General features: G+C 70.7%; 58 protein-coding genes and 1 riboswitch (2 of these 59 running past the window's edge). Of the genes, 21 read left to right on the top strand and 37 right to left on the bottom strand.

The genetic code is table 11. The features are described from left to right. From ACFYMU_RS14995 to ACFYMU_RS14980, 4 genes are all read right to left on the bottom strand, one after another. Window positions 1-780, bottom strand: partial view of an ABC transporter permease gene (locus ACFYMU_RS14995; RefSeq protein WP_388372764.1) — the start only. The gene continues 900 nt to the left of window position 1, outside the view; the window shows 780 of its 1680 coding nt (coding positions 1-780); the start codon lies at window positions 778-780; its stop codon lies off the left edge, out of view. Further along, the gene (locus tag ACFYMU_RS14990) at window positions 756-1847 is read right to left on the bottom strand and encodes a thiamine ABC transporter substrate binding subunit (protein ID WP_388372762.1); all 1092 of its coding nucleotides are present in this window, start codon (window positions 1845-1847) and stop codon (window positions 756-758) included. Before ACFYMU_RS14990 ends, ACFYMU_RS14995 begins: the two co-directional genes overlap by 25 nt. Window positions 1848-1921: 74 nt before the next feature. Beyond that, a riboswitch (TPP riboswitch) is annotated at window positions 1922-2027 on the bottom strand. Window positions 2028-2059: 32 nt separating this feature from the next. Next, window positions 2060-3166: a 23S rRNA (adenine(2503)-C(2))-methyltransferase RlmN gene (rlmN, locus tag ACFYMU_RS14985; protein WP_388372760.1), complete on the bottom strand. Its 1107-nt coding sequence runs from the start codon at window positions 3164-3166 to the stop codon at window positions 2060-2062. A 173-nt stretch (window positions 3167-3339) separates the two neighbouring features. Next, window positions 3340-3966: a hypothetical protein gene (locus ACFYMU_RS14980; protein WP_388372759.1), complete on the bottom strand. Its 627-nt coding sequence runs from the start codon at window positions 3964-3966 to the stop codon at window positions 3340-3342. Between the two features lie 216 nt (window positions 3967-4182). Here ACFYMU_RS14980 and ACFYMU_RS14975 point away from each other — a divergent pair, with 216 nt between their 5' ends. From ACFYMU_RS14975 to ACFYMU_RS14960, 4 genes are all read left to right on the top strand, one after another. Further along, the gene (locus ACFYMU_RS14975) at window positions 4183-5286 is read left to right on the top strand and encodes a DUF262 domain-containing protein (RefSeq protein WP_388372757.1); all 1104 of its coding nucleotides are present in this window, start codon (window positions 4183-4185) and stop codon (window positions 5284-5286) included. 2 nt (window positions 5287-5288) lie between these two features. Further along, window positions 5289-5648 (top strand): MAE_28990/MAE_18760 family HEPN-like nuclease, encoded by a 360-nt coding sequence (locus ACFYMU_RS14970; RefSeq protein ID WP_388372756.1) that lies wholly within the window; start codon window positions 5289-5291, stop codon window positions 5646-5648. A gap of 13 nt (window positions 5649-5661) precedes the next feature. Further along, a complete protein-coding gene (locus ACFYMU_RS14965) occupies window positions 5662-5949 on the top strand; it encodes an MAE_28990/MAE_18760 family HEPN-like nuclease (protein ID WP_388372920.1) in 288 nt (95 codons plus the stop codon). A 455-nt stretch (window positions 5950-6404) separates the two neighbouring features. After that, on the top strand, window positions 6405-7199 hold the full coding sequence (locus ACFYMU_RS14960; protein ID WP_388372754.1) for an NUDIX domain-containing protein: 795 nt from the start codon (window positions 6405-6407) through the stop codon (window positions 7197-7199). Here ACFYMU_RS14960 and ACFYMU_RS14955 read toward each other — a convergent pair. After that, window positions 7183-8226, bottom strand: a complete 1044-nt coding sequence (locus tag ACFYMU_RS14955) for an XRE family transcriptional regulator (protein ID WP_388372918.1) — start codon at window positions 8224-8226, stop codon at window positions 7183-7185. The genes ACFYMU_RS14960 and ACFYMU_RS14955 overlap by 17 nt on opposite strands. Before the next feature lie 423 nt (window positions 8227-8649). On the opposite strand from ACFYMU_RS14955, the gene ACFYMU_RS14950 reads away from it, so the two are divergent. The 12 genes from ACFYMU_RS14950 to ACFYMU_RS14895 all read left to right on the top strand — a co-directional run bounded on the left by ACFYMU_RS14950 (window position 8650) and on the right by ACFYMU_RS14895 (window position 16044). Next, the gene (locus tag ACFYMU_RS14950) at window positions 8650-9006 is read left to right on the top strand and encodes a hypothetical protein (RefSeq protein ID WP_388372752.1); all 357 of its coding nucleotides are present in this window, start codon (window positions 8650-8652) and stop codon (window positions 9004-9006) included. A gap of 2 nt (window positions 9007-9008) precedes the next feature. Continuing rightward, complete coding sequence (locus ACFYMU_RS14945; protein ID WP_388372750.1) at window positions 9009-10364, top strand: FtsK/SpoIIIE domain-containing protein; 1356 nt, start codon at window positions 9009-9011, stop codon at window positions 10362-10364. Window positions 10365-10445: 81 nt separating this feature from the next. Next, complete coding sequence (locus ACFYMU_RS14940; RefSeq protein WP_388372749.1) at window positions 10446-10928, top strand: hypothetical protein; 483 nt, start codon at window positions 10446-10448, stop codon at window positions 10926-10928. A 5-nt stretch (window positions 10929-10933) separates the two neighbouring features. Next, window positions 10934-11602 carry a DUF2637 domain-containing protein gene (locus ACFYMU_RS14935; protein ID WP_388372747.1) on the top strand — a complete coding sequence of 223 codons (669 nt, stop codon included), beginning with the start codon at window positions 10934-10936 and terminating at the stop codon, window positions 11600-11602. A gap of 21 nt (window positions 11603-11623) precedes the next feature. Continuing rightward, window positions 11624-11815 (top strand): mobile element transfer protein, encoded by a 192-nt coding sequence (locus ACFYMU_RS14930; RefSeq protein ID WP_388372746.1) that lies wholly within the window; start codon window positions 11624-11626, stop codon window positions 11813-11815. Between the two features lie 12 nt (window positions 11816-11827). Continuing rightward, on the top strand, window positions 11828-11983 hold the full coding sequence (locus tag ACFYMU_RS14925; RefSeq protein WP_388372744.1) for a hypothetical protein: 156 nt from the start codon (window positions 11828-11830) through the stop codon (window positions 11981-11983). 23 nt (window positions 11984-12006) lie between these two features. Next, window positions 12007-12330: a SpdD-like protein gene (locus ACFYMU_RS14920; RefSeq protein ID WP_388372742.1), complete on the top strand. Its 324-nt coding sequence runs from the start codon at window positions 12007-12009 to the stop codon at window positions 12328-12330. Window positions 12331-12423: 93 nt separating this feature from the next. Continuing rightward, window positions 12424-12975, top strand: a complete 552-nt coding sequence (locus ACFYMU_RS14915) for a GGDEF domain-containing protein (RefSeq protein ID WP_388372740.1) — start codon at window positions 12424-12426, stop codon at window positions 12973-12975. An 85-nt stretch (window positions 12976-13060) separates the two neighbouring features. Continuing rightward, window positions 13061-13240: a hypothetical protein gene (locus ACFYMU_RS14910; RefSeq protein ID WP_388372738.1), complete on the top strand. Its 180-nt coding sequence runs from the start codon at window positions 13061-13063 to the stop codon at window positions 13238-13240. Next, entirely contained in the window at window positions 13233-14609 is a 1377-nt protein-coding gene (repSA, locus tag ACFYMU_RS14905) for a replication initiator protein RepSA (RefSeq protein WP_388372736.1), read from the top strand. Before ACFYMU_RS14910 ends, repSA begins: the two co-directional genes overlap by 8 nt. Then, window positions 14603-14809 carry a helix-turn-helix transcriptional regulator gene (locus ACFYMU_RS14900; RefSeq protein WP_388372734.1) on the top strand — a complete coding sequence of 69 codons (207 nt, stop codon included), beginning with the start codon at window positions 14603-14605 and terminating at the stop codon, window positions 14807-14809. The genes repSA and ACFYMU_RS14900 overlap by 7 nt, the downstream gene beginning before the upstream one ends. Then, entirely contained in the window at window positions 14809-16044 is a 1236-nt protein-coding gene (locus tag ACFYMU_RS14895; RefSeq protein WP_388372732.1) for a tyrosine-type recombinase/integrase, read from the top strand. The genes ACFYMU_RS14900 and ACFYMU_RS14895 overlap by 1 nt, the downstream gene beginning before the upstream one ends. A gap of 25 nt (window positions 16045-16069) precedes the next feature. On the opposite strand, the gene ACFYMU_RS14890 is transcribed toward ACFYMU_RS14895, so the two are convergent. After that, a complete protein-coding gene (locus tag ACFYMU_RS14890) occupies window positions 16070-17002 on the bottom strand; it encodes a hypothetical protein (protein ID WP_388372730.1) in 933 nt (310 codons plus the stop codon). Window positions 17003-17310: 308 nt separating this feature from the next. Between ACFYMU_RS14890 and ACFYMU_RS14885 the strand changes: the two genes are divergently transcribed. Beyond that, window positions 17311-18513 (top strand): PP2C family protein-serine/threonine phosphatase, encoded by a 1203-nt coding sequence (locus ACFYMU_RS14885; RefSeq protein ID WP_388372729.1) that lies wholly within the window; start codon window positions 17311-17313, stop codon window positions 18511-18513. Window positions 18514-18547: 34 nt separating this feature from the next. Here ACFYMU_RS14885 and ACFYMU_RS14880 read toward each other — a convergent pair whose 3' ends face one another. From ACFYMU_RS14880 to rpsB, 5 genes are all read right to left on the bottom strand, one after another. Beyond that, on the bottom strand, window positions 18548-19672 hold the full coding sequence (locus ACFYMU_RS14880) for a phosphatidate cytidylyltransferase (protein WP_388372727.1): 1125 nt from the start codon (window positions 19670-19672) through the stop codon (window positions 18548-18550). Next, window positions 19672-20229: a ribosome recycling factor gene (gene frr / locus ACFYMU_RS14875; protein WP_014675285.1), complete on the bottom strand. Its 558-nt coding sequence runs from the start codon at window positions 20227-20229 to the stop codon at window positions 19672-19674. Before frr ends, ACFYMU_RS14880 begins: the two co-directional genes overlap by 1 nt. A 175-nt stretch (window positions 20230-20404) precedes the next feature. Then, window positions 20405-21160 carry a UMP kinase gene (gene pyrH, locus ACFYMU_RS14870; protein WP_388372725.1) on the bottom strand — a complete coding sequence of 252 codons (756 nt, stop codon included), beginning with the start codon at window positions 21158-21160 and terminating at the stop codon, window positions 20405-20407. A gap of 192 nt (window positions 21161-21352) precedes the next feature. After that, window positions 21353-22189, bottom strand: a complete 837-nt coding sequence (gene tsf / locus ACFYMU_RS14865; protein ID WP_388372723.1) for a translation elongation factor Ts — start codon at window positions 22187-22189, stop codon at window positions 21353-21355. A 170-nt stretch (window positions 22190-22359) separates the two neighbouring features. After that, window positions 22360-23241, bottom strand: a complete 882-nt coding sequence (rpsB, locus tag ACFYMU_RS14860) for a 30S ribosomal protein S2 (protein WP_388372721.1) — start codon at window positions 23239-23241, stop codon at window positions 22360-22362. Between the two features lie 272 nt (window positions 23242-23513). Between rpsB and ACFYMU_RS14855 the strand changes: the two genes are divergently transcribed. After that, window positions 23514-24242: a peptidoglycan DD-metalloendopeptidase family protein gene (locus tag ACFYMU_RS14855; protein ID WP_388372719.1), complete on the top strand. Its 729-nt coding sequence runs from the start codon at window positions 23514-23516 to the stop codon at window positions 24240-24242. Here the strand turns inward: ACFYMU_RS14855 and ACFYMU_RS14850 are convergent. From ACFYMU_RS14850 to proS, 18 genes are all read right to left on the bottom strand, one after another. Then, entirely contained in the window at window positions 24196-24753 is a 558-nt protein-coding gene (locus ACFYMU_RS14850; RefSeq protein WP_388372916.1) for a TetR/AcrR family transcriptional regulator, read from the bottom strand. The genes ACFYMU_RS14855 and ACFYMU_RS14850 overlap by 47 nt on opposite strands. Before the next feature lie 186 nt (window positions 24754-24939). Next, window positions 24940-25782 (bottom strand): RNA polymerase sigma factor WhiG, encoded by an 843-nt coding sequence (whiG, locus tag ACFYMU_RS14845; RefSeq protein ID WP_388372717.1) that lies wholly within the window; start codon window positions 25780-25782, stop codon window positions 24940-24942. A 290-nt stretch (window positions 25783-26072) separates the two neighbouring features. Next, entirely contained in the window at window positions 26073-27212 is a 1140-nt protein-coding gene (gene dprA, locus ACFYMU_RS14840) for a DNA-processing protein DprA (RefSeq protein WP_388372715.1), read from the bottom strand. Then, a complete protein-coding gene (locus ACFYMU_RS14835; protein WP_388372714.1) occupies window positions 27209-28834 on the bottom strand; it encodes a YifB family Mg chelatase-like AAA ATPase in 1626 nt (541 codons plus the stop codon). Before ACFYMU_RS14835 ends, dprA begins: the two co-directional genes overlap by 4 nt. Then, window positions 28834-29235, bottom strand: coding sequence for a YraN family protein (locus ACFYMU_RS14830; RefSeq protein ID WP_388372712.1), 402 nt, complete (start codon window positions 29233-29235; stop codon window positions 28834-28836). The genes ACFYMU_RS14835 and ACFYMU_RS14830 overlap by 1 nt, the downstream gene beginning before the upstream one ends. A gap of 166 nt (window positions 29236-29401) precedes the next feature. Next, entirely contained in the window at window positions 29402-29710 is a 309-nt protein-coding gene (locus tag ACFYMU_RS14825; RefSeq protein ID WP_008745401.1) for a DUF2469 domain-containing protein, read from the bottom strand. 56 nt (window positions 29711-29766) lie between these two features. Beyond that, window positions 29767-30285: an NUDIX hydrolase gene (locus tag ACFYMU_RS14820; protein WP_388372710.1), complete on the bottom strand. Its 519-nt coding sequence runs from the start codon at window positions 30283-30285 to the stop codon at window positions 29767-29769. Further along, entirely contained in the window at window positions 30275-31027 is a 753-nt protein-coding gene (gene lepB, locus ACFYMU_RS14815) for a signal peptidase I (protein ID WP_388372708.1), read from the bottom strand. Before lepB (ACFYMU_RS14815) ends, ACFYMU_RS14820 begins: the two co-directional genes overlap by 11 nt. Window positions 31028-31103: 76 nt before the next feature. Next, window positions 31104-32054, bottom strand: a complete 951-nt coding sequence (lepB, locus tag ACFYMU_RS14810) for a signal peptidase I (protein WP_388372706.1) — start codon at window positions 32052-32054, stop codon at window positions 31104-31106. Next, window positions 31942-33027, bottom strand: a complete 1086-nt coding sequence (gene lepB / locus ACFYMU_RS14805; protein WP_388372704.1) for a signal peptidase I — start codon at window positions 33025-33027, stop codon at window positions 31942-31944. Before lepB (ACFYMU_RS14805) ends, lepB (ACFYMU_RS14810) begins: the two co-directional genes overlap by 113 nt. After that, on the bottom strand, window positions 33020-33736 hold the full coding sequence (lepB, locus tag ACFYMU_RS14800; protein WP_388372702.1) for a signal peptidase I: 717 nt from the start codon (window positions 33734-33736) through the stop codon (window positions 33020-33022). The genes lepB (ACFYMU_RS14805) and lepB (ACFYMU_RS14800) overlap by 8 nt, the downstream gene beginning before the upstream one ends. A 48-nt stretch (window positions 33737-33784) precedes the next feature. After that, window positions 33785-34135, bottom strand: coding sequence for a 50S ribosomal protein L19 (rplS, locus tag ACFYMU_RS14795; RefSeq protein WP_388372700.1), 351 nt, complete (start codon window positions 34133-34135; stop codon window positions 33785-33787). 136 nt (window positions 34136-34271) lie between these two features. Further along, window positions 34272-35105: a tRNA (guanosine(37)-N1)-methyltransferase TrmD gene (gene trmD / locus ACFYMU_RS14790; protein ID WP_388372698.1), complete on the bottom strand. Its 834-nt coding sequence runs from the start codon at window positions 35103-35105 to the stop codon at window positions 34272-34274. Further along, entirely contained in the window at window positions 35105-35653 is a 549-nt protein-coding gene (rimM, locus tag ACFYMU_RS14785) for a ribosome maturation factor RimM (protein WP_388372696.1), read from the bottom strand. Before rimM ends, trmD begins: the two co-directional genes overlap by 1 nt. Before the next feature lie 112 nt (window positions 35654-35765). After that, window positions 35766-36005 (bottom strand): RNA-binding protein, encoded by a 240-nt coding sequence (locus ACFYMU_RS14780; protein ID WP_381080427.1) that lies wholly within the window; start codon window positions 36003-36005, stop codon window positions 35766-35768. 2 nt (window positions 36006-36007) lie between these two features. After that, window positions 36008-36427, bottom strand: coding sequence for a 30S ribosomal protein S16 (rpsP, locus tag ACFYMU_RS14775; RefSeq protein WP_388372694.1), 420 nt, complete (start codon window positions 36425-36427; stop codon window positions 36008-36010). Between the two features lie 303 nt (window positions 36428-36730). Beyond that, window positions 36731-37327, bottom strand: a complete 597-nt coding sequence (locus ACFYMU_RS14770) for a hypothetical protein (protein WP_388372692.1) — start codon at window positions 37325-37327, stop codon at window positions 36731-36733. A 272-nt stretch (window positions 37328-37599) separates the two neighbouring features. Further along, window positions 37600-39015 carry a proline--tRNA ligase gene (proS, locus tag ACFYMU_RS14765; RefSeq protein ID WP_388372690.1) on the bottom strand — a complete coding sequence of 472 codons (1416 nt, stop codon included), beginning with the start codon at window positions 39013-39015 and terminating at the stop codon, window positions 37600-37602. Window positions 39016-39243: 228 nt separating this feature from the next. Between proS and ACFYMU_RS14760 the strand changes: the two genes are divergently transcribed. Then, window positions 39244-40110, top strand: coding sequence for an SAM-dependent methyltransferase (locus tag ACFYMU_RS14760; RefSeq protein ID WP_388372688.1), 867 nt, complete (start codon window positions 39244-39246; stop codon window positions 40108-40110). Between the two features lie 82 nt (window positions 40111-40192). On the opposite strand, the gene ffh is transcribed toward ACFYMU_RS14760, so the two are convergent. The 5 genes from ffh to ACFYMU_RS14735 form a co-directional block, all read right to left on the bottom strand. Next, window positions 40193-41743, bottom strand: a complete 1551-nt coding sequence (ffh, locus tag ACFYMU_RS14755; protein ID WP_388372687.1) for a signal recognition particle protein — start codon at window positions 41741-41743, stop codon at window positions 40193-40195. A gap of 133 nt (window positions 41744-41876) precedes the next feature. Further along, a complete protein-coding gene (locus ACFYMU_RS14750; protein WP_388372685.1) occupies window positions 41877-44378 on the bottom strand; it encodes a [protein-PII] uridylyltransferase in 2502 nt (833 codons plus the stop codon). 28 nt (window positions 44379-44406) lie between these two features. Then, window positions 44407-44745, bottom strand: a complete 339-nt coding sequence (locus ACFYMU_RS14745; RefSeq protein WP_388372683.1) for a P-II family nitrogen regulator — start codon at window positions 44743-44745, stop codon at window positions 44407-44409. Next, window positions 44742-46079: an ammonium transporter gene (locus ACFYMU_RS14740; RefSeq protein ID WP_388372681.1), complete on the bottom strand. Its 1338-nt coding sequence runs from the start codon at window positions 46077-46079 to the stop codon at window positions 44742-44744. The genes ACFYMU_RS14745 and ACFYMU_RS14740 overlap by 4 nt, the downstream gene beginning before the upstream one ends. Before the next feature lie 424 nt (window positions 46080-46503). Continuing rightward, window positions 46504-47979 carry a hypothetical protein gene (locus tag ACFYMU_RS14735; protein ID WP_388372679.1) on the bottom strand — a complete coding sequence of 492 codons (1476 nt, stop codon included), beginning with the start codon at window positions 47977-47979 and terminating at the stop codon, window positions 46504-46506. A 447-nt stretch (window positions 47980-48426) separates the two neighbouring features. Here ACFYMU_RS14735 and ACFYMU_RS14730 point away from each other — a divergent pair, with 447 nt between their 5' ends. After that, window positions 48427-49089, top strand: coding sequence for a bifunctional DNA primase/polymerase (locus ACFYMU_RS14730; RefSeq protein WP_388372677.1), 663 nt, complete (start codon window positions 48427-48429; stop codon window positions 49087-49089). A gap of 99 nt (window positions 49090-49188) precedes the next feature. Here the strand turns inward: ACFYMU_RS14730 and ftsY are convergent, their stop codons facing one another. Continuing rightward, a complete protein-coding gene (gene ftsY, locus ACFYMU_RS14725; RefSeq protein ID WP_388372675.1) occupies window positions 49189-50391 on the bottom strand; it encodes a signal recognition particle-docking protein FtsY in 1203 nt (400 codons plus the stop codon). 136 nt (window positions 50392-50527) lie between these two features. On the opposite strand from ftsY, the gene ACFYMU_RS14720 reads away from it, so the two are divergent. Next, window positions 50528-51499, top strand: coding sequence for an LLM class flavin-dependent oxidoreductase (locus ACFYMU_RS14720; protein WP_388372673.1), 972 nt, complete (start codon window positions 50528-50530; stop codon window positions 51497-51499). A gap of 93 nt (window positions 51500-51592) precedes the next feature. On the opposite strand, the gene smc is transcribed toward ACFYMU_RS14720, so the two are convergent. Both smc and ACFYMU_RS14710 read right to left on the bottom strand, forming a co-directional pair. Beyond that, complete coding sequence (smc, locus tag ACFYMU_RS14715) at window positions 51593-55147, bottom strand: chromosome segregation protein SMC (RefSeq protein ID WP_388372671.1); 3555 nt, start codon at window positions 55145-55147, stop codon at window positions 51593-51595. A gap of 220 nt (window positions 55148-55367) precedes the next feature. Beyond that, window positions 55368-55427, bottom strand: partial view of a hypothetical protein gene (locus tag ACFYMU_RS14710; protein ID WP_043444185.1) — the 3' portion only. 144 nt of this gene lie beyond the right edge of the window; only the last 60 of its 204 coding nucleotides appear in the window; its start codon lies beyond the right edge, outside the window; the stop codon is at window positions 55368-55370.

Below are 55427 nucleotides of genomic sequence, written 5' to 3'. Positions count from 1 at the left end.
GACGAGCGTCAGCACGGCGGCCGTGGACAGGTCGAAGATCTCCGAGGTCTGGCGGTAGATCTCGACCTCCAGCGTGGAGAAGGCGGGGCCGCCGAGGATCTGCACCACGCCGAACGAGGTGAACGTGAAGAGGAACACCATCAGGGCGGCGGCCGCCAGGGCCGGGCCAAGCGCGGGCAGGGTCACCTGCCGCCAGGCCGCGAACCGGGAGGCGCCGAGGACGCGCGCGGCCTCTTCCTGGCGCGGGTCGAGCTGCGCCCACAGACCGCCGACCGTGCGGACGACGACCGCGTAGTTGAAGAAGACATGGGCGAGCAGGACGGCCCACACGGTGGTGTCGAGCCGGACGCCCCACAGGTCGTCGAGGAGTCCGCCACGGCCGACGAGGGCGAGGAAGGCCGTGCCGACCACGACGGTCGGCAGCACGAACGGGACGGTGACGACGGCGCGCAGCACCTCCTTGCCCGGGAACGCGAGGCGGGCGAAGACGTAGGCACCGGGGAGCGCGACGAGGAGCGTCAGGGCGGTCGAGGCCAGCGCCTGCCAGGTGGTGAACCACAGCACGTGCCGCATGCCGGGCTGCGCGAGGACGTCCACGACGGCCCCGGGGTGCCACGCCCCGTCGGCGTGGAGGCCACGGGCGACGATCGCGGCGACGGGGTAGGCGAAGAAGAGCGCGAAGAACGCGACCGGCAGGGCGATGAGCCCCCACCGCGCCGCGTTCCCGCGCCTCCTCGGGTCTCCTTCGGTACGAGCTACTTCAGTACGAGCGAGGTCCATGCCTTGACCCACTGGTCGCGGTGGGCGGCGACCTCGGCCGGGGCCATGGTCTCGGGGTCCTTCGCCGCGGGCCCGTACGCGGTGAACTCGGCGGGCACCGCGGCGCCCTTCACCACCGGGTACACGAACATGTTGAGCGGCATGTCCTGCTGGAACCTCGTGCCGATCAGGAAGTCGAGGAACGCCTTGCCGCCCTTGGTGTTGTGCGCGTTGCTCAGCAGGCCCGCGAACTCGATCTGCCGGAAGCAGGTGCCGTCGGCGACACCGGTGGGCGCCGTCTTCGGGCGGGGCTCGGCGTAGACGACCTCGGCGGGCGGGGAGGATGCGTACGAGACGACGAGCGGCCGGTCGCCGCCCGCCTTCCTGCCGCCGGCGGATCCGGAGAACTCCTGGTCGTACGCCTGCTCCCAGCCGTCGACCACCTTCACGCCGTTGGCCTTGAGCTTCTTCCAGTACTCCGGCCAGCCCCGGTCGCCGTACCGGGCGGCCGTGCCGAGCAGGAAGCCGAGGCCGGGCGAGGAGGTGGCGGCGTTCTCGGTGACGAGCAGGTTCCTGTACGCGGGCTTGGTGAGGTCGTCGAAGGAGGCGGGCGGGGCCAGCCTGTGGTCGGCGAAGTACTTCTTGTCGTAGTTGACGCAGACGTCGCCGAAGTCGACCGGTGTGACCCGGTGCTTGTCGCGGTCGAGCTGGTACTGCCCGCCGACTCGGTCGAGGCCCTCGGCCCGGTACGGCTGGAACAGCCCGTTGTCGAGCGCCCGGGACAGCAGCGTGTTGTCGACGCCGAAGAAGACGTCGCCCTGCGGGTTGTCCTTGGTGAGGATCGCCTTGTTGACGGCCTGTCCCGCGTCGCCGTCCTTGAGGACCCGGACGCGGTAGCCGGACTCCTTCTCGAAGGCCGCGACGACGCTCTTGGACGCGGCCCACGAGTCGTGGCTGACGAGGGTCACGGTCGTGGAGTCGCCGCCGCTGCCGCCGGTGGAGCCGGACGAGCCGCACGCGGACAGCGTGACCATGCCCAGCCCGACGACCGCGGCCGCGAACTGCCTGCCGATGTTGTTCACTGACATTCCTCCTGGAGGTGACCAGGAAGAGACGCGGCCCCGCCCGGGAACGCGGAGCGGACCCGGGCAGGGCGCAACAGCCTGAATGGAGACCGAACTTCCTACCCAGAATGACCTGGGCGAGGTTCAGAGGGTCTGCGGTCGTTCCCGCACTCTCAGCGCTGTGGCGCTCCCCTGTCGGAATATGAAGATGTGCTTACGGGGGTCAGACTACCGTCCTACCGCTCGCCGGCCGCCAGCTGCCCGCACGCTCCGTCGATCTCCTGGCCCCGGGTGTCCCGGACGGTGACCGGTACCCCGTAGGCGGCGATCGCCTCGACGAACGCCTTCTCGTCCTCGGGCCGCGAGGCGGTCCACCGGGAGCCGGGCGTGGGGTTCAGCGGGATCAGATTGACGTGCACGGGCTTGCCCTTGAGCAGCCGACCGAGCAGATCGCCGCGCCACGCCTGGTCGTTGATGTCCCGGATCAGCGCGTACTCGATGGACAGCCGGCGCCCGGACCTGGCGGTGTACTCCAGCCCGGCGTCCAGCACCTCGCGCACCTTCCACCGCGTGTTGACCGGGACGAGGGTGTCCCGCAGCTCGTCGTCCGGGGCGTGCAGCGAGATGGCGAGCCGGCACTTGAGGCCCTCGTCGGTGAGGCGGTGGATGCCCGGCACCAGGCCCACCGTCGACACGGTGATCCCGCGCTGGGACAGCCCGAGCCCGTCCGGGGCGGGGGCGGTGAGGGCACGGATGGCGCCGACGACCCGCCCGTAGTTGGCCAGGGGCTCGCCCATGCCCATGAAGACGATGTTGGACAGCCGCGCCGGACCGCCCGGGATCTCGCCGTCGCGCAGCGCTCGCATGCCGTCCACGATCTGGTGCACGATCTCGGCGGTGGACAGGTTGCGGTCGAGGCCGGCCTGCCCCGTGGCGCAGAAGGGGCAGTTCATCCCGCAGCCCGCCTGCGAGCTGATGCACATGGTGACCCGGTCGGGGTAGCGCATCAGCACGGACTCGACGAGCGTCCCGTCGAACAGCCGCCACAGCGTCTTGCGGGTCGTGCCCCGGTCGGTCGACAGATGCCGGACGACCGTCATGAGCTCCGGCAGCAGCGCCTCCTGGAGCCCGGCGCGGGAGGAGACAGGGATGTCGGTCCACTGCTCGGGGTCGTGCGCATACCGCGCGAAGTAGTGCTGCGCGAGCTGCTTGGCGCGAAACGGCTTCTCACCGATCGCGGCGACCGCCTCCTTGCGCTCGGCGGGCGTGAGGTCGGCGAGGTGCCGCGGCGGCTTCTTGGCTTCGCGCGGCGCGGTGAAGGTCAGTTCTCCGGGCTTGGGCATGGTGCGTCCAGTGTCGCAGATCCAGTCGGGTGACCTGGGGCTGTCGCTCGCTACGACTGTCGTTAGTAGTCGCCACCGGTCGCTGCTGAGCGGCCTCGGACGGCCCAGGGACGGCCCAGGAATGAACCGAGCCGGGAGCGGAGATCGGAAGCTGCTCCGCCGACCGACACCCGTCACTCAAGCGGCATGGGAGCGACCGGGAGCTGTTCCTTGTATAGCCACGTGAAGGTGCGGTCCGGTTCGAGGTGAGCCTCTCCCCAGTGGATGACATGGATGCCGTTCTCCGCGTCGGCCGTGAAGAACACGCAGACGAGCCTCGTGGAGGCCCCCAGCTCCTCGAACGCCTCGTGCAGTCCCAGGTACTCCTCCGTTGCCAGGCCGGCGTCGACCTCGAACAGCCCGTCTGGAGCCTGCGGCCCATGGGCCCGGAACAGCCGTCGGCGAGTCGGCGACGCATTGGCAGGCAACCGTGCGCGATCTAGGGGCCGCAGCTTGTCCGCGTACCTGAAGGGAAAGAGCGCGTGCTCGTTGATCACGGCGTACTCGTACCCTCGTACGTCCCGTACGGACTCCCCCAACTCCCGCGCCGCGTCCGCCAGGCCCTCACGCACAGCCCCGACCAGGGCCACACCGTAGGGGCTCCGCTTCTTTAGCCCCGCCGCAATGTGCGCCGCGTGAGCCTTCGAGTGTGCCTTGGCCAGTTGCAGTGGCACCGCGACGGCGAGCGCGCCGGCGTGCCGCCCGAACCGCTCGGTTGCCCAGTCCGACGGCACAGCCAGATCACCACTCAACTCGCACATGAGGCGTCCTCTCCTCGGATCGTCCGCTTCTCAACTGTGTGACAGCCACGCGAAGGACCCACAAGGGGGCGATTCGGCCACCATGACAGAGGCAGAACCGCGCCACAGTCCTGTCGTAGCGGTAGAACCGATTGAAGGCGGATCATCCTGCTCCAGCCCGCTTAGAGGCTGAGCCCGCTAGCATGTCGGAACGACGGTCAGAGAGTTGAGGGTTAAATGTCGCTGGAAGCGCAAATCGCCTCTAAGGCAAAAGAGATTCACACCGATGGGTACCCGATGTCCATCGGTGAGGTGCTCTCTCTTTACAAGGATGGGGACATTGATGTCCATCCTGAATTCCAGCGGATTTTCAGGTGGAACGACGATCAAAAGTCGCGACTCATCGAATCCATTCTCCTCGGCATCCCCATCCCGCCGATCTTCGTCTCGCAACGAGGAGACGGCATTTGGGACATCATCGACGGTGTGCAGCGACTGTCCACCATCTTTCAGTTCGTGGGTGTTTACCGCGACCATGAAGGTCGACTGGCACAGCCTCTGGTGCTCCAGCCCACGGAATATCTTCCGGCCCTCGAAGGCTACACCTGGGAGGTTGCAACCGAGAGCGGAAACGTCTTCACCGACGCAATGCGGAGGGACTTCAAGCGCGCCAAGCTCGAATTCCGCATCATCCGGAAGGAGTCAGATGAAAACGCAAAATATGACCTCTTCCAGCGTCTAAACTCAGGGGCTCAACTTTCCCCCCAGGAAGCACGAAACTGTCTCCTCGTAATGCTCAACTCGGACATGTTCAGTAGAATTTCTGAGCTTTCCGAAAACATCAACTTCAAGGATTGCGTCCCCCTGTCGGACCAGAAAGAAGGTCAGGCATACCGACAAGAGCTCGTTTTGCGATTCTTCTGCCAGGCAGCCTTCACTGGATCGCATACTGAACTCCCGCTTGAATACGGCGAGTATCTGACGCGATGGATGCGCGACGCTGCCCAGTCGTACAGTGCAGGCGATTCACCCATTGACGTTGAGCTCTTCCAGCGCACATTCAAGCTCTTGAACGAGCAGCTAGGCGAAGATGCCTTCCGACGCTTCAATGGCGTGAAGAGTCTTGGACCGTTCTCGATTTCCTCCTTCGAGTTCGTCACCTCGGGCGTAGCATCGAATATTGACTTCTGGGAAGACAATGCCGCCCGGCTGGCTCAACGGGTGCATTCTGTTTGGGTCGCACCGGAATTCCGGGAGAATTCGGGCACCGGCGTTAGCCCACGTCGCCGGGTCCCTAGGCTGATCCTCAACGCCCGTCGGTACTTCTCCTCTGCGGACTGACTGTGGCAGTCAGAACAATCGGGGAGCTAGAGGACCGACTAGACAATGCGCTGGCTTGGCGTCGCATTGAACTACAGACGCTGAAATCTCAAATCCGGGCCACCTACAGGAATTCAGCCCACTCACCCTTGACCCGAGCCTTAGCGCGTAGCGGTATCGCTCTGCTGTACGCCCACTGGGAGGGCTACGTCAAGGAATCCTGTCAGGCCTATGTGGACTACGTAGCGAAGCGGCGTTTGAAAGTAGGTGAATTGAACGACGGTCTCCTGAAAGTCGTGCTTGACCAACTGAATCGTCGGTCCGCTTCCGGTGATGAGTCGGCGATGATGGCCCTCATGGAGGCCGTGCGCACTCCCGCATAACGCCCGTGCTCGCATACCGCGTGACACCATTGTCGACACGAAGTCCAATCTACGGTCGACAGTGCTCTCGGATATCCTGGAGTGCATCGGGCTCGACCCGGCTATCTTTCTTACAAAGAATAACCTCATCGACCGAACTCTCTGCGACGGTCGAAATGCCATTGCGCATGGTCGAGATTACTATCCAAATCCCGACGAGTTCGATACGTTGCACGATGAAGTAATGTCGATGCTGACCGAGATTCGATCTACGATCATGCTGCACGCGCAAGAGCAGAGGTATCGGAGAAATTCCCAGTAAGTCTGTGGCGCGACGTCGCGAGGTCGGCGGAGCGGCTTTGGGCTGGAGCTGCTTTGGGGCGAGTGATCATGGCCCCGTAAGCTTCCGGCGCGTCGGGCAGTCTGTGGACCTGCCCGGTAAAGCACGACGTTGGGGCCATGATCTTAGAGGCTCGCCCCAAAGTGGCTGCCTAAAGCCGTGGAGTCGACCGCCCCAGCCACAGAGGGTTTTCTCTGCTCTGCCCGCTGCACGTAGCGCGCCGCCGGGCGCGGCCAGCCGGGGCGCAGACAGGAGGCAGGCCGCGCCGCAGAGGCGGCGCGCACCCGCGCCGTGCGCGGGCTTGATGAACGTAGGGAAAGTCCTACCGCGCTCGCTCTCAGTGATCGTCTCGATCAGGACGGATCTACTCACGGAGTAGGTGCACGGCTACGCTTGTGCCGACCGGCGTCACAGGAAGCAAGGGGCGTGCTCACCGCATGGGACCGAAGTCGGAGCGGGTCTACCGCACGATTCGCGAGTGGATCTCCACAGGCGTGTACCCGCCAGGCTCCAAGATCCCGTCCGAGCGCACCCTCGCGGAAGAGCTAGGCATCGGTCGCACGGCACTGCGCCAGGTCCTCGCCAAGCTCGTTGCCGAGGGTGTCATCGAGGTGCACGGTCGTAGCTCGTACCGGGTGCCGGACCGATCCGTGACCACGAAGACGCCGACGGACGTCGAGCCGTGGCAGATCCATGGTGAGCGGATGCTGTACGACAACCAGTGGGTGAAGCTCAGCCTCGTCGACGTCGAGCCTCCAGGAGTCGAGCGCTTCGAGCATCACGTGGTGAAGCTGCACCACGTGGCCATCGCCGCCGTCATCGACGACCAAGACCGCGTGTTGATGCTGTGGCGCTACCGCTTCGTCCCCGACTCGTTCGGCTGGGAGTTGCCCGGCGGCATCGTCGACGAGGGCGAGGACCCGTCGCAGACGGCTCTCCGTGAGGTCGAGGAGGAGACCGGCTGGCGGCCGGAGGCTCTCCAGCACGTGGTCACCTATCAGCCCATGGTGGGCATGGTCGACTCGCCTCACGAGATCTACGTGGGCCAGGGCGCCAAGCTCGTCGGGGAACCGACGGACCTCGAAGAGGCGGGGCACGTCGCGTGGGTACCGCTCTCCGACATCCCGGGGCTGATGGCCCGGGGCGAACTCATGGGCTCGGGAACGCTCGTCGCCCTGCTGCACGTGCTCGCCTCGCGGGGTGCCGGGGCTTCTCCTACAGCTGCTGCGTGAGCTGCTCGACTCGGCGCCGATGACGTACTGATCCCGTACGGCTCGCAATCAGGCGTGCCTGGCAGAGGTGTTCGTGCGCCTTGTCGTACTCGCCGCGGGCCAAGTGCGCCTGCGCGAGATCGCAGCGCAGTCCTGCGGAGGCCCGGACGAAGGTCGGGTCTGAGGTGTCGAGCGCCACGTACAGGTTCGCGACAGCTTCGTCGTCGCCGAGCAGCGCCAGTGTGCTGCCGCGCCACCTGGTGAGGTGTCCTTCGTTCAGGAAGATGCTCAGCATGTCCGGGTCCCTGGCGTCCGCCCCGGGCGGGAGGCATCGCACCGCGCTCTCCAGCGCCCGCCGGCAGTCGTCGGGCATCCCCGCCCTGGCGCAGATCTCGGCTTCGGCCGCGTACAGCCAGGCAGCGAGGCGCGGAGACATGGCCTTGCCGCCGAGTCGCTGGGCCTCCCGGATCAACTGCACTGCCATGGGGGCACGGCCCGCATCGCACAGCACGTATGCCTGCTCGGCCGTGGCGTGCGCGAGGTACATCGGCGCGTCGGCCTCCTGGGCTGCTCGCTTGCCCAGCTCGTAGTTGCGCCAGGCACGTTCGACCGCTCCGACGTCGAGGGCCTGCCAGGCCGCCAGCGTCGCCGCCCCGGCGAGCGCTCGAGCGACCGGTCGCCGGGTTTCGGGGAGTACGGCGAAGGTGAGGGCGTCCTCAAGGGTTGCCAGGTGGGCGGTCATCTGGTCGACGAGGCTCACGGCTCCCATCTGCCGGTCCATGGTCCTCAACAGCTCCGTTTGGTCCATGAACGTCTTCACCATGGTCAGGCTGACGCTGCGGGCCGCGTCGATCCGGTCCATGAGTTCGTCGTAGCCGTCTGCCGTGGCGGGTGCAGGCAACGTCTCGGGCTTGCCAGTCAGTTCGTCATTGGTGATGCCGAGCAGACCGCGCAGGATCTTCGCGTAGCGGGCCGAGATCGGGCGTCGGCCGTTCTCCCACTCCGAGACGTACACGCGCAGACTGGCCGTTGATGCGACCGTGAGCATGTGCTGTCGCGCATGGCGCTCGATCTCCCGGACCAGCCGCTCTTGCGACCACTCCCGTGCGCTCCTCGCCGCCTTGAGTCCGTTCGTCACGTCGCGCCGCCCTGCCTAGGTTGCTGAGCCCTGACAGCAGCATGCCGCACAGCAGCGCAGGTAGGCAGGGGTTAACGCGTCGGGTGTTAACCCCTGTTGGCTACCGGGCCGTTGGCCGGAACGGTTCCCTGGAACCGTGGCAGTAAGGCCAGTTGAGGCACCGAGCGCACAGCATCGCTTGACAACTGGTGCGCACCAGATGCAACCTTCTGGTGCGCACCAGTTAGCAGCGCAAAGGCCAGCGGCTTTGCTGCGGCCCCGTCCATGCACGGGAGCGGCGACCCACCGCCAAGCAAGTACGCCGCTCCCTCCCCTCTGAAAGGGAGTTCCATCATGCGTCAGATTCCCGTCGACACCACCGGCGCCACCGTGATGGTGGCGAAGGCACCGCAGCCGAAGCTGAAGGACCGCCGGACGGGCGAGATCGCCCTCGACACCGAGACCGGCGCCAAGCTGATGACCGTCGACGTGATGTTCGCGGCCAACAACGAGGTGGAGATCCTGTCCCTGACCGTTCCCGAGACTGGTGTCTCCGAGGAACTGGTCATGGGTATGCCGGTCGCGCTGACCGGCCTGGTCGCCCGGCCCTGGGAGAACGAGTTCAACGGCCAGAAGCGGCACGGGATCGCCTTCCGCGCGGTTGCCGTCACGTCGCTCGTCGCCGCTGGCTCGGCCTCGAAGGCGGCCTGACGATGACCGGCTTCACGGTCGCCCTGGTGCTGGTCGTCGCCGCTGCGGGTCTCCTGCGGTGGCGGCGCCCCGCCTGGTACTGGCTGACCTTCGGGGTCACCTTCGCCACGCTGCGGGTCCTGGTCCGGTATGCCTCCGTCATGGACGCCTGCGGGCTGACCGTGCCGCCCTCGCGCTGGCGCCTCATCCTGGCCCGGATGGCCAACCGTCCGGTGCCGGAGTCCCGGGCACCTCGCATCCGGCGGCTGCGGCCCACACGGACCGGCCTGGTCCTCCGGCTCAAGCTCCAGCCCGGACAGGACGCCTTCGACGTCTCGGCCGCCACGGACCGGCTGCGCCACTCCTTCGGAATGTACGGCGTGGCCTCCTGCGAACTTCGGTCCGGTGTCGTCGAGTTGCGGATGACCGGCTACGACGTGCTGAAGCGGGTGCAGATGCCCGCCAAGACCGACCGTACGCCGATGCGGGTTCCGGTCGCCCTGCGGGAGGACGGCTCGGTGCACTACCGCGACTACCGCAGCGTTCCGCACGGTCTGACCCTCGGCGCCACCGAGTCCGGCAAGTCCGTCTATCAGCGCAACCTTGTCGCCGGGCTCGCTCCGCATGACGTCGCCCTCGTCGGCATCGACTGCAAACAGGGGGTGGAGCTCTTTCCGCTGGCCCGCCGGTTCTCGGCGCTCGCCGACAACCCGGACACCGCGCTTGAGTTGCTGGAAGCGCTCGTGACCCACATGGAGGAGGTGTATCAGCTCATCCGCGCCGAGCAGCGCGTCAGCGTGGCCGTGCCGGATGCGGAGATCGCCGCCGACATATGGGACCTGCCGGAAGATCTGCGCCCGGTCCCGGTCGTGGTCCTGGTCGACGAGGTGGCCGAACTCGCCCTGTTCGCCACCAAGGAGGAGGAGAAGAGGCGGGACCGGATCATCACCGCTCTCGTCCGGCTCGCCCAGCTCGGCCGCGCGGCCGGCATCTATCTGGAGATCTGCGGGCAGCGCTTCGGCTCCGAACTCGGCAAGGGCATCACGATGCTCCGCGCCCAGCTCACCGGCCGGACCGCACACCGCGTCAACGACGAGTCCAGCGCGAACATGGCCTTCGGCGACATCTCTCCGGACGCCGTCCTCGCCGCGATCCAGATCCCGACCGACACACCCGGTATCGCCGTCACGGGCGACTCGTCCGGCGGCTGGGCCCGTATCCGCGCTCCGCACACCTCGCTCCGCGAGGCCGTGAACATCTGCAACAAGCACGCCGACCGCACCCCGGACCTGCCCGCACTGGCGGCCTTCCGGCCCGCTCTCACCCCGCTGCCGTCGGCCGGTGTGCCGCTCTCCAAGGCAGCGCCCGCCGCGGCCTGACCTCTCGCCTCTCGGTCGGCGCGACCGCCTTTGCGCCAAGTCCCTACCCCCTCCATGCCTCATGGCAGGAAGGAGCCCCCCGTGTTCTGTGAGCACTGCGGCGACGTCGACGGCACCGAGACCGGCGTCGACCACGACGAACGTGACTGCCCCTGGTACGACACCGACGAGGGCACCGTGACGGTTGACCCCGCCCACCTGGCTGACGTCCTTCAGGCCGCCGCGGACGGCGTCCCGGCCCTCCAGGCCGCGACCGACCTCCTCGTCGACCACGGCTTGTGGATCAAGCATCTGGCCGAGCGACCTGGCCTGCTGCTGATCGACTACTCCGGGTCTGCTCCGGAGGTGTACGGGGTCGACTGGCTCAAGGTCGTCGAAGCCCTGGCCGCGAAGAAGCTGCCCGCGTCGGGTGGGGAGCTGCGCATCCTGGCCATCGCCGCGTCCCTCGCCGACACCGCCGCCCGAATCCCGCTGGGTGACGCTGTCAGCGGTCTGGACGCAACCAACCTCGACCGGGTCCTGAAGGCCATCGCCAAGGCCAACGGCCGATCCGTGACGGGATGACCGTCATGACCTCGCGACTACGCATCGATGCCGTGCTCGTCCAGGCCGTCATCGCCGGGGCCCTGTCCTTCGCCCACCTTCACGACCTCGCCGCTGCAGCCGGACAGGACGGATGGAAGGCGTGGGCCTACCCGATCAGCGTTGACCTGCTTCTGGTCGCCGCCTGGCGACGGCTCCGCAGCGACGGGCCGTCCCGGCTCGCCTGGTGCTGGTTCCTGATCGCCCTGTTCGCCTCCCTCGGTGCCAACGTCGCCACCGCCGGATTCCTCGACCTGGCCAACCCGCCCGCCCTGCTCCGACTCGGCATCGCCGGATGGCCCGCCCTCGCCTTCCTCGGTGGCACCCTCCTCGCTCACTCCGCCGGGGACCATGTGCCGGTTCCGCCGGCCCCCGCGCCTGAACCGGTCGCTGGAGCAGTCACCGCCGACGCGGAGTCGGACGCCATCCCGGTGCCCAGCGCCGAGGAAGCTCCCGCGCTCCCCGCCCCCGAACCCGTCGCGTCTGCGCCCGCCGTTCCGGCTCCCCCGGTCCCGGCCGCGCTGGTCGACCACGCCCGCAAGGTCGCCGACGACCACCGCGCCCGTACCGGATCACCGATCGACACCGACACCCTGCGCGCCCGCCTCGGCGTCCCACCGCAGCTCGCCGACGCCATCGCCGCCCAGCTCGCCTGACCAGAAGGGAGAACCACCGCCATGCCCGCCCGCGACCACTTCCACTCCGTGATGCGGATCGGCCCCGTGCAGATCGGCACCCGCCGCGACCGCAACGGCCAGACCAAGCACGCCGCCGTGTGCACCGCCGACCGCTGCGGCTGGTCCGCCGAGTACTCCAGCCAGTCCGCCGCCCAGCTCGCCGCCCGCACCCACCGCTGCAAGGTCCGCTAGGAGTCCACCGCCATGCAGGTTCCGCTCTGGCTCGCGCTGATCGTCGTCGGCTGGCTCGGCGTCAAGCTCATCCGCCCGCCCTGGTGGCTCATCGTCGTGCTCCTCCTCGGCGGCTACCTCCTCGCCGACAGCGTGTTCGCCCCGCTCATCGACTCCACCGTCAAGTAAGCGACCAGGAAGGAACACCCGCGATGCTCCGCCCCAAGGTCCCGACCAACCCGATGCCGACCGGCATCGTCACCCCGCCCACGGTCATCGAGCCGACCGCCGTGGTGCAGCAGTCGTCGGCTCCCACCCCCGCCCCGCCCGCTCCGGCCGCTCCCGCTCCTGCCCGGCCCACCGTCCAGCTCACCCCCGGCTCCGTCGTCGCGCTCATCGGTGGCGGCACGGCCGTGGTCCTGGTCGTCGGCACGGTTCTCGTCTCCATGCTCCTGGCGGTCGCCGTCACCGCCGCCTCGGTCGCCGTCTGCGCCCTGGTCGTCCGCTCGCTCATCTCCGGCCAGCACCACCGCTGACCCGGCTCCCGAGGCGACGTACAAGCCGCCAAGCACGCCGCCGCCTCCGGGACCGGGTTCCGCCAACCAGCCGCCCTCGCAAGGGAGAACACCATGGACATGCAGCTCGCTGCGAGCCTTGCGCCGTTACTGGGCTGGGCCGTGCACGGCGGTATCCTCACCCGCCGTCTCGCCTCCTCCCGCCATGACCCGCTCACCGGCCTGCACACCCGCGCCGGATGGACCGCCCGCGCCGAACACCTCATCCGCTGGCGCCCTCGGGCCGTCGTCCTCCTGGTCGACCTCGACCACTTCAAGACCCTCAACGACCTCCACGGCCACGCCGCCGGGGACGCCGCCCTCGTCGCCACAGCCGACCGGCTCCGCACTTGGTGTGGACGCAACGGCACGGCCGGACGCCTGGGTGGGGATGAGTTCGTCGCCGTTGTCCAGGACTCGGCCGCCGCCGACCTCGACGCGCTGACCACCGCGCTTCACCGGCCGCTGCCATACGACGGGGCGTCGCTCCCGATGGCCGCCTCGGTCGGTGCCTGCCTCGTGACCGAGCTGCCGGTGCCTTCCCTGACCCACGCTCTCGCCGCCGCCGACGCGGCCATGTACGCGGCCAAGGGCCGTGGCCGTCGAGGCTCGCGCACCTCTCGCTGACCGGCACCCGGGTGGCGCACAAGCCGCCAAGCACGCCGCCACCCGGGGCCGTTCCTTCCAACCGCGATCGAAAGGAACCCTCATCATGGCCCAGCTCATCCCGCCCGCGCCGAGGATCTGCCCGACCTGCGACGGCTTTGCCTCCGTCGCCGTCACCCTCGGCGGTCGCGACGCCCGCGGCCACCTGCGCACCATCACCGCCAACTGCCCGGCCTGCAAGGGCACCGGCACCACCCGCCGCACCCGGGAGGGCGCCCGTGCCTGACCTGCTGCGCGACCCGACCACCCTCGGCGACCTGCTGAGGGTGGCTTCGGCTGCCGACTACCACCGCTGGCACGACCAGATCCGCCGCACCGGCGGCTGCGCCGACCCCATCCACCTGCGCGGCTGGACCCTCCACAAGGACAAGGTCACCGGCGAGACCCTGCACCACTACTCCACCGAGTCCGAGCCGGGCGGGCGCCTCCGCGTCGCCTGCGGCAACCGCCGCGCCTCCCGCTGCCCGGCCTGCGCCTGGACCTACGCGGGCGACACCTACCACCTGATCCGCGCGGGCCTGGCCGGAGACGACCGCCGCGACATCCCCGCCACCGTCCGCGACCACCCGCGCGTCTTCGCCACCCTCACCGCCCCGTCCTTCGGCCCGGTCCACAACCGCCCCGACCGAGGCGCCTGCCGCTGCGGCACCCGTCACGCCACCGATGATCCCGCCCTCGGCACGGCCCTCGACCCGGTCACCTACGACTACGCGGGCGCCGTCCTCTTCAACAACCACGCCGGGCAGCTGTGGCAGCGCTTCACCAACCGGCTCCGCCGCGAGATCGCCGCCCGCGCCGGCCTCTCCCAACGGGAGCTGAAGGAGTGCGCCCGGCTGTCGTACGGCAAGGTCGCGGAGTTCCAGAAGCGCGGCGCCGTGCACTTCCACGCCGTGATCCGCCTCGACGGACCCGAAGGGCCGGACACCGCGCCCCCGTCCTGGGCCACGGTCGATCTCCTCGCCGACGCGATCCGCGCCGCCGCCGCGCACTCGTACACCTCCGTCTCGCTGCCCGCCGCCGAAGACCAGCCCGCCCGCACCTTCCGCTGGGGCACCCAGCTCGACGTACGCCCCGTCAGGGCCTTCGGTGACGGCTCCGCGATCACTGAACAGGCCGTCGCGTCCTACGTCGCCAAGTACGCCACCAAGGCCGCAGAGAACACCGGCACCCTCGACCGCCGCATCGGGGAGCTGTCCGAACTCGACCGCCACGGCGTGCCCGACCACGCCCGCCGCCTCATCGAGGCGTGCAAGCTGCTCGACCCCTTGTACCCCGACCGCCGCCTGTGGGCTTGGGCGCACATGCTCGGATTCCGCGGCCACTTCAGCTCCAAGTCCCGCCGCTACTCGACCACCCTCGGCGCCCTCCGCCAGGCCCGCGCCGACTTCCGCGCCGCCCAGGAACGCGAAGCCCTCGGGCTCGAGGACCACGAGCCGGACACCGTGCTCGTCCTCACCGGCTGGCAGTACGCCGGGCACGGCCACACCCCCGGTGAATCCGTCCTCGCCGCCACCATCGCCCGCGATCTCCAGCTCAACCGCGAAACCGCCCGCGAAGCCCTACGCGACCGACTCACCGACGAAAGGGAGTGCTGACCGTGGCCTCAGAGCTGCCGAACCGGTTCCTGACCCCTGAGGACCTGGTCGAGATGTTCGAGCTTCCCAGTGTGGAGACGGTCTACCAGTGGCGCCGGAAGCACACCGGTCCCCGCGGCTTCCGCGTCGGGCGGCATCTGCGCTTCGATCCGCGCGATGTTCGGGCCTGGGTGGACTCGCAGCTTGGGGAGGCCGCCTGATGGCCGGCCACGTCCAAGACCGCTGGTACAAGACGGAGACCGGGCCGGACGGCAAGTCCATCAAGGTCAAGACTGAGCGGTACGGCACCGGCATGCGCTACCGCGCCCGTTATATCGGGCCCGACGGCACCGAGAAGTCCAAGAGCTTCCCGGACCGACAGAAGCGCCTCGCCGAGAAGTGGCTCACCGATATCGCGTCGGACATGTCGCGCGGCCAGTACATCGATCCGCGCGCAGCTCGGATCACGTTCAAGAGCTACGCCGAGAAGTGGCTGAAGACGCACCACATCGACCCGGCCAGTCAGGTCGTGGTCGAGCAACGGTTGCGCCTGCACGCCTTCCGGCTGATCGGCTCTCGGCCCCTGGACTCCTTCCGTCCGGAGCACATCCGGGGCCTGGTGAGCGCGCTGGAGAACGACCCGGCCGTGAGCGGCGGCTATGCGCGGAACATCTACGGAGACGTGCGGGCTGTGCTCAGTGCGGCCGTTGATGACGGGCTGTTGCCCCGCAACCCGTGCGCCGTGAAGTCCGTTCGCCCGCCGGCCACCGAGCAACGCCGTGTCGTGCCCTGGCTGCCTGCGCAGGTTCAGGCGGTCCGTGCAGCACTCCCCCAGCGCTACCGGCCCATGGTGGACGTGGGCGCCGGTTGCGGGCTCCGTCAAGGGGAGATTGTGGGACTGGCTGAGGATGCACTCGACTTCGAAGGCGGCCTCATTCGGGTGGTGCGGCAGGTGAAACTGATTCGAGGCAAGGCCGTGTTCGCTCCGCCGAAGTGCAACAAGGAGCGGGACGTACCGTTGCCTCCCTCGGTGGCTGAGGCTCTGCGGGCTCACATGGACGCCTTCAAGCCGGTCGAGATCACGTTGCCCTGGCGTAAGCCAGACGGTCCGAGGGTGTCTGCCCGCCTCCTGTTCACGAACACCGCGAGCGGTCTTGTATGGCGCAGCAACTTCAACATCCAGGAGTGGAAGCCCGCACTCGCGGCGGCTGGCCTGATCTCGGAGGCCGGGGAGGACGGCAAGTACGAGTCCGCTCGTGAGCACGGCATGCACGCGCTCAGGCACTTCTACGCCTCGGTGCTGCTAGACGCCGGCGAGAGCATAAAGGCCGTGAGTGAGTACCTGGGCCACTCCGACCCCGGGTTGACGCTGCGGGTTTACGCGCATCTGATGCCGTCGAGCCTAGAGCGAACGCGGAAGGCAGTCGACAGCGTTTTTCGAACCTCTCACGATTAACAAGCGGCAAGCCGAGCCAAGCCCGTTAGATAGGATCATTCGAGGGCAAGCTAAGGTCTTCGCGGGCCGCCTTTATGAAGTCCTTTCGCGCCTGCTTCAAAGCATTAGTTTGCCTGTCGTGTTCTGAGGTACGAGCCGGCAACTCCAGATATTGCATATCCAAGAGTCTGACTCGCTCCTCCGAGGAGATAGTGACGGCAGGCAGCGCGGCGAAGGCCTGACTCACAACCTCAGCCGCTTGGGCGACCTCGGCCGGAACGTCTTCGAGTAGCCTGTAGTCGCCATCGGTAGGGTGCTGCCGCACTTTTCGACCGAGCTGCCCGAGCGCAGCACGGAGGAAAGTTGCCGGAGGGGCGACCGGAGGAGTAACGGCACTCGCACCCATCGAAAGATTTTCCTCTTCGCACATCCGAGTGAGCTTAGTCCAGGCACGGCCAATTTCCGCTTGACGCTCATAATTTCGAGCGACTTTAAAAGTCAAATCTCTCAGCGGCACAGACAAATCAACAAGATCTTCCGATCCTTCCAACGTCACGATGAGTTGCGTGTTAAGCAAGGCGGTCCTAAGAGGCCCAAGCTCCGCTTTACGGGCGGCCCAGCTTTCGTCAGCCAGAGTCAGGTTCGCCTGCCCAGTCAGAAGATCTGCAGCCGCGAGAAGCTGATGCGCCGAGAGCAGGAACGCGACGTAGGCCTCACGCTGAGTGCTACGTCGCCACTGCACGTATGTGGCTGATGTTTCGGCTCTTACAGCATCGAGAGCTGCACGATATGTCGCCTCGGCCTGCGCAACGCCCGCGCGGGCAGACTCACTCGCGCCACGCATCTGCCACCGCCCCACTATCACCGCGATGGGGATGCCCAGTGCCGCGACTGCCGACGCTGAGACTGCACCTATGCCCTGCAAGTCCATGCCCGGATCTTGCCGCAGCGACTGGGCCGTCGTGATGCCTTTCAGCAAGTCCGCAAGCCGACTGCAGCGATAGCACGAGCGCCAGAGCGACGGAAGCTAGGCCGACGGGGCCTTGAATCCCTGCCAGTACGGCCCAGAGACGGCCCAGCAACCCGAAAACGGCGTAACACAGGCGCCAAACGCCCAGGTAGGGGGCCTACTGCTGTCGAACCACTGCCAGTTCTCCGGGCTTGGGCATGGTCCTCCCAGTGTCGCAGACGCGTTCACCGGTGCTCCCGGCCAGTTATCTGGCATATCGTAATAAAGGCCGCATTCGGGGCCGACGCCGGGGCGGCCAGGGTCGCCGGGTGTGAACGGTGGAGGTGATCGGGGTGCCGGACCTCGTCGGCAGGGTGTCGCGCGCCGGTATCTGGCGCCACCCCGTGATCGTCGGGCTGCTGGTGTCGCTCTACCCGGTGGTCCTGCTGGTGGTGGACGTGCTGACGCCACCCGTCATCCGCTTCGGTTCCCTGATGGTGGCGGCGCCCGCCCTCGCGGCCGTCTTCTGCACTCCGGTCGGCGTGCTGATCGTGATCGCGGTGACGCTGCCGTGCGTGTGGCTGGCCGACGCGGTGGGCCGGCAACTGGGGGGCTCGTACTTCGTCCCGGTCCAGATCGCCACCATCGTGCTGGTCAGCGCGGCCGCGCTGGCCGCCAGCGCCGTGCGGGGGCGCAAGGACCGGCAGCTGGCGCAGTCCCGGTGGGTGGCCGAGGTGACCCAGCGGGTCCTGCTGCATCCGCTGCCGCACCACGTCGGCCGCTTCGACGTGGCCTCCCTGTACCTGGCGGCGGACGAGGAGGCCGCCATCGGTGGGGACCTCTACGCCTTCGCCCGCAGCGGGACGTCGGCGAGGATCCTGCTCGGCGACGCGCAGGGCAAGGGGCTGGCCTCGCTGGAGATGGTCAGCTGTGTGCTGAACACCTTCCGGCAGTCGGTGCGCCAGGGCCACACGGTGCCCGAGGTGGTGCAGGCGCTGGAGGCGGCCTTCCGGCAGGACATCCGGGAGCTGTCCGCCGCGGCGGACGGGGGCCGGCCCCTGAACGGTCCCTTCGAGGAGGAGGCGTTCGTCACCGCGATCGTGCTGGACCTGCCGGACACCGGCCCCCTCCGCCTGGCGAACCTGGGTCACCCGCCGCCCCTGCTCGTCCACGAGGGGAAGGTCACCGTCCTGGATCCGACGGTGGCGGTGCCGCCGCTGGGCCTCGGCGACCTCACCCGCGGCGAGGTACCGGTGGACGTGGTCGGCCTCCCGCCGGGCGCCACCCTGCTGCTCTACACGGACGGCGTGACCGAGGCCCGCGGCCAGGACGGCGCCTTCTACCCGCTCGAGGAGCGGCTGACGCGCTGGACCGCCCTGGCGCCGGACGCCCTGCTGGCCGCCGTGCACGAGGACCTGCGGGAGCACGTGGGCGCCCGGCTCACCGACGACGTGGCCATGGTGGCCGTCCGGCGCCCCCCGTCCCCGGTCCGCTCCGGGGCGCGCGCCGAGGACCTGGCGGACGCCCGCGGGACCGGCTGACCCGGCCGGTGATCCGACCGGTGACCCGGTCGCGTCAGCCGGTGCCGACGAAGAGCACCATCAGCAGCCACACCACGGGCGCCGTCGGCAGCAGGGAGTCCAGCCGGTCCATGATGCCGCCGTGGCCCGGCAGGAGCGTGCCCATGTCCTTGATGCCCAGGTCCCGCTTGATCATGGACTCGCCCAGGTCGCCCAGCGTCGCGCTGGCCGCGACCGCGAGGCCCAGGACCAGCCCCTGCCACCACGAGCCGCCGTCGATCAGGTACTCCATGCACAGTGCCCCCGCCACCATGGCGAAGGCGACCGCCCCGATCAGGCCCTCGCGGGTCTTGCCGGGGCTGATGCGCGGGGCGAGCTTGTGCGTGCCGAAGCGCCAGCCGACCGCGTACGCGCCCGTGTCGCTGACGACCGTCAGCAGCAGGAACGTCAGGACGCGCTGCGGCCCGTCCTGCGCCGTCAGCATCAGGGCGACGAACGTGGCCAGGAACGGCACGTAGAAGGCCGCGAAGACGCCCGCCGTGACATCCCTGAGATAGCCGTCCGGCGGCTCCGTCATACGCCAGACCAGGACCGCGAGCGCGGTGAGGGCCATCGCCGCCCAGGCGCCCTCGGCCCCCCGCACATAGCCCGCGACGACCATCGCCGCGCCACCGACCACCAGCGGCACCAGGGGCGCCTTGACGTCCTTGCGCTCCTCCAGCCGCTTCGTCAGCTCCCACAGGCCCACCACGACGGCGACCGCTATGACGCCGACGAACACGGCCTTGACGATGAACAACGACGCGACGATCACGACGCCGAGCCCGACGCCGACCCCTATGGCGGCACCCAGGTCACGGCCCGCGCTCTTCTTCTGCGGTGCGGGCGCCGGCTCGGGGGCGTCGGGCATGGGCTCCGGATTCTGCGACGCCGCCCAGAGGGGCGGCGCCTGCGGCGTCTCGTCGCGGAACAAGGGGCCGCTCAGCCGAGCGGCCCCCCGGCCGTCATCCTGGTCTCCGCCGTGTGCGGCTGTGTCGGGCACGATGGGCATGGGGCGAGTCTGCTGCGCGTCATGCGCATCGTACGCGGGACCCGCCGGGCCGGCGCCCGGGGCGGACCCCTGGTCGGTGGGCCCCCAGTACCCGGCCTGTGGCGGCGCCCCCCAGGAAGAATCGTTCATCAGACCTCGAGCAGCTCCGCTTCCTTGTGCTTGAGGAGCTCGTCCACCTGGGCGACGTACTTCGCGGTGGTGTCGTCGAGTTCCTTCTCAGCACGGCGGCCCTCGTCCTCGCCGACCTCGCCGTCCTTGATCAGCTTGTCGATGGCGTCCTTGGCCTTGCGGCGGACGGAGCGGATCGAGACCTTGGCGTCCTCGCCCTTGCCCTTGGCGACCTTGATGTACTCGCGGCGGCGCTCTTCGGTGAGCTCGGGGAACACCACGCGGATGATGTTGCCGTCGTTGCTCGGGTTGACGCCCAGATCCGAGTCGCGGATCGCCTGCTCGATGTTGCGCAGCGCGCTCTTGTCGAACGGCGTCACCACGGCCATGCGCGGCTCCGGTACCGAGAACGAGGCCAGCTGGTTGATCGGGGTCGGTGCGCCGTAGTAGTCGGCCACGATCTTGTTGAACATCGCCGGGTGCGCACGACCGGTGCGGATCGCGGCGAAGTCCTCCTTGGCAACCACGACGGCCTTCTCCATCTTCTCCTCGGCCTCGAGGAGGGTCTCTTCGATCACCACTTGCTCCTGCGTGTCTTGAGTAGGCCCGGCATCCGTGGGCGGCAGCCGGCTGCGTCGCGTCTTCTTCCTGCACGGTTCCGGACCGGCAGGACATTGTCCATCCCCCGGTCAGGGCCCGTCGCCCGGACGGGGCCCACCCCGAACGGGGTGCACCCCGGGCAGGTCGCCCCGGTCAGTCCCGGCCTCCTTGCTCACCCACGAGTGTGCCGATCTTCTCACCCTTGACGGCGCGCGCGATATTGCCCTCCGCCAGCAGTTCGAAGACGAGGATCGGCAGCTTGTTGTCGCGGCACAGGGTGATCGCGGTGGCGTCGGCGACCTTGAGGTCACGGGTGATGACCTCGCCGTAGCCGAGGGAGTCGAACTTGACCGCGTCCGGGTTGGTCTTCGGATCGGAGTCGTAGACCCCGTCCACGCCGTTCTTGCCCATGAGCAGCGCCTCGGCGTCGATCTCCAGGGCCCGCTGGGCGGCGGTCGTGTCGGTGGAGAAGTACGGCATGCCCATACCGGCGCCGAAGATCACCACGCGGCCCTTCTCCATGTGGCGCACGGCCCGCAGCGGGATGTAGGGCTCGGCGACCTGCCCCATGGTGATGGCGGTCTGGACCCGGCTGTCGATGCCCTCCCTCTCCAGGAAGTCCTGGAGGGCGAGGCAGTTCATGACCGTGCCGAGCATGCCCATGTAGTCGGAGCGGGCACGGTCCATGCCGCGCTGCTGGAGTTCGGCGCCGCGGAAGAAGTTGCCGCCGCCGATGACGACCGCGATCTGGGCACCGTCGCGCACCACGGCCGCGATCTCACGGGCGATGGCGTGCACCACGTCGGGGTCGACGCCCAGGCCCCCGCCGCCGGCGAAGGCCTCTCCGGACAGCTTCAGCAGAAACCGTCCGCGTACTTTGCCGTCGTCGCTCTTCTGGGTCGTGGTCATGGGGATCTCCTCGTGGTGCACATGCGAAGAAGGCCATTGCCGGTGGGGTGTGGTTCGCATCCCATGCGCGGCAATGGCCTCCTCGTCAGATCTGCTGTCGCCCGCCGCACCCGTGTGCGGAGCGGCCTGCGCGGACAGCACGGACGACTGCTGTCGACCCTATCGGGGTCGCGCGTCGATCGCGGTACGGACTCAGATGCCGACCTTGATGCGCGTGAAGCGCTTCAGGGTGACACCCGCCTCGTCCAGGACCTTCTGGACGGACTTCTTGTTGTCGAGCGCGTACGGCTGGCCGAGCAGCGTGGCGTCCTTGAAGAAGCCGTTGAGGCGGCCCTCGACGATCTTCGGCAGGGCGGCCTCGGGCTTGCCCTCGGCGCGGGTCGTCTCCTCGGCGATGCGGCGCTCGGCCTCGACGACCTCGGCCGGGACGTCCTCCTTGGAGAGGTACTTCGGCGCGAAGGCGGCGATGTGCTGGGCGACGCCCTTGGCGACCTCGGCGTTCGGCTTGTCGAACTCGACGAGGACACCGATCTGCGGCGGCAGGTCGGGCATGGTGCGGTGCATGTACGCCGCCACAAAGCCGTCCGCGAACTGCGCGAAGCGGTCCAGGACGATCTTCTCGCCGAGGTTGGCGTTGGCCTCGTCGACGAACGCCTGGACGGTCTTGCCGGCCTCGATCTCGGAGGCGAGCAGGGCCTCCAGGTCGGCCGGCGCGGTCTTGGCGACGTGCTCGGCGATGGCCTGGGCCGCGGCCTGGAACTTGTCGCCCTTGGCGACGAAGTCGGTCTCGCACTTCAGCTCGACGAGGACGCCGGAGGAGTTGTCGTCGGCGATGATGGAGACCACGGCGCCGTTCTCGGCGGAGCGGCCCTCGCGCTTGGCGACGCCCTTCTGGCCCTTGATCCGGAGCGCCTCGACGGCCTTCTCGACGTTGCCCTCGGCCTCGTCCAGCGCCTTCTTGCAGTCCATCATGCCGGCGCCGGTCAGCTCACGGAGCTTCTTGACGTCGGCGGCGGTGTAGTTCGCCATGATTCTGTGAATCTCTTCTCGGAGTTCGAAGTCTCGAAGTCGGCGGCCGCCGCGAGGTGAGCGGGCGGCCGCCAAAGATCTACGGGCTACGAAGATCTGGGGGCTGCGGGTGAACGGCGGGTGGCGCCGTCGGTGCCACCCGCCCCCACGTCAGCCGAACGGGCCGAGGATCAGCCCTGCTCGCCCTCGGCGGCCGGAGCCTCAGCGGCCGGAGCCTCAGCGGCGGGAGCCTCAGCGGCCGGGGCCTCGGCAGCCGGGGCCTCGGCCTCGGCGGCCTTCTTCTCGCCCTCGAGCAGGTCGCGCTCCCACTCGGCGAGCGGCTCGCCCGCGGCCTTCTCACCCTTGCCCTCGGTGGCGACGCCGGAGCGGGCGATGAGGCCCTCGGCGACGGCGTCGGCGATCACACGGGTGAGCAGGGTGACGGAGCGGATCGCGTCGTCGTTGCCCGGGATCTTGTAGTCGACCTCGTCGGGGTCGCAGTTGGTGTCGAGGATGGCGACGACCGGGATGTTCAGCTTCCGGGCCTCGCCGACCGCGATGTGCTCCTTCTTGGTGTCCACGATCCAGACGGCGCTCGGCACCTTCTGCATCTCGCGGATACCGCCGAGGGTCTTCTCCAGCTTGGTCTTCTCGCGGGAGAGGACCAGGAGCTCCTTCTTGGTCAGACCGGAGGACGCGACGTCCTCGAAGTCGATCTGCTCGAGTTCCTTCAGCCGCTGCAGACGCTTGTAGACGGTCGAGAAGTTGGTGAGCATGCCGCCCAGCCAGCGCTGGTTGACGTACGGCATGCCGACGCGGGTGGCCTGCTCCGCGATGGCCTCCTGCGCCTGCTTCTTCGTGCCGACGAACATGACCGTGCCGCCGTGGGCGACGGTCTCCTTGACGAACTCGTAGGCGCGGTCGATGTACGACAGCGACTGGAGCAGGTCGATGATGTAGATGCCGTTGCGCTCGGTGAAGATGAAGCGCTTCATCTTCGGGTTCCAGCGACGAGTCTGGTGACCGAAGTGGACGCCGCTCTCCAGCAGCTCCCGCATCGTGACGACGGCCATGGCCGTTCTCCTTGAGTTTTCTCGGTTGTGCCGCGGGTGCCGGATGGCACTCGCGCCTGACGCCCGCGATGCGCCGTGCCGCAAAGGACCGAGGAGCGCTGACACCGGCCTCGTGAGGGCCTGGTGTCGGGGCGTGCGAAGTCGACCCGGTGACCCGGATCGCCACAAGAAGTGTACGGGACCGGCGGGGCGCCGGGTGACGCGGCTGTCCACAACCGGGCAGTTGTCCACAGATTCCGCCATGATCGCTCGATGTGCGGGACCGTTCTCGCATGCGAGCGAAACGATGCGCGTGGACCTGGTCCGCACTGCTGCCGGTGGTCGTGGGCGTGGGCGTGCCGGCCCCCGCGGCCCGGGCCGGCGCGCCCACGGACCGGCCGCCGTCCGTGGCCCCCTTGCCGGCCCCCGCGCCGTCCCCCGGCGCCCCGGTGCGGGCCGTCGCCCGCGGCTGGCCGGTGGGGGTTCACCCCCGGGTCGTACGGGGCTGGGAGCCTCCGGCGACCCCGTACGGCCCGGGCCACCGTGGCGTGGACCTGGCGGCGGCGCCCGGCGATCCGGTCCGCGCGGTCGGCGCGGGCCGGGTGGCCTTCGCGGGCCGGGTGGCGGGGCGGGGCGTGATCGCCGTCGACCTGGCGGGGACGGGCGAGCCGCCGCTGCGGACGACGTACGAACCCGTCCGTGCCTCCGTGCGCCGGGGCGAGGAGGTCGCGCCGGGCGAGGTCCTGGGTGTCCTGGAGCCTGCGGCCGCCCACTGCGCCCGACCGTGCCTGCACTGGGGCCTGCGCAGCGGGGAGACGTATCTGGACCCGCTGTCCCTGCTGCCGCCGTGGCTGCTGCGCGCCGGACCGTCCCGCTTGCTGCGGGTGGAGGGGGTGCCGCTGCCGCGGAGCCCCGGGCGGCCCACGTCGCGTCCGCGCGGCGCGGCCTCGGCGGGCGCCGTCGGCCGTGGAGCGCTCAGCCCCGGACGCCCCGAAGGGCCATCGCCACCGCCGCCTCGGTGATGGCGGCCGGGTCCTCCGCGGCCCCCAGTTCGATGCGCCGCACCGCGGCGTCGACCACGCCCTGGAGCAGCATGGCCGCCAGCCGGGGTTCCCGGTGCCCCATCTCACCGAGCGCCTCGACGATCATCGCGACGAGCCCGCCGTGCGCCGCTCGGATCTTCTCGCGCGCCCCGGCGTCCAGTTCGCGCGCGGAGATGGCCACCACGGCACGGTGCCTGCGGTCCCCCACGAGCGCCAACTGCCGCCGTACATACGCCTCGACCTTCGCCTCGGGCCCTTCCACCGCGGCCATCGCCGCCTCGACCTCCGCCGCCCAGACCGGGAAGTCGACGGCGCACAGCTCCTCGACGACGGCCGCCCGGGAGCGGAAGTACTCGTAGACGGAGGACCGCGCCAGGCCCGTGCGCTCGGCGAGCGCCGGGAACGTCAGCGCCTGGGTACCGCCCTGGGACAGCAGGGACCGTGCCGCATCCAGGAGGGCGGCCCGCTGCATCGACCGGTGCTCGGCCACGGAGGCCGCTCGAATCCTTGGCACGTCCACCACTGTACGGACGGACCACCGCCCGCGGGAGCCACTCGCGCCCTGCGCGCCGGTCCCCGGCCCTGCACACCGAGGCTCACGGAGCCACGCCGGGCGGCGTCCGCCGGATCGGCCCGGCCCGCCCGGCCGGGCGGCCCGCCCGGGCCGACATCCCGGTCAGCGGCCGAAGGCGGCCAGCTTGGCCCTCAACTGCAGCACCGACTTCGTGTGGATCTGGCTCACCCGGCTCTCGGTCACCCCGAGCACATGGCCGATCTCGGCGAGTGTGAGTCCCTCGTAGTAGTAGAGCGTGACGACGGTCTTCTCCCGCTCGGGCAGGGTGTTGATGGCGCGTGCCAGGAACCGTCGCAGCTCCCGGTCCTCCGCCACCTCCACCGGGTTGTCCGCGGCGGTGTCCTCCAAGGTGTCCATCAGGCTCAGCCGGTCGCCGCCCTCGCCGCCGACGTGCAGCAGTTCCTCCAGGGCCACCACGTTGGCCAGCGACAGCTGGCTGAAGACGGCGTGGAGCTCCTCCACGCCGATGCCCATCTCCTCCGCCACTTCCGCCTCGGTCGGCGTCCGCCGCAGCCGGGCCTCCAGCGTGGCGTACGCCCGCTCCACGCTGCGCGCCTTCTGCCGCACCGACCGCGGGATCCAGTCCAGCGCCCGCAGTTCGTCGATCATCGCGCCGCGGATCCGTGTGATCGCGTACGTCTCGAACTTGATCTCCCGGTCGATGTCGAACTTCTCGATGGCGTCGATCAGCCCGAACACGCCCGACGACACGAAGTCCGCCTGCTCCACATTGGCCGGCAGCCCCACGCTCACGCGACCCGCCACATACTTCACCAGCGGCGAGTAGTGCAGGATCAGCTGCTCCCGCAACCGCTCGTCCCCCGTCTCCTTGTACGACCGCCACAACTCGTCGAGCGTCGAGGGAGCGGGCGGGCGCACGCTGCCGCCGTCACGGGCGGCTGGGGGAAGCGCCGCCCGGTCGGACCCGGAGGTGTGCTGGGGCATTCGTCGCCTTGTGCCGTTCTGCTGTGAACTGGGGATACCTGGGTGAGCTGTCGGTCTGATGTCGAGATGCCTGTCTGAGTCGGGGTCCTCGTGAGCGTAGCGTGACTGCGGTGTCGCAGTGTGCGAAGAGCCACGCGTCACCCCCGCGCGAACGGGCACCGCAGACCCCCGCGGGAACCGGGGTCGTCGCCCTGTGTGACCTCCGGAGCCGTCAACTACCGGAATTGCCAAGGCTGTCGGGCATCGCCCGGACGGACGATCACGCCGCGTCAGCACCGGCCGTGATCTTGTCAGACCGCAGTCACCGCCTGGCGTGTCAACTTCCAGCCGTCGCCGTGTCGTTCGACGAATCCAAGTGATCGGAGTTCGTACAGCCTCCCGACCGCGTCGTCGTGGGTCGTCCCGGCCCCGCGGGCGATCTCCGCCACCGCGGCCGCGCCGCGGGCCGGGAGCGCGTCGAGCACACGCGCCGCGGCCGGATGGAGCAGATCGCGCGGCAGGACGGGCCCGCGGCGGTCCGGGGCCAGCTCGCCCATCTCCCCGACCAGTTCGGCGACCTCCGCGGCGTCGGAGACCAGGACCGCCTCCCCGCGCAGCAGTTCGTGGACACCGGCCGAGAGTCTGCTGGTGACCGGTCCGGGCACGCCCATCGTGTGCCGGCCGAGCCGCTGTGCCGCGCGGGCCGTGACCAGCGCACCGCTGCGGTAGGCCGCCTCGACGACCACGGTGCCGCGGGTGAGTGCCGCGATCACGCGGTTTCTGAGGACGAATCGGCTGGGCGTGGGGTGTTCGCCGGGCGGCAGCTCGCCGACGACCAGCCCCTGGTGCGCGATCCTGGTGATCAACTCGGTGTGCCCGCGCGGATAGGGCCGGTCGACGCCGCTGGCCAGCACGGCGACGGTGGCTCCGCCGACCGCCAGGGTGCCGCGGTGGGCTGCCCCGTCCACCCCGTACGCGCCGCCGGAGACGACCACCCAGCCGCGCTCGGCGAGCCCCGCGGCCAGCGTCGCCGCCACATGCGCGCCGTACTCGGTGCAGGCGCGCGCGCCCACGACCGCGACCGACCGCAGGGCCCACAGCCGCAGACTGGGCCGGCCGCGCGCCCAGAGCCCCACGGGCCGGGCGTCCCCCAGATCGTCGAGCTGGGCCGGCCACTCGGGCCCACCGGGGCACACGAATCTCACCCCCGCCTCCCGGGCGGCGGCCAGGTCGCGGTCCGGCTCGGCCCGGTCGCCCCGCGCCCGCAGCCCGGCCCACCGCTCCCGCGACACCCCCGGCAGCATCGGCCCGCCCTCCCGCAGCCGCCGAGCCACCTCCACGGCACCGTGCTCACGCAGCCACCGCCCCGCCACCTCGTCCCCGGGCTCGACGACCCGGGTGAGGAAGGCGCGGGCGCGGTGGGCGCCGTCCGGGCCGCCGGCCCCGCTCACGCCGACGTCCCGAGGGCCATCGGCACGCCTCGCGGCACCCCGGTGCGCAGGTGCAGCGCCAGGGCGACGTCCGTCGCGTCGGGCCGGTCGTGGCCCACGAGATCCGCGACGGTCCAGGCCACGCGCAGCACGCGGTCCAGTCCCCGGGCGGTCAGCACGCCCCGCTCCAGATGGCGCTCGGCCTCGTCCATGGCACCGCTCGCGGCACGCCAGCGGCTGCGCAGTTCCCGTCCTGGCACCTCGCTGTTCGTCCGCCACGGAGTGCTCGCGAGGCGCGCCGCCGCCCGCTCCCTGGCCACCAGGACCCGGTCGGCGACCGTCCGGGTGGACTCGCCACGGGCGCCGGGCGTCGTGAGGTCGGCGCGGGTGACCGAGTCCACCTCGACGCGCAGGTCGACCCGGTCCAGGAGCGGGCCGGAGAGCCGGGCCTGGTAGCGGCGGATCGCCGCGGGCGGGCATTCGCACATCGTGTCCCGCCGGGCGAAGCGGCCGCAGGGACAGGGATTGGCCGCGAGCACCATCAGGAACCTCGCCGGGAAGCGCACGACGCCCGCGCTGCGGGCGATCACGACGTGCCCCGCCTCCAGGGGCTGTCGCAGCGCGTCGAGGGCCCGGCTGCTGAACTCGGGCGCCTCGTCCAGAAAGAGCACACCCCGGTGGGAGAGCGACACGGCGCCGGGTCGGGCGATGCCGGGGCCGCCCCCCACGAGGGCCTGCATCGTGGCGGAGTGGTGCGGGGCGCAGTAGGGGGCGACGTCGATCAGGGGCTTGCCCGGGGGCAGCAGGCCCGCCACCGAGTGCACCGCCGTGACCTCCAGCGATTCCGTTCTGCCCAGCCGGGGCAGGACGGCGGGAAGCCGCTCGGCGAGCATCGTCTTGCCCGCACCGGGCGGCCCTTCCAGGAAGAGGTGGTGCCCGCCCGCGGCGGCCACCTCGACCGCCGTGCGGGCCGGGATCTGGCCCACGACGTCGGCGAGGTCGTGACCGTGGTCCTGCTGTGCGGCGCTCTCGCCGTGCATCCCCGTGGCCGCGCCCGCGCCCGGCACGCGCAGACCGGCCAGGAGCGGATCGGGGCGGCCTGGCTCGTCCGGGGCCTCCTCGGGCACGGGTTCGTCCGCGAGGACCGCGATCAGCTGGCGCAGGCTGCGCACGCCCAGCACGGACACGCCGGGCACCAGCGACGCCTCGGCAGCGGCGCACTCCGGCACGACCACCTGCTCGTAGCCCGTGTCGGCCGCCGCCAGGACCGCCGGGAGAATGCCCCGGACGGGCCGCACCCGGCCGTCCAGGCCGAGCTCGCCGATCATCACGATGTCGGCGAGCACCCGGGGGTCGATCCGCTCCGAGGCGCCGAGCACCGCGCACGCCACGGCCAGGTCGAACCCACTGCCGGCCTTCGGTACGGAGGCCGGGCTGAGCCCGACCGTGAGCTTCTTCTGCGGCCACTCGCCGCCCGAGTTGACGACCGCCGCCCGCACTCGGTCCCGGCTCTCCGTCAGGCTCTTGTCGGGCAGCCCGACCAGGGTGAAGGCGGCCACGCCCGGTTCGAGATCGGCCTGGACCTCGACCACCACGCCCTCGACGCCGACCAGTGCCACGGAACACGTGCGCGCGAACCCCATCAGGCCACCCCCCGCACGTGCTCGACCACGGCGGCGCCGCGCTCGGGCAGGACGACGCCGACCACATCGATGCGCACGCCGCCGGGTGGTGCCCCGCCGTGCTCCCGGATCCAGTGCTCGGCGAGATCGCGCAGCCGCCGGGCCTTCCCCGGTGTGACGGCGGCCATCGGATGCTCGAAGCGGTCGCCTCTGCGGGTCTTCACCTCGCAGACGACCAGGACGTCTCCGTCCCTGGCCACGATGTCGATCTCGCCGTTCCTGCCGCAGCGCCAGTTGCGCTGCAGGAGCGTCATACCGGCGCTCGTCAGCCGCCGGGCGGCCAGTTCCTCGCCGTACCTGCCGAGTGCGCTGCGTGCCAGATATGTGGTCATGTCGGCACCACCTCCGGCGCCAACCGTCACGCATCCGGCACCCAGAAGTGGATCTTGGTGGACAACTCGGCGATTGTGGACAACTCCGCCACCCGGCCGGTTCACCCACGCGGCCGATCACCCGCCGGGCCGGCTCACGCCGGTTCACCCACCCCGGCCGATCACTCGCCGGGCCGGTTCACCCGCCCCGGTCGGCTCACCCGCCCGGCAGCTCCAGATCGGTCTTGTTCAGCTCCTCGATGTTCACGTCCTTGAACGTGAGCACCCGGACCTGCTTCACGAAACGAGCGGGTCGGTACATGTCCCACACCCAGGCATCCGCCATGGACACCTCGAAAAACACCTCGCCCTGGACCGAGTGCACCTGCATCTCGTAGTCGTTGGTGAGGTAGAAGCGCCGTTCGGTCTCGATCACGTATTTGAACAGACCGACGACATCGCGGTACTCCCGGTAGAGCTTCAGCTCCATCTCGGTCTCGTACTTCTCGAGGTCCTCGGCGCTCATGGCATGTTCCCCTTCAGCCGTGCGATCCCACCATTGTGCGCCAGTCTCGTGAGCCTCTAGACGATTTCGGTGTCGAGGACCTCGGGCCTGGCCGGGGGACCATCGTCGAGCAGTGTGCGCAGCAGCTCGGCGAGTCTCGTCGGGTACACCGTCTCATGTGCCTCGGCAAGTTCCCGCCACGTCCACCACCGTGCTCCGACGACACTGCGTTTTTCCAGCTCGGTCAGGCCCGGCGCGGTCGTGGCCGTCTGGGCCGTTCGGGCCAGGTAGTACCACTCGTCCTGGTCCCAGCGTCGGCCCGCGAACGGAAAGGAGCACACGCGCTGCCACAGCACGGGGCCCAGTTCGATCTCGGTGATGCCGGTCTCCTCGGCCAGCTCCCGCAGCGCGGCCTGCTCGCGCGTCTCGTCGCCCTCCACACCGCCGCCGGGCGTGAACCACCAGTCGTCGGCCGGATCGTCCGGCTCGTGCCCGTGCAGCAGCAGGACGCGGTCCTGCGGGTCGAGCAGCAGCACGCGGGCCACCCTGCGCAGCCCGTCCTGCGGGACGGAGGGCAGCGAGGCGTCAGCGGGCACCGGCCGGCTCCATCCGTGTGCCGCTGCGCCCGCCGCGCCCGCGGCTCGCCCGCTTGGCGATCGGGCCGTACGCCGCGCCCACCATGACCAGCACCGCGCCCGCCACGATGGCGCCGACGACGAGCCGGAAGGGGCCGGGCGAGGAGATCGGCCCCAGCGTCCGGAAGCCCGTCGGGCGCTCCAGCATGCCGTTCATGGGCCAGACCACGGCATCCACACGGGCGTCCACCGCGCTGCGCGGCACCGTGCCGCTGAACGCCTCCGTGAGGTGCGCGGTGGAGTCGAGGGAGCCGCTGCGCTCGTCGCCGAGCAGGAACAGGCGGCCCTTGGGGACCGTGATCGTGGGGATCTGCTTGGACTCCGCGGGCTGGCCCTTGGCGAGGTACGACTCCTGGAGCTGCTTGCCGTTGACGGTCAGCTTGCCGTCGGTGCAGCACCCGACGGTGTCGCCGCCGATCGCGACGACCCGCTTGACCATGGGCAGGTTGCCCCAGCTCTTCTGCCGGAAGACGACGACGTCGCCGCGCTCGATGTCGGCGCCGTCGACACGCTGGGCGAGGACCCGGTCACCGGCGACGATGGTGGGCGACATGGAGTCGGTCGGCACGGTGTACGGCTTGTAGACGATCGCACCCCAGACGAACCCGCCGAGGAAGAGCACACAGCCGAGGGCCACGGCGAGCCCCGACAGTGCGCTGCCGAGCCGTCCACGGCTCGCTTCCGTACGACCAGTCCCGCTCATCCCGTGCTCCCAGCTCGGAGGATCGATCCCGTGGCCGCTGCCGGGTCACGGAAGATCGGCGATCTGGGACGGCACCCTACCCGGCGGTACGGCTGCCAGAAACCCTCGGGTTTCCGGCGGTGGGCGGCGTGGTGAGGCGGCGCCTGCGCCACAGCACCAGCGGCACCGCGCCCGTCAGGCCGAGCGCTCCCGGGGCCATCGCGCCGAGGCCCTGGTCGAAGGTGTCCGGGATCGGCAGCGTGTCCCAGCGGGTGGGCGGCCAGGCGATCACGATGGCGCGGCCCACGACGTTCCCGACGGGGACGAAGCCCTGGTTCCTGTCCTGCTGGTGGTAGCGGGAGTCCAGCGAGTTCTGCCGGTGGTCGCCCATGACCCAGATTTTGCCCGCGGGAACCGTGACCTTGAACTGGCCGCCCTGCTCGTCGACGCTGCACGGTGTGTTGCCGGGGTACACATAGGGCTCGTTCAGCGCTTTGCCGTTGACCGTCAGCGGGCCCGTGCCCCGACACTCGATGGTGTCTCCGGCGACGCCGACGACCCGCTTGATCAGGTCCTTCTCCTCGGCGGACGGCATCAGGCCGATCCAGCTCAGCGCCGTCTGGAGGGCGTTGGGATTGCTGGTGGGCTCGCCCGCCAGCCAGTTGTCCGGGTCGTGGAAGACGACGACCTCGCCGCGCGAGGGCTGGGAGCCGAACCAGGGGGTCAGCTTGTCGACGAGAACACGGTCGCCCTGCTGGAGGGTGTTCTGCATCGAGTCGGAGGGAATGGAGAACGCCTGCACGAGGAACGTCTTGATCAGCAGCGCGAGCACCAGCGCGATGCCGACGAGGAGGGGGAGCTCCTTCCAGAAGGAGCGCTGCTTCCTGGGCGTGTCGGCCTCTCCGCCGTTCTCCCGCGTGCCGGCGTCGGGAGAGTCACTTCCCGCGTCGGTGTGGTCCTGCGCGGCCGGGGCAGCCGCGTCGTCGGGCCGCTCCGGTTCTTCGGGACCATCGTGTCCGGATCGTGCGCCGACCGCCAAATCCCCCACATCCACTCCTCACTCCGTACCGCCGCCGGCGTCCCAGTCGACGCAGGCTCACCACTCCCATAACGAGCGGGAGTTCCGCAGGGCTCGGGAGGGGGACCAATCCGTATCGATCCGCTGAGGCCACCCTATGCGACGGGCCGAGTGCAGTGGTCGACCCGCTGGGCACCGACGCGTAAGTGTCAGGCTCGGTCAGATGCGTCCAGTGCCCCAGGGGCCAGGCGATGAACAGGGCGCGTCCGACGACCGAGTCCTCCGAGACGGTGCCGCTGAACTTCTCTGTGCGGTGGTAGCGCGAGTCGGCCGAGTTGGCGCGGTGATCTCCCATGACCCACAGCCGGCCGGGCGGAACGGTCACGGAGAACGCGAAGTCCGAAGGTTTGTTCCCCGGGTGAATGTACGGCTCGTTCAGCGGAATGCCGTTGACGGTGACGCGGCCCTGGGTGTCGCAGCACTTGACCGTGTCGCCGCCGACCGCGACGACCCGCTTGATGAGGTCCTTGTCGTTGTCGGACGGCAGCAGACCGATCCAGGTGAGCCCTTCCTTGATCTGCTTGACGCCGACCGGGTCGTTCTTCTTCGTCGTCTTCTCCCCCGCCAGCCAGTTGCCGGGGTCCCGGAAGACCACGACGTCGCCACGCTGCGGCTTGGAGCCGAACCAGGGGGTCAGTTTGTCGACGAGGACACGGTCCCCGATCTGGATGGTGTTCTCCATGGAGCCCGACGGGATCACGAACGCCTGGACGAGGAAGGTCTTCAGGACCAGCGCTATGAGGACGGCGACGCCGACGAGGAGCGGTATCTCCTTGACCGCGGAGCGCCTCCGCTTGCGCTTGACCTTGCGCTGGAGCTTGCGCCGCTCGGCGCGGCTGCGCCCGGTGGGACCGGAGCCGGCGGCGCGCCGGGAGCCGGTGGGCAGGAGGTTCTGCAACCCGGTGTCGACCGGCTCGCCACGCCGTTTGCCGCGGTTACCCATGGGCACCGTCCACGGGGGGCACGCGCGCGTAGGCACCGGGGCGGGCGAGGCGTGCCCAGCGGGAGGAGGGCCAGGCGATCCAGTCGGCCCTGCCGATCACGGCGCCGACGGGGATCATGCCGCCGCCCGGGGAGCCCAGGTGGTCGCGGGAGTCGCTGGAGGCTCCGCGGTGGTCCCCCAGCACGAAGAGCCTGCCGTCGGGCACGACGACGTCGAAGGGGACGTCGGACGGACTGTCCCCGGGATACAGAAACGACGACTCGTCGACCGACCGGCCGTTCACCTCGAGCCTCCCCTCCTTGTCGCAGCAGACCACGTGGTCCTTGCCCACACCGACCACGCGCTTGACGTAGTCTGCGTTCCCGAAGTACCCCGTGCCGTCGAACACGATGGTGTCTCCCCGCTGCGGCTTCGATCCGAAACGGTACGCCAACTTATTTACGAGCAGGCGGTCCCCAACCCTCAATCCGGGCTCCATCGAACCGCTGGGGATGTCGAACGGCTGCACCACGAACGTGGTCACGGCGAGGAGGGACAGCAGACAGGCCAGCGCGGTCAGGGTGAGGCGCCCACCGGGCAGCCGGTCGACGCCCCGGGACACCAACGCGAAGCGCGACCGTCCCTCCGGGGCCGCCGGGTCCGAGGTCGTCTCGGGTTCCGCAGGGCCGGAGGAGCGGTCGCGCTCCACGTGCTGTGCTTCGGTGTCCATCGGTGCCAGATGCTATCCGGCCCGGCTGTGGACCCCGCGCGGGAGAACTCAGCTCTCGCGCTTCTCCTTGATCTTCGCCGCCTTCCCGCGCAGCTCGCGCAGGTAGTACAGCTTGGCGCGGCGCACGTCACCTCGGGTGACGAGCTCGATCTTCTCCACGATCGGGGTGTGCACCGGGAAGGTGCGCTCGACGCCGACGGAGAAGGAGACCTTGCGGACCGTGAAGGTCTCGCGCACGCCGGAGCCCTGGCGGCGGATCACCACACCCTTGAACTGCTGCACACGGGAGCGGTTGCCCTCGATGACGCGGACGTGCACGTTGACGGTGTCACCCGGGCGGAAGGCCGGGATGTCGGTGCGCAGCGAGGCGGCGTCGACGGAGTCGAGCAGGTGAGACATGTCGTCTGCTTTCTTCACCGATGCCACAGGTCATCGGTGGTACGTAGTATTTCGGTGAGAGTCGTCGGCCGCGTCGGGGTGGACGTCGTGTCCCCCTGTGGCAGGGGCGCGCACCGGACGGGCGGACAACAGCGGCCTATTCTTCCACGTCTCCGGTCCTGCGCCAAAATCGGCCGTACGGCTCACCCTCCGGGTCGGGTGCCCAGCCGAGGACGGAGAGCGTTTCGCGGTCCTTCCGGTCGAAGGCCGTGGGCTCGCAGCGCTCGATCAGGTCGGGCCGGTGGGCCGTCGTGCGCTTGAGTGCCTCGTCCCGGCGCCAGCGGGCGATCCTGCCGTGGTGGCCGCTGAGGAGCACCTCGGGGATGTCCCGGCCGCGCCAGGCCGGCGGCTTGGTGTAGACGGGTCCTTCCAGGAGGTTCGCCATCGCGCCGGGCGCGAAGGAGTCGTCCTGGTGGGACTCGACGTTGCCGAGGACCCCGGGCAGCAGCCGGGCGACCGCCTCGGTGACGACGAGGACGGCCGCCTCGCCGCCGGCGAGGACGTAGTCGCCGATGGACACCTCGTACACGGGTGTCCGCGTGGCGTACTCGTCGATGACGCGGCGGTCGATGCCCTCGTAGCGGGCGGGGGTGAAGATCAGCCACGGGCGCCCGGACAGTTCCACGGCGAGCTTCTGGGTGAAGGGCCGCCCGCTGGGCGTGGGGACGATCAGGGCGGGCGCCGAGGAGCCGGTCTCGTATCCGTCGGCCAGGATGTCGTCCAGGGCCTCGCCCCAGGGCTCGGTCTTCATGACCATGCCGGGGCCGCCGCCGTACGGGGTGTCGTCGACCGTGTGGTGGCGGTCGTGCGTCCAGCGGCGCAGATCGTGCACCCGCACGTCCAGCTGCCCCCGCGCGCGCGCCTTGCCGACGAGCGACACGTTCAGCGGTTCCAGGTATTCGGGGAAGATCGTGACGACGTCGAGCCGCATCACACCTCGTCCTCGTCCCGGGCGGACGCGATCTCGGCGCGGTCGTCGATCAGTCCGGGCGGCGGGTCGACGACCGCGCGCTGCTCCCGCAGATCGATGTCGGTGACGATCTCCTCGACGAAGGGGACGAGGACCTCGCTGCCGTCGGGGCGCTCCACCACGAACAGGTCCTGGGAGGGCAGGTGAGAGATCTCGGTGATCCGGCCGACCTGTGTGCCGTCCTTGGTGACGACGTCCAGGTCGATGAGCTGATGGTCGTAGTACTCGTCCTCGTCCTCGGGCAGCTCGTCCGGGTCGATCTCGGCGATCAGCAGGGTGTTGCGCAGCGCCTCCGCGGCGGTGCGGTCGCCCACGCCCTCGAACCGCAGCAGGAGGCGGCCGCTGTGCACCCGGCCCGTCTCGATGGTCAGCGGTCCGGCGGAGGCCGGGTCGGTGGCCAGGACCGCGCCGGGCGCGAGCCTCAGTTCCGGTTCGTCGGTACGTACCTCGACGGTGACCTCGCCCTTGATGCCATGGGCGCGGCCGATCCGTGCGACTACCAGCTGCACTGTGCTTGATCTCCTGTCCTGCCGGATCCCGCGTCGTGCGGCCCGGTCACACGACCACGGGCCGGGGAGGGCCCAGTGGCCCTCCCCGGCCCGAGCCGGTGCTGCGTTGTGTTCAGCGGACGTGGTCCACGTCGACGAGGTCGACGCGGACGCCGCGTCCGCCGATGGCGCCCACGACGGTGCGCAGAGCGCGTGCCGTGCGGCCGTTGCGTCCGATCACCTTGCCGAGGTCGTCGGGGTGCACCCGGACCTCGAGCACACGCCCACGGCGCAGAGTGCGCGAGGACACCTGCACATCGTCAGGGTTGTCGACGATGCCCTTCACGAGGTGCTCGAGAGCCTCCTCGAGCATGCTCAGGCCTCGGACGCGGAGGACTCGGCCGCGGCCTCGTCCTTCTTCTCAGCCTTCTTCTTCTGGGTGATCGCCTCACCCTTGCCCTCGTCGTCACCGCCGAGGGCCTCGAACGACGGCCGCGCGCCCTTGGTCTCGGGCTGCAGCAGCGGCGCCGGGGCGGGCTCGCCCTTGAACTTCTGCCAGTCGCCGGTCTTCTTCAGGATGGCGAGGACGGGCTCGGTCGGCTGGGCGCCGACGGAGAGCCAGTACGCCACGCGCTCGGCGTCGACCTCCATGACCGACGGGTGGTACGTCGGGTGGTACTTGCCGATCTCCTCGATCGCCCGGCCGTCACGGCGGGTGCGGGAGTCGGCGACGACGATGCGGTAGTGAGGCGAACGGATCTTGCCCAGACGCTTCAGCTTGATCTTGACTGCCACGGGAGTGGGTTCTCCTGGATTTGACGTGGTTGGGCACGGCGGAGCGGCCGCGTGGGGTTGCGGTACCCGAGTGCCCGATGGACGCGTCAGCCGGAGGAGAGAGGGGTCCTGTGCGGCTGTCGAGTACAGCTAGCCATTGTGCCACACCCCGGGGGGCGCCTTGCGCCGCGGGCGCACGCGGGCACGACGCAGGGACACCCGGCGCCGGGCTTGTCGGGCGCGGATCACGCCGCCCGGCGCGCGCAGGGTGCCTGCGGCCCGCTGTGCGGCGGACCGAGTGCGGCTGCCACGAACAGCCGCTCCTCAGCCCGCCGCGGCCCCCACCGGCTCGGGAATGCGGAAGGGCTTTCCGCATCCGCCGCACACGATCGGAGCCTGGGCCAGGACCGACGGGACGACACGGACGTTGCGTCCGCAGTCACAGACCGCCTTGACGCGGACGCCGCCGCCGGAGGAGCCGTGCCGGGCGGCCGGCCCCCGGAACGTACGGGCCGTGTCGTCGGCCGTCGCCGCCGAGTGGGCCTTCAGCGCGCGCTGGAGCCGCTCCATCGTCGGGCGGTAGCGCCGCTTCGCCTCGGGGCTGAGCGTGACCAGGGAGAAGCCGCTGCTCGGGTGCGGTTCCTCGGGGTGGTCCAGGCCCAGCTCCTCGGCGATCGCGAGGAATCTGCGGTTGTGATAGCGGCCGGCACGGGAGGTGTCACGCACCCCGCGGGCGGCCGCGATGCCATGGACTGCTTCATGAAGCAGTCGTTCGAAGGAGAGTTCGTGTCCGCACGCGGACGACGACTCCCCGATCAGGGACTCGGGCGCGGCAAGATCCGGCAGCTCGGGGTGGTACCGCTGAATGTCGGCCCACGCCTGCGCCAGCTCTGCGGCGAGAACAGGTGGTGTCGTGCTCACGTAATGAGAACGAGCCTGAGGGCCCGTGTGTTCCTATTCCGGGGCATCCCAAATAATTTGCACGTACCCGTCAGTTGCCCCTGATGCGTCCCGAGGAGGGCGCGTGCGCCGATCTGTGGAGAAGCCGTGCAGCTCGGCCCAAGGTGGTGCGTAGTGATGCGTACGCCCACCCGGCTCCCGGCGCCCCTTCGGCGCGCGAACGGGGTACCGCGCACGGGGGCCGCTGTGACCCGCTGGTGCGCAAGGGGCGTTTCGGTCACGCTCCCCGTACCTCAGTAAGCGCGTGCCACGACGGCGACGTTACCGGGTGCGTCATCACGGTCGGGAACCGACCCGTCCTCGGCGACCAGACACCGTACGGTCACCGCGTGCTCGGCCAGCCCGGCCTCGCCGGCCGCACCGAGCAGGGCCCACGGAATGCGGGCCCAGCCGCCGGCCCCGGCCGCCTCGACGGCCGCCTCGACCGTCGACACGTCCGCCGTGCGGGACTCCCTGCGCTCGCGCGACTGCGTCAGGAGCAGCGCCTGGTCCTCCTCGAGGATCCCGGGGATCAGCCGGGCGAGCGATGCGAGTGCCACCGGCTCCTTGCCGCCAGGGATGCGCCGGGCCAGCACGGCGGTGCCGCTCTCCAGGTCACGGGGGCCGATCTCGACGCGGACGGGCACGCCCTTGAGCTCCCAGTCGACGGCGCGGCGGCCGAACGGGGTGTCGGTGCGGTCGTCGACGTGGACGCGGATCCCGGCCGCCGTCAGCCGCTCGCCGATCGCGCGGGCCTCGGCCAGAACCGCTTCCTCGCCCTTGATCGCGAGGACCACGGCCTGCACGGGCGCGAGCCGGGGCGGGACCCGCAACCCGTTGTCATCGCCATGGGTCATGATCAGGCCACCCAGCATGCGGGTCGACGAGCCCCAGGAGGTCTGCCAGACGAACTCCTGACCGCCGTCCTTCGACAGGTACTGCGTGTGGAACGCCTTGGCGAAGTTCTGCCCGAGTTCGTGGCTCGTGCCCATCTGGAGGGCCTTGCCGTCGCCCGTCATCGCCTCGAGGGTGAGGGTGTTGACGGCGCCGGCGAAGCGCTCGCCCGGCGTCTTGCGGCCGAGCACGACATCGATGCCGAGGACGTCGACCATGAAGTCGCCGTACACCTCCTTGTGGATGTACGCGGCATAGTCCCTGGCCTCCTCGTAGGTGGCGTGGGCGGTGTGCCCCTCCTGCCACAGGAACTCGGTCGTCCGCAGGAACACGCGGGGGCGCATCTCCCAGCGCACCACGTTCGCCCACTGGTTGATCAGCAGCGGCAGGTCGCGGTAGCTCTGCACCCACTTGGAGAAGTACTCGTTGATGATCGACTCGGAGGTCGGGCGGACGACGACCGGCTCCTCCAGTTCCTTGCCGCCGCCGTGGGTGACGACCGCGAGCTCGGGGGCGAAGCCCTCGACGTGCTCGGCCTCCCTGGCCAGGTACGCCTGCGGGATGAACAGCGGGAAGTACGCGTTGGAGGCGCCCGCCGCCTTGATGCGGGCGTCCATCTCCGACTGCATCCGCTCCCACAGCCCGTATCCGTACGGCCGGATGACCATCGTGCCGCGCACCGGCCCGTTGTCGGCCAGCTCCGCCTTGTTGATCAGGTCCTGGTACCAGCGCGGGAAGTCGTCCGCCCTGGGCGTGAGCACGGGTGCCTTGGCCATGGCGCGATCGTACGGCGATCCCCGACCGCGCCGTGCGTCAATGCCCACCCGGGTGTGGGGGCAGGGGGCGCACGGACGGCTCACACGGAGTGCTCCGCACCCCCTGGACGCCACGACGGGCGCGCAGTTTCCTGGCATACGGGCGTCACGGGAGGGGAGCACAGCGGACGTCACGGGGCGACGGGACCGGACACGGCGGCAACTCTCCGACGGATGGGGGCGCTTTCGATGACACCGACGCTCACGGGGCACCGCCTCCCCCCTGCGAACCCCGCTCCTCGTACGGACCGGTGCGCACGCGCGCGTGACTGGGCCGAGATCCAGGAGCGGATGCTCGTGCCGCTCTACGAGGCGGTCTACGAGCGGCTCGACGTGGGCTCCGGGACGCGGCTGCTCGGGCTCGGCTGCGGCACCGGGCTGGCTCTGTTCCTGGCCGCCTCACGCGGTGCCGCGGTCACCGGGGTCGACTGCGGCGTGCCCGAACGGCTGGCCCTGGCCCGCGAGCGGCTGCTGCCCGGGGCTCCGGCGCGGCGCCCCCGCGCGCGCGGCGACGCCCGGATCGTCCACGGCTGCCCCGGGGACGCGGCGCCGGCCGCCGGGGAGCCGGCCTACACCCTGCTGACCTCCTTCGAGCCGATCGGGTGCGCGGTCGGCGACGGCGAGGGTCTGCGGGACCGGCTCGCCGAGGCGACGCCGCTGGCCGAACGCGGGGCGCACGTGGTGCTCGCCGCATGGGGTCCGCCGGAACGGTGCAGCACCTCGTCCGTGCTCCGGGCCGTCACCCGGCTGGCGGATCCCGAGCACGGCAGCGGCGGATGGCGTCCGGCCCGGCGCGACGACCTGGAGGAGGCCGCGCAGCACTCCGGGCTGCGCCCGGACGGATCGGGACGGGTCGCCTGCCCCTTCGGGTACGCGGACCTGGACAGCGCGGTGCGGGGGATGCTGTCGACCAGACTGTTGGACGCGGCGATCGCCGCGACGGACCCGGACCAAGTCGGCAAGGAGCTGGCGGAGGCGCTGCACCCGCACCGGCGGGCCGACGGAACCGTGTGGATGCCCAATGTCTTCCGGTACCTGATCGCCCGTGTGCCCTAGGTCCTGTCGTTTGGAGCAGGCCGGCTGTGGGCCCCTCCGTGGAGGGGCGCCCCGTGCCGTGGCCGGCGGACCGTCGTGGGCGTCAGCCCATGAACTTCTTGAACTCGTCCGGCAGCTCGAACTCCTGCCCGCTCTGCTGCGGCAGGCCGAAGGCGCCCCCGCTCTGCGCCGCGGCGGCGCGGCGCGCGGCGGCCTCCTGCTCCTGCTGCTTGCGCTTCATCGGGTTGCCGGAGCGCTGCTGGCCCTTGGACTTCTTCGGCTGCTTCTTCGAGCGGCCGGGTCCGCCGCCCATGCCCGGGATCCCCGGCATGCCGGGCATGCCGCCGCCCTGGGCCATGCGGGACATCATCTTGCGTGCCTCGAAGAACCGCTCCACCAGGTTCTTGACCGCGCTGACCTCGACGCCGGACCCCTTGGCGATCCGGGCGCGGCGAGAACCGTTGATGACCGTCGGGTCCTGGCGCTCGCCCGGGGTCATCGACTTGATGATCGCGGCCGTGCGGTCGACGTCCCGCTCGTCGAGGTTGTTGATCTGGTCCTTGATCTGCCCCATGCCCGGGAGCATGCCGAGCAGCTTGGAGATCGACCCCATCTTCCTGACCTGCTCCATCTGGGCCAGGAAGTCGTCGAGGGTGAAGTCCTGGCCCTTCTTGGAGGCCAGCTTGGAGGCCATCTTCTCGGCCTCGGCCTGGCTGAAGGTCTTCTCCGCCTGCTCGATCAGGGTGAGCAGGTCACCCATGTCGAGGATGCGCGAGGCCATCCGGTCCGGGTGGAAGGCGTCGAAGTCGTCGAGCTTCTCGCCGTTCGACGCGAACATGATCGGCTTGCCGGTGATCTGGCGGATCGACAGGGCGGCGCCACCGCGGGCGTCGCCGTCGAGCTTGGAGAGGACCACGCCGTCGAAGCCGACACCGTCACGGAACGCCTCCGCCGTGTTGACGGCGTCCTGGCCGATCATGGCGTCGACGACGAACAGGATCTCGTCGGGGCCGACCGCGTCCCGGATGTCCGCGGCCTGCCGCATCATCTCCTGGTCGATGCCCAGACGGCCGGCGGTGTCCACGATCACGATGTCGTGGACCTTGGTCTTGGCGAAGTCGATGGAGTCCTTGGCGACCTTGACGGGGTCGCCCACGCCGTTGCCCGGCTCCGGCGCGTAGACCGCCACGCCCGCACGCTCGGCGACGACGCTCAGCTGGTTGACCGCGTTCGGGCGCTGGAGGTCGCAGGCGACCAGCAGCGGCGAGTGGCCCTGTTCCTTGAGCCACTTTCCGAGCTTGCCCGCGAGGGTGGTCTTACCGGCGCCCTGCAGACCCGCCAGCATGATCACGGTCGGGGGCTGCTTGGCGAAGCGGAGGCGGCGGGTCTCGCCGCCCAGGATCGTGACGAGCTCGTCGTTGACGATCTTGAGGACCTGCTGGGCGGGGTTCAGCGCCCGGGAGACCTCGGCACCGCGGGCACGCTCCTTGACGTTGGTGATGAAGCTCCGGACGACCGGCAGTGCCACGTCGGCCTCGAGGAGCGCGATACGGATGTCGCGCGCGGTGGCGTCGATGTCCGCCTCGGAGAGCCTGCCTTTCCCGCGGAGGTTTTTGAAAGTCGCGCTGAGGCGGTCGGAGAGGGTGTCGAACACGGCGGCGTCGGTCCTCGGAGTCGGGGTCGTTTCGGGCTGTCCTCCAGAGTATCCGGCCGCGCAAGCAAATCGTCCCCGCCCGCTGTGCACAGCGGGCGGGGACGACGCCGAAGGCGGGGAACGCGGCCCGGGGTCACTCCCGCAGCGCCTCCTCCAGCATCCGGGCCACCTGGGCCGCCTCCTCCCGCGGCAACGGATCGCCCGTGCCCGTGGTCACGTAGAAGGCGTCCACGGCGTTGGAACCCAGCGTCGACACATGCGCGCTGCGCACGCGGACGCCCGGCTTCTCCAGCGCCCGCCCGATCCGGAACAGCAGCCCCGGCGCGTCCTGGGCCCGTACCTCGATCACCGTGGCGTGCCGGGAGGCGGCCGGGGCGACCGTCACCCGTGGCGGGGGCGGCACCACGCCCCGGCGCCGGGGATAGGCCGCGTCGCGCTCCGCCAGGCGCCCCGCGACGTCCAGGGAGCCGTCCAGGGCCCGCACGAGGTCGGCGCGCAGCCGCGCGGCCTGCGGCAGCGAGCCGTACTCCGCCGCCACCCGCCAGTCGAGCAGCAGGACGGAGCCCTCGTGGACGCCGTCGGGGAGTTCCAGGGCCCGCAGCTCCGCCGTGCGGACGGTGAGGCGGTGCACGGCCAGCACGCCGGCGACGGCGGGCAGCACTCCGGGCTGGTCCGGCACGGCGATGAGCAGCTCCACGCCGAGGGGTTCCGGTTCGCCGGAGGGCTCCTCGGACGGCGGCTCGGTCTGGGCGCGCAACGCCAGGACCGGGGCGCCGGTGCGGATGGCCTCGACGGCGAGCCGCTCCTGCTCGGCGGTGGGGGCGGCGGCCTCCGGGTCGGCGGGCTCGTCGCCGGCGAACACCGCCGAGACCCGCTTGACCAGGTCCGTCACGAGCGCGCCCCGCCAGGACGACCAGGCCGCGGGTCCGGTGGCGAGCGCGTCCGCCTCGGTCAGGGCGTGCAGCAGCTCCAGCGTGCTCTGCGAGCCGACCGCCTCGGCGACCGAGCGCACGGTGGCCGGGTCCTCCAGATCGCGCCGGGTCGCCGTCTCGACCAGCAGGAGGTGGTGGCGTACGAGGGTGGCGAGGACGGTGACCTCGTCGCGGTCGAAGCCGATGCGGCCGGCCACGTCCCGGGCGATGATCTCGCCCGCCACGGAGTGGTCGCCGGGCCAGCCCTTGCCGATGTCGTGGAGGAGCGCGGCGACCAGGAGGAGGTCGGGGCGGCCGACGCGACGGGCCAGTTCCGAGGCGCGCACGGCGGTCTCGATCAGGTGCCGGTCGACGGTCCAGATGTGCACGGCGTTGCGCTGCGGGCGGCAGCGCACGCGCTCCCAGTCGGGCAGCAGCCGGGTGATCAGCCCCTCGGCCTCCAGGGCCTCCCACACCTGCACGGTCGGAGGGCCCGAGCCCAGCAGGGTCACGAGCTGTTCGCGCGCCTCGGCGGGCCAGGGCGTGGGCAGGGGGCGCGCGGCGGCGGCCATGCGCCGCACGGCGTGCAGGGAGAGGGGGAGGCCGGCCTGGGCGGCGGCCGCGGCGGCGCGCAAGGGGAGCACGGGGTCGCGCTCCGGGCGCGCGGTGCGGGCGAGCACCGCCTCGCCGTCCTGTTCCACCACGCCCTCCGCGAGGGGGGACCGCTCCGCGACGGACTTCCCGCCGCCCCACGTCCTCCCGTCGCCCGCCACCGCCCTTCTGAGGAAGTCGCTCCGCTCCCTGGCCAATTTGCGCAGCCGCGGCCGCACGGCGCGCGAGCGCAGGACGCGCCCCACCTCGCGCCAGGTCACATCGCTCGCGTACGCGATCACGCGCGCCGCCTCGTACACCTGGCGCAGCAGCGTGTCGGCGTCCAGCAGGCCCAGCTCGGCGGCGACCTGGTCCTGCTCCTGCAGGGCCAGCCGGTCGGTGGCGCGCCCGGTGGTCAGATGCAGCGCGTCCCGTACGTCCAGGAGCCTGCGCCGGGCGTCCGCCAGTCCTTCGCGCGGAGCGTCGGCGAGCCAGGACGCGGCCACCGCGCGCAGGGCCGTGGCGTCCCGCAGCCCGCCCCGCGCCTCCTTGAGGTCCGGCTCCAGCAGGTACTGCAGTTCTCCCTGCCGCTCGGCCCGTTCGGCGCACAGGTCCCTGAGTTCGGGGAGACGTTTCGGCGCCTGGTTGCGCCAGTCGGCCAGGACGGCCGTCCTGAGCCCCGTGGTCAGCCCGAGGTCGCCCGCCAGGTGCCGCGCGTCCAGCAGGCCGAGCTGCACCTTCAGGTCCTCGCCGGCCGTCCTGCGGGCCTCCGCCGGGGTGCGGACGGAGTGGTCGAGGGCGAGGCCGAGGTCCCAGACGGGGTACCAGAGGCGGTCGGCGAGGGCGGCGATCGCCTTGGGGTCGCTGCCGTCGTGCAGCAGGAGCAGATCGAGGTCGCTGCGCGGGGACAGCTCGCCGCGGCCGTATCCGCCGACCGCGACCAGCGAGACGCCGCGCAGCCCCTCGGCGCCCGCGGTGAACAGGCCCGTGAGCCAGTCGTCCGTCAGTTCCGCGAGGGCCGCGCGGCGCGGCGGCCCGGACTGCGCCCCCTCCTGGAGGAGGCGCAGCCGGGCCGCCGCGTAGCCGCCGGGTCCCGAGTCCTCTGCTTCCGTACGTGCGTGCGTACTCGTCACCCGGCGACTCCTTGTTCCTTGTGGTGCCCTACAGCGCGTCGGGGCCGCGCTCACCGGTCCGGACCCGGACGACCGTCTCGACCGGGACGGACCAGACCTTGCCGTCTCCGATCTTGCCGGTACGGGCCGCCTTGACGATGACGTCGACGAGTTGTTCGGCGTCGTCGTCCTCGGCCAGCACCTCGATACGGATCTTGGGGACGAGGTCCACGGTGTACTCGGCGCCGCGGTAGACCTCGGTGTGTCCCCGCTGCCGACCGTAGCCGCTCGCCTCGGTGACCGTCAGTCCGTGGACCCCGAAGGCCTGGAGGGCCTCCTTGATCTCGTCGAGCCGGTGGGGCTTCACGACGGCGGTGATGAGCTTCATGCGTCCACCTTCTTGGTCTCCGTGGCGGCCAGGGCCGACGCCGCGCTCCCGACGACGCCGCCACCGGCGCCGCTGAAGTCGTATGCCGTCTCCGCGTGCTCCGCCTGGTCGATGCCGGAGACCTCCTCGTCCTCGGGGACCCGCATCCCGATCGTCTTGTCGAGGACGAAGGCGAGGACCGCGGAGGCGACCAGCGAGTAGGCGAGGACCGCGAAGACACCGGCGCACTGCTTCCAGAACTGGTCCATGCCGCCGCCGTAGAAGAGGCCCTTGACCTCGGACTGGCCCTCGCCGCTGGCGAAGAAGCCGATCAGCAGCGAGCCGACGACACCGCCGACCATGTGGACGCCGACGACGTCGAGGGAGTCGTCGTAGCCGAACTTGTACTTCAGGCCCACGGCCATGGCGCACAGGACACCGGCGATGGCGCCGACGGCGATCGCGCCGAGCGGGGAGACCGCGCCGCCCGAGGGGGTGATGGCGACCAGGCCAGCGACGGCGCCGGAGGCGGCGCCCAGCGTGGTGAACGCGCCGTGGCGGATCTTCTCGTAGGCGAGCCAGGCGAGCATGGCGGCCGCGGTGGCGACCTGCGTGTTGACGAACATCAGCGGGCCGACGCCGTCGTCGTTGCCGAGCCACGAGCCGGCGTTGAAGCCGAACCAGCCGAACCACAGGAGACCGGCGCCGAGCATGACCAGCGGGAGGCTGTGGGGACGCATCGGGTCCTTCTTGAAGCCGACGCGCTTGCCGATGACGAGGATCACGCCGAGCGCCGCGGCACCCGCGTTGATGTGGACCGCCGTACCGCCGGCGAAGTCGATCACGCCCAGGTCGAAGGCCCAGCCGCCGGTGCCCCAGACCCAGTGGGCGACCGGGAAGTACACGATCGTGGCCCACAGCACCAGGAAGAGCGACCAGGCCGTGAACTTCACGCGGTCGGCCAGCGCGCCGCTTATCAGGGCGGGCGTGATGATGGCGAACATCAGCTGGAAGACGGCGAAGACGAAGACCGGGATGGTGTAGCCGTCCCAGAGGTCCGCCTTCCCGATGCCGCCGAAGCCGACGAAGTCGGAGGTCCACCCGACGAGCGAACCCTTGTCGGTGCCGAAGGCCATGGAGAAGCCGTAGAGCACCCACAGGATGGTGACGATGCCGAGGCTGATGAAGCTCATCATCAGCATGTTCAGCGTGCTCTTGACGCGGACCATGCCTCCGTAAAAGAAGGCCAGGCCCGGGGTCATGAGCATCACCAGGGCGGAACAGATCAACATGAAGCCTGTGTTGGCGGACGACAACTTGGGTGCGTCCGCCGCAAGCATGATGGCTGGTGCCATCGGCGTCTCCTCGTCGGTTGGTACGGCCCCGTGCGGGCGAAGCCTGAGCGGTCCGGTGTCCTGAGGGGTGGGCCGGTTATGCGCCACGAGATTGGCGCAGTGCGGTTTCGGTCGACGCCCCTCGATGTTTCGCCGTAGTGACGAAGGCGCCGGACGTGTTACACGTCGATGAACTGCCGGATGGCGGCCGCGTCGATCGTTATCGTGACGCAACCTTTGATGAATGGCACGACCATACGCCCCTGACGGCTCACCGACGGTGATCGGCGGTGGACGCGGCGACGGCGTCCTGCCCGGGCGCGAGAAGCGGATCCGGCCGCGGCGGCCGTCCGATGACCTGGCATGGGGGAGCCGAGTCGGGCAGTTCGGGACGGCCACCGCGGCCGGGGTCGTGGGGCCTGTGGGTTCCGGCGGGCGAGAGAGGTCAGACCGCCTCGGCGGTCTCCGGAAGCCGGGCGGCGAGGTGATCGCTCAATTCGACGATCTGGGAAAGATCACCGAAATCGCGGACGGCCGTGTCGACGGTTTTTCGAATACGAGTGTTGACGCGCTCGGAGCGCACTTTCGCGGCGATGTCCATGGCCTCCTTGGCCAGCACCGCGCTCTGCTCGGGCTCGCGCTGGAGAAGGTGCACGGTGGCCATGCCGATGAGGTTCAGGGCGTACGACCGCTGGTGCTCGGCGTCCTCGGCGAAGAGGCCGACGGCCCTCCGCATCAGGGGCTCGGCGAGGGAGGCGTAGGTGGGGCTGCGGCCCGCCACGTAGGCCAGGTCGCGGTAGGAGTGGGAGTTCTCCGCGTACAGCTCGGCCTCGGAGAAGAAGCGGATCCAGTCGGGATCGGGCTCGTCGAACTCCAGCGCGTCGGCGAAGGTGTCCTCGGCCATCCGGACGGCGCGCTTGCACCTGCCCGGCTGGCCCATGTTCGCGTAGGCGCGGGCCTCCATCGCATACAGCATCGCCTGGGTGCGCGGGCTCGCGCAGTCCCGGCTGCCGTACTGGGCGAGATGGATGAGCTCCAGCGCGTCCTCGGGCCGGCCGAGGTGGATCATCTGGCGGCTCATGCTGGACAGGACGTACGACCCCAGCGGCTTGTCGCCCGCCTCCTTGGCGGCGTGCAGCGCGAGGACGAAGTACTTCTGCGCGGTGGGCTGCAGTCCGACGTCGTAGCTCATCCAGCCGGCCAGCTCGGCCAGCTCGGCCGCGACCTTGAAGAGGCGCCTGGCGGTGGCCTGGGGCTGGGACTCCTGGAGGAGGTCGGTGACCTCGTGCAGCTGGCCGACGACCGCCTTGCGGCGCAGTCCGCCGCCGCACTGCGCGTCCCACTGCCGGAACATCACGATGGTGGTCTCGAGGAGGTCCAGTTCGGGCTTGGAGAGCCGGCCGCGGGCGCGCCCGGACGGCACGGGCCGGGAATCGTCGCCCGGGACGGCGGGGCCCGGCACCAGCCAGCGCTGGAGGGGCTCGATGAGGGACGGGCCCGCGGACAGGACCAGCGAGGTCCCGAGGAAGCCGCGCCGCGCCAGCATCAGGTCGCTGCGCGAGAACTCGCTGATCAGCGCCACCGTCTGCGGGCCCGTCCAGGGCAGGTCGATGCCGGACACGGAGGGTGACTGGTGGGCGGTGCGCAGGCCCAGGTCCTCGACCGCGACCACGCACCCGAAGCGCTCCGAGAACAGCTCCGACAGGATCCGCGGGATCGGCTCGCGCGGGTTCTCCCCGTCGAGCCAGCGGCGCACGCGGGAGGTGTCCGTGGAGATGTGGCCTGCGCCCAACTGGCGTGCCCTGCGGTTCACTTGGCGCGCCAGCTCGCCCTTCGACCAGCCACTGCGCACGAACCACGAGCCGAGCAGCTCATTGGGGCGCTTGTCAGCGTTCGTACCGCTCTCGCCGTTGCCGCCCACTGGAACGCCCCCATCCCTGAAACCACTTGTGCGCTTGCGTGCGCCAAGCCCTACCAGCATGCCGGTGGATACGGTTCCGCGTCCGGCGCTTCTCACCCGTCGGACGGGGCCCCGGCTTGCCTCCGGCATACCCACGTGTACACGCATCCCCAGGAACCGTGCACTCAAAGTAGTCCTACGATCACCCGTCCAGCCATGGCGGTTCAAGAAACGCCACCATTCGCCACCCCATTGAATGAACCCCCACACGCCTCCGCACGATTCACTTGACACATGCCGGGCGGAAGCGGGTGGAGCGGTGCACTCACCGGCGCGCGCCGCCGGCCGCACCACCCCGGGCGCAACGGGCGCTGCCCGACCCTGCGGGACGGCCGACGGCAGGAAACACAGAGTCACGTTCCGCTTCCGCCTCGTAACCACCGGCGTACCGGAACCGTTGGAGGGGGCATGGGCTTCACGATCGGCGGCACGCGGGGCCACCGCGAGATCCGGTCCGGCGCGCGGCGCCGGAGCCGCTCACCGGAGTGCACCGCCGTGGCCGAGTACACGGGCCTGTGGGGCTGGGACGTGGTGCCCGGCGCGCGGACGGCCGCGGGGGCGTGCTCGTGCGGCAGCGCGGACTGTGGCGCACCCGGCGCTCATCCGCTGGATTTCGCTCCCGTCGTGCGTGCCGGCGCCACCCTCGACGAGGCGACCGAGACCTGGGCGGAGGTGCCGGGCGCCGCGGTGATGCTGCCCGTCGGCCGCGCCTTCGACGTGATCGAGGTCGCCGAGGCGGCGGGACGTCGCGCGCTGATCCGGCTGGAGCGCATGGGCCTCCCCCTCGGCCCGGTGGCGGCGACGCCGGACCGCCGCGCCCACTTCTTCGTCGCCCCGGGATCCGCGGCCCAGCTCCCCGAGCTGCTGTACCGACTGGCGTGGGACGACGCGGCCCTCGACCTGCACGCCCTGGGCCCCGGCGCGTACATCACGGCCCCACCCTCGGACCGCGGCGGCCGCGGCCCGGTCCGCTGGCTGCGCTCCCCCGACCTCGACTCGGCGACGCACCCGCCGGAGGCGCGTCTGCTGATCGGCACGCTGGCGTACGTGGCCCACCGCTCACGGGTGTGAGTACGCGGACGCAGAAGAGCCCCGCGCATCCGCTGGACCGGATGGCGGGGCCCTTCTCCGGGTACGCCGCCCGCGGCGTCGTACGCCCCGGGTGTGCCGTCAGTCTCCGATAAGCGCATCCACGAACGCTTCCGGCTCGAAGGGAGCCAGGTCGTCGGCGCCCTCGCCGAGACCCACCAGCTTCACCGGCACGCCCAGCTCGCGCTGGACCGCCACCACGATGCCGCCCTTGGCGGTGCCGTCCAGCTTCGTCAGCACGATGCCGGTGATGTCCACGACCTCGGCGAAGACACGGGCCTGGACGAGACCGTTCTGCCCGGTCGTGGCGTCGAGCACGAGCAGCACCTCGTCCAGCGGGGCGTGCTTCTCCACGACGCGCTTGACCTTGCCCAGCTCGTCCATGAGACCGGTCTTGGTGTGCAGGCGGCCCGCGGTGTCGATGAGCACGACGTCGAAGTCCATCTCCTTGCCCTCCTTGACCGCGTCGAAGGCGACGGAGGCGGGGTCGCCGCCCTCCGGGCCCCGCACGGTGTGGGCGCCGACCCGCTCGCCCCAGGTCTGCAGCTGGTCGGCGGCGGCGGCACGGAAGGTGTCGGCGGCGCCCAGCACCACGGTGCGGCCGTCGGCCACCAGGACCCGGGCGAGCTTGCCGGTGGTGGTGGTCTTGCCGGTGCCGTTCACGCCGACGACCATCACGATGCCGGGCCTGCGGGCCTCGGGCTCGGTCCGCAGGGTGCGGTCCATGCCGGTGCCGAGCAGGGCGAGCAGTTCCTCCCGCAGCAGTCCACGCAGCTCGGCGGGCGTCCGGGTGCCGAGCACCTTCACGCGCTCGCGCAGCCGCTCGACCAGTTCCTGGGTGGGCTGCACGCCGACGTCGGCGGTGAGCAGCGTGTCCTCGATCTCCTCCCAGGTCTCGTCGTCGAGGTGCTCGCGGGACAGGAGCGTGAGCAGTCCCTTGCCGAGCGCGTTCTGCGAGCGCGACAGCCGGGCGCGCAGGCGGACCAGCCGGCCGGCGGTGGGCTCGGGGATCTCGATCGGGGGCGCTTCGACGACGGGCGGCTCCTCGACGACGACGGGAGCGGAGCCCTCCGGAAGGCCCACCTCCTCGATCGTCCGGCGCTCCTCGTCGCGCGGCGCCTCGGCCTCCTCGCCGACGTGCGGCTCGGCGGGAGGGGCGGTGATGTCGGGCGGCGTGGGGGGTGCCGGGGGCAGCGGCTTCTTCCGGCGGCTGCCGACCAGGAGCCCGCCGAGCACGCCGAGCACGACCACGGCGATGACTACAGCAAGGATGACGGTTTCCATAACGGGTCCAGTATGCGCGACCAGGCAGCGGCCCGTTCGGCGGCGGCTCCGGGCACGCGCCACCCCTGGTTGCCTGACGCTCCGTCAGCTAACGTCGCCCTGCAGACCCGCCCGGCGACGGTGAAAGGGGCTCTCCATGCCCGTGACGGTCGTACGTTTCAACCTCGTCGAGCCCGGCGCCACGCCCGCCTCGCTCGGCGCCCGCTACCGGGCCGCCGTGGAGATGGCGGCCTACGCCGACGACCGTGGGATCACCACGGTGCAGACGGAGGAGCACCACGGGGTGGCCAACAACTGGCTGCCGTCGCCGTTCACCTTCGCCGGGGCGGTCTTCGGCGCGACCCGGCGGATCGCGGTGACCGTCTCGGCGGCCATCGGCCCGCTGCACGACCCGCTGCGGCTGGCCGAGGACATCGCCGTGCTGGACCTGCTCAGCGGCGGCCGGCTGGTCACGGTCGCGGGCATCGGCTACCGCCCCGAGGAGTACGCGCTCTTCGGTGTCGACTGGAGCCGGCGCGGCAGGCTCCAGGACGAGCTCCTGGAGACCCTGCTCACGGCGTGGACCGGCGAGGAGTTCCCGTACCGGGGCCGTACCGTCCGCGTCACCCCGCGCCCCTGCACCCAGCCGCATCCGCTGCTGCTGGTCGGCGGCTCCTCGAAGGCGGCGGCCCGCCGGGCCGCGCGCCTCGGCCTGCCCTTCTTCCCGAGCGCGCACCTGCCGGAGCTGGAGGCGTACTACAAGGAGCGCCTCGCCGAGTACGGCACCGAGGGCTGGACGATGATGCCCACCGCCGAGACCCCGCTGCTGCACATCGCCGAGGACCCGGACCGGGCCTGGGCGCACCACGGCGAGCACTTCCTGCACGAGGCGCGCACCTACGCCTCCTGGCAGTCCGGCGACATCCGGTCGGCGGTGAGGTCGGCGGCCGCGACGGTGGACGAACTGCGCGCGGAGGGCGTCTACCGGATCCTGACGCCCGACGAGTGCGTGGCCCTGGGCCTGGACAACTACGTGCTGCACCCGCTGTCCGGCGGGATGCCGCTCGACGAGGGCTGGCGCAGCCTGCACCTGTTCGCCGAACAGGTACTGCCCCGGCTCGAGGACTGACCCTCCCCGCCCCGCGGCGCCGGGACCCCGCGGGGCGGCCGCGGTGGCACGGCGACGACACGGCGCCGCCCCGGCCCGGGTCCCGGTACGGCGTCAGCGCAGCCGCTGGGAGATCACCTTCGACACCCCGTCGCCCTGCATGGAGACGCCGTAGAGGGCGTCGGCGACCTCCATCGTGCGCTTCTGGTGGGTGATCACGATCAGCTGCGAGGACTCCTGCAACTCCTGCATGATGCGGATCAGCCGCTGCAGGTTGGTGTCGTCGAGGGCCGCCTCCACCTCGTCCATGACGTAGAACGGGCTGGGCCTGGCCTTGAAGATCGACACGAGCAGTGCGACGGCGGTCAGCGACCGTTCGCCGCCGGACAGCAGGGACAGCCGCTTGACCTTCTTGCCCGGCGGACGCGCCTCGACGTCGACACCCGTGGTGAGCATGTTGTCCGGGTCGGTCAGCACGAGCCGTCCCTCGCCACCGGGGAACAGCCGCGCGAAGACGCCCTCGAACTCCCGGGCCGTGTCCCGGTAGGCCTCGGTGAAGACCTGCTCGACGCGCTCGTCGACCTCCTTCACCACCTGAAGCAGATCGGCACGGGTCTTCTTCAGGTCCTCCAGCTGCTCGCTGAGGAACTTGTGGCGTTCCTCCAGCGCCGCGAACTCCTCCAGGGCGAGCGGGTTGACCTTGCCGAGCTGCTGGTAGGCCCGCTCGGCGGCCTTGAGCCGCTTCTCCTGCTCGGCGCGCACGAACGGCCGCGGCCGGTTGCGCGGGTGCTCCGGGTCTTCGGGCAGTTCCTCGCCCTCGGCCGGCGGCGAGGGCGGCACCGGCTGGTCGGGACCGTACTCGGCGGTCAGACCCGCCGGCTCGACACCGAGCTCCTCGAGGGCCCTGCTCTCCAGCTGCTCGATCCGCAGCCGCTTCTCTGCGCCGAGCACCTCGCCGCGGTGGACGGAGTCGGTGAGCTTGTCGAGTTCCGCCTTGAGGTCGCGGCCCTCGGCGCGGGCCGCGGCGAGTTCCTCCTCGCGCCGGGCCTTGGCGGCCTCGGCGGCGACGCGCTCGGTCTCCGCCCTGCCCAGCGACACCTCCACATGGGCCAGGAGCTGCCGGGCGCCGGAGGCGACGGCCTGGGCCACGGCGGCCTCGTGCCGCAGCCGGGCCCGCCGCCGCTCGGCACGCGCGCGTGCCTCCCGCTCGGCGCGGGCGGCCCGGTCGAGGGAGTCGGCGCGGCCGGCCAGGCCCTTGACCCGCTCCTCGTGCGTACGGACCTGGAGCCGCGCCTCCATCTCGGTCTGCCGTGCGTTCGCCCCGTCGGCCGCCAGGCGGTCGCGCACGGAGGTGTCGGGCTCCTCCTCGACCGGCATCTCCTCGGCGACGGCCAGCCGCTCGGCCAGTTCCTCGGCCTCCTGCCGGGCCTTCTCCAGGGCCTCCTGCGCCCGGGCCGCGGCGGCGGCGGAGCGCTCGGCCTCCCCGGCGGCGCCCCGCGCCTGCCCGGCCAGTCGGCCCAGCTGCTGCGCGACCGCGGACTTCTCGCGTTCGGCCGCCCGCCGGCGCTCACCCAGTTCCTCGACGAGCGCGGCGCAGTCCATGCGGCGCTCGGCGGCCAGCCGTTGCGCCTCGGCCAACTCCTCGCACCGCAGGGCCAGTTCCTCCAGCTCGGCGGCGGCCTCGTCGACGGACGCCTGCACTTCGAGCAGGCTCGGCGCCCCGGCGGACCCACCGTGCGCGAGGTGCGCCCCCAGGAGGTCGCCCTCGGCGGTGACGGCCGTGAGGTCGGGGCGCGCGTAGACGACTTCCTCGGCGTCCTCCAGGGTGCCGACCACCACGATGCCCCTCAGCAGCCGCCGCACGGCGGGCATCAGCTCGGCGGGCGCGCGGACGAGGTCGGCGGCGTACGGGCCGCCCGCGGCGGGCGGCTGCTCCACCCCGTCGTCGGGGGCACCGCCCAGCAGCAGCGCGGCCCGCCCCGCGTCCTGCTTGCGCAGCAGGCGGATGGCCTCGGCCGCCGCCGCCGGGGTGGTGACCGCGACGGCGTCCGCGGCCGCGCCGAGGGCCGCGGCGAGGGGCACCTCGTGGCCCGGGGTCACGGACAGCAGTTCGGCCGCGGGGCCCAGGAGCCCGGACAGGCGGTCCGTCGCCTCCAGGAGGGCGCCCGTGCCGTCCTTGCGGCGCAGTCCCAGGGCGAGGGCTTCGTGGCGGGCCGCCAGGGCCGCGCGCTTGCGCTCGGCGGCGGTGGCCGCCTCGCGCGCGGCCGACAGGCCCGCCTCGGCCGCGCCGAGTGCCTGCTTCGCCGCCTCGTGCCGCTCGGTCAGCTCCGCGTCGCCCGCGTCCAGGCCGTCGACCTCCGCCTTGAGCGCCTCGTACTCCTCCTGGGCGGCGACCGCGCGCTGCTGCGCCTCGTCGCGGGCGGCGGCCAGGCGGTCGATCTCGGCCTGCGCGGAGGCCGCGCGGGAACGGGCCGCGCCCACCTGTCCGTTCAGCCGGGCCAGGCCCTCGCGGCGGTCGGCCAGGGCGCGGGCCACGTCCTTCAGGCGCCGCTCCTCCACGGCCAGTTCGCGCTCCAGCTCGGCCCGGTGGGCGACGGTGTCCTCCAGGGCGTGCTCGGCGGCCTCCAGGGCTGCCTCCAGCTCGGCCTCCTGCTCGCGGATGCGGGCGGCCTCGCGTTCCATGTCCTCGGGGTCGCGTCCGCGCCGCTCCTCCGGGGGCGCGGAGGTGGCGCTCTTGACGCGGGCGTCGGCCAGCGAGATCGTGCCGCGCACCCGTTCCGCGAGCTGCGACAGCTCGTACCAGGTCTGCTGGGCCCGCTGCAGACGCGGCGTCAGCTGCCGTACCTCGTCCTCCAGGAGTGCCTCGCGCTGCAGTGCCCTCTTCAGCTCGGCCTCTGCCGTCTCCTTGCGCTCCTTGAGCGCGGCCTCGTCCGCGACCTCGGCGCTGAGCGCCTCCCGCATGCGGACGAGGTCGTCGGCGAGCAGCCGCAGCCGGGCGTCCCTGAGGTCGGCCTGGATCACTGCCGCCCGGCGTGCGACCGCCGCCTGCCGGCCCAGCGGCTTGAGCTGGCGGCGCAGTTCGTCGGTCAGGTCCTGGACACGGGCGAGGTTCGCCTGCATGGCGTCCAGCTTCCGCAGCGCCTTCTCCTTGCGCTTGCGGTGCTTGAGCACCCCCGCGGCCTCTTCGATGAAGGCGCGGCGGCCCGTGGGGTCGGCGTGCAGGACGGAGTCGAGCTGGCCCTGGCCGACGATCACGTGCATCTCGCGGCCGATGCCGGAGTCGGAGAGGAGTTCCTGGATGTCCAGGAGGCGGCAGGTGTCGCCGTTGATCTGGTACTCGCTGCCGCCGTTGCGGAACATGATCCGCGTGATGGTGACCTCGGCGTACTCGATCGGGAGGGCCCCGTCGGTGTTGTCGATGGTCAGGGACACCTCGGCGCGGCCGAGCGGGGGGCGCCCGGTGGTGCCGGCGAAGATGACGTCCTCCATCTTGCCGCCGCGCAGCGACTTGGCCCCCTGTTCCCCCATGACCCAGCTGAGCGCGTCCACGACATTGGACTTGCCCGAGCCGTTCGGCCCCACGACGCACGTGATCCCCGGTTCGAACCGGAGCGTGGTCGCCGAGGCGAACGACTTGAACCCGCGGAGGGTCAGGGCCTTGAGGTGCACGCCGCCGGACTCTACCTTCCGCCCGTATCTCACACTATGAACCCCGGCACCGGCGCGGTTTCACGCATGAACATGCAGGGCACACCATCCGTTAAGGAGAGTGAGGGCCTACGGGGGCAAGAAAGAAGGGACGCCGAGGCGTCCCTTGCGTATCTGACAGCCGAGTGGTCGACACGGGCGGCCCGTCCACTGCTTGCGCTGTCGTGGAGCGATGCAGTGATCAGGTGAGCGCAGGCTCCGCCTGGTGTGCGTCGATGCTCTCCATGATCCTGTCGTGAGA

Origin of the sequence: Streptomyces sp. NPDC007264, from assembly GCF_042869095.1 — a bacterium.
GTDB lineage: Bacteria > Actinomycetota > Actinomycetes > Streptomycetales > Streptomycetaceae > Streptomyces.
Note: the sequence above shows the minus strand (reverse complement) of the source record. Positions and strands in the feature narration are given on the sequence as shown.

Coding starts and splice junctions, on each gene's coding strand:
- ACFYMU_RS14990 (WP_388372762.1), bottom strand. CDS start 1,847: ATGTCAGTGAACAACATCGGCAGGCAGTTCGCGGCCGCGGTCGTCGGG.
- rlmN (WP_388372760.1), bottom strand. CDS start 3,166: ATGCCCAAGCCCGGAGAACTGACCTTCACCGCGCCGCGCGAAGCCAAG.
- ACFYMU_RS14980 (WP_388372759.1), bottom strand. CDS start 3,966: ATGTGCGAGTTGAGTGGTGATCTGGCTGTGCCGTCGGACTGGGCAACC.
- ACFYMU_RS14975 (WP_388372757.1), top strand. CDS start 4,183: ATGTCGCTGGAAGCGCAAATCGCCTCTAAGGCAAAAGAGATTCACACC.
- ACFYMU_RS14960 (WP_388372754.1), top strand. CDS start 6,405: ATGGGACCGAAGTCGGAGCGGGTCTACCGCACGATTCGCGAGTGGATC.
- ACFYMU_RS14955 (WP_388372918.1), bottom strand. CDS start 8,226: ATGCTCACGGTCGCATCAACGGCCAGTCTGCGCGTGTACGTCTCGGAG.
- ACFYMU_RS14950 (WP_388372752.1), top strand. CDS start 8,650: ATGCGTCAGATTCCCGTCGACACCACCGGCGCCACCGTGATGGTGGCG.
- ACFYMU_RS14945 (WP_388372750.1), top strand. CDS start 9,009: ATGACCGGCTTCACGGTCGCCCTGGTGCTGGTCGTCGCCGCTGCGGGT.
- ACFYMU_RS14935 (WP_388372747.1), top strand. CDS start 10,934: ATGACCTCGCGACTACGCATCGATGCCGTGCTCGTCCAGGCCGTCATC.
- ACFYMU_RS14930 (WP_388372746.1), top strand. CDS start 11,624: ATGCCCGCCCGCGACCACTTCCACTCCGTGATGCGGATCGGCCCCGTG.
- ACFYMU_RS14925 (WP_388372744.1), top strand. CDS start 11,828: ATGCAGGTTCCGCTCTGGCTCGCGCTGATCGTCGTCGGCTGGCTCGGC.
- ACFYMU_RS14920 (WP_388372742.1), top strand. CDS start 12,007: ATGCTCCGCCCCAAGGTCCCGACCAACCCGATGCCGACCGGCATCGTC.
- ACFYMU_RS14915 (WP_388372740.1), top strand. CDS start 12,424: ATGGACATGCAGCTCGCTGCGAGCCTTGCGCCGTTACTGGGCTGGGCC.
- ACFYMU_RS14910 (WP_388372738.1), top strand. CDS start 13,061: ATGGCCCAGCTCATCCCGCCCGCGCCGAGGATCTGCCCGACCTGCGAC.
- ACFYMU_RS14895 (WP_388372732.1), top strand. CDS start 14,809: ATGGCCGGCCACGTCCAAGACCGCTGGTACAAGACGGAGACCGGGCCG.
- ACFYMU_RS14880 (WP_388372727.1), bottom strand. CDS start 19,672: ATGAACGATTCTTCCTGGGGGGCGCCGCCACAGGCCGGGTACTGGGGG.
- pyrH (WP_388372725.1), bottom strand. CDS start 21,160: ATGACCACGACCCAGAAGAGCGACGACGGCAAAGTACGCGGACGGTTT.
- tsf (WP_388372723.1), bottom strand. CDS start 22,189: ATGGCGAACTACACCGCCGCCGACGTCAAGAAGCTCCGTGAGCTGACC.
- rpsB (WP_388372721.1), bottom strand. CDS start 23,241: ATGGCCGTCGTCACGATGCGGGAGCTGCTGGAGAGCGGCGTCCACTTC.
- ACFYMU_RS14855 (WP_388372719.1), top strand. CDS start 23,514: ATGCGAGCGAAACGATGCGCGTGGACCTGGTCCGCACTGCTGCCGGTG.
- whiG (WP_388372717.1), bottom strand. CDS start 25,782: ATGCCCCAGCACACCTCCGGGTCCGACCGGGCGGCGCTTCCCCCAGCC.
- ACFYMU_RS14835 (WP_388372714.1), bottom strand. CDS start 28,834: ATGGGGTTCGCGCGCACGTGTTCCGTGGCACTGGTCGGCGTCGAGGGC.
- ACFYMU_RS14825 (WP_008745401.1), bottom strand. CDS start 29,710: ATGAGCGCCGAGGACCTCGAGAAGTACGAGACCGAGATGGAGCTGAAG.
- lepB (WP_388372708.1), bottom strand. CDS start 31,027: ATGAGCGGGACTGGTCGTACGGAAGCGAGCCGTGGACGGCTCGGCAGC.
- lepB (WP_388372704.1), bottom strand. CDS start 33,027: ATGGGTAACCGCGGCAAACGGCGTGGCGAGCCGGTCGACACCGGGTTG.
- lepB (WP_388372702.1), bottom strand. CDS start 33,736: ATGGACACCGAAGCACAGCACGTGGAGCGCGACCGCTCCTCCGGCCCT.
- rplS (WP_388372700.1), bottom strand. CDS start 34,135: ATGTCTCACCTGCTCGACTCCGTCGACGCCGCCTCGCTGCGCACCGAC.
- trmD (WP_388372698.1), bottom strand. CDS start 35,105: ATGCGGCTCGACGTCGTCACGATCTTCCCCGAATACCTGGAACCGCTG.
- ACFYMU_RS14780 (WP_381080427.1), bottom strand. CDS start 36,005: ATGCTCGAGGAGGCTCTCGAGCACCTCGTGAAGGGCATCGTCGACAAC.
- proS (WP_388372690.1), bottom strand. CDS start 39,015: ATGGCCAAGGCACCCGTGCTCACGCCCAGGGCGGACGACTTCCCGCGC.
- ACFYMU_RS14760 (WP_388372688.1), top strand. CDS start 39,244: ATGACACCGACGCTCACGGGGCACCGCCTCCCCCCTGCGAACCCCGCT.
- ACFYMU_RS14745 (WP_388372683.1), bottom strand. CDS start 44,745: ATGAAGCTCATCACCGCCGTCGTGAAGCCCCACCGGCTCGACGAGATC.
- ACFYMU_RS14740 (WP_388372681.1), bottom strand. CDS start 46,079: ATGGCACCAGCCATCATGCTTGCGGCGGACGCACCCAAGTTGTCGTCC.
- ACFYMU_RS14730 (WP_388372677.1), top strand. CDS start 48,427: ATGGGCTTCACGATCGGCGGCACGCGGGGCCACCGCGAGATCCGGTCC.
- ftsY (WP_388372675.1), bottom strand. CDS start 50,391: ATGGAAACCGTCATCCTTGCTGTAGTCATCGCCGTGGTCGTGCTCGGC.
- ACFYMU_RS14720 (WP_388372673.1), top strand. CDS start 50,528: ATGCCCGTGACGGTCGTACGTTTCAACCTCGTCGAGCCCGGCGCCACG.